Source organism: Sphingomonas sp., from assembly GCF_036387595.1.
Lineage (GTDB): Bacteria > Pseudomonadota > Alphaproteobacteria > Sphingomonadales > Sphingomonadaceae > Sphingomonas.
In genome coordinates this window covers 1-52,017 of the sequence record NZ_DASVTL010000118.1, presented here as the reverse complement: position 1 = coordinate 52,017, position 52,017 = coordinate 1, and the positions used below count along the sequence as shown (strand labels likewise).

Annotated in this window: 54 protein-coding genes, 1 tRNA gene and 1 pseudogene; 28 read left to right on the top strand and 28 right to left on the bottom strand. The window is 68.4% G+C overall.

Features of this window, described 5'->3' with window-relative positions:
• The 8 genes and pseudogenes from VF643_RS15120 to bla form a co-directional block, all read right to left on the bottom strand.
• Positions 1–173, bottom strand: a 173-nt coding sequence (locus VF643_RS15120; protein ID WP_331044219.1) for a Rieske 2Fe-2S domain-containing protein, incomplete at its 3' end; no start/stop codon positions are given.
• Entirely contained in the window at positions 170–2,665 is a 2,496-nt protein-coding gene (gene nirB, locus VF643_RS15115; RefSeq protein WP_331044213.1) for a nitrite reductase large subunit NirB, read from the bottom strand. The genes VF643_RS15120 and nirB, both read right to left, overlap by 4 nt.
• On the bottom strand, positions 2,665–3,864 hold the full coding sequence (locus VF643_RS15110) for a hypothetical protein (protein ID WP_331044212.1): 1,200 nt from the start codon (positions 3,862–3,864) through the stop codon (positions 2,665–2,667). The genes nirB and VF643_RS15110 overlap by 1 nt, the downstream gene beginning before the upstream one ends.
• A gap of 26 nt (positions 3,865–3,890) precedes the next feature.
• On the bottom strand, positions 3,891–5,129 hold the full coding sequence (locus VF643_RS15105; RefSeq protein WP_331044211.1) for a nitrate/nitrite transporter: 1,239 nt from the start codon (positions 5,127–5,129) through the stop codon (positions 3,891–3,893).
• A 231-nt stretch (positions 5,130–5,360) separates the two neighbouring features.
• Complete coding sequence (locus tag VF643_RS15100; protein ID WP_331044210.1) at positions 5,361–5,558, bottom strand: diguanylate cyclase domain-containing protein; 198 nt, start codon at positions 5,556–5,558, stop codon at positions 5,361–5,363.
• Between the two features lie 25 nt (positions 5,559–5,583).
• Positions 5,584–5,757, bottom strand: a pseudogene (locus tag VF643_RS16170) (ATP-binding protein); the annotation flags it as partial.
• The gene (locus VF643_RS15095) at positions 5,672–6,385 is read right to left on the bottom strand and encodes a sensor histidine kinase (protein WP_331044209.1); all 714 of its coding nucleotides are present in this window, start codon (positions 6,383–6,385) and stop codon (positions 5,672–5,674) included. The pseudogene VF643_RS16170 and the gene VF643_RS15095, both read right to left, overlap by 86 nt.
• Before the next feature lie 77 nt (positions 6,386–6,462).
• Positions 6,463–7,338 (bottom strand): class A beta-lactamase, encoded by an 876-nt coding sequence (bla, locus tag VF643_RS15090; protein WP_331044208.1) that lies wholly within the window; start codon positions 7,336–7,338, stop codon positions 6,463–6,465.
• Between the two features lie 46 nt (positions 7,339–7,384).
• Here bla and VF643_RS15085 point away from each other — a divergent pair, with 46 nt between their 5' ends.
• Positions 7,385–8,458 carry an SPL family radical SAM protein gene (locus tag VF643_RS15085; protein ID WP_331044207.1) on the top strand — a complete coding sequence of 358 codons (1,074 nt, stop codon included), beginning with the start codon at positions 7,385–7,387 and terminating at the stop codon, positions 8,456–8,458.
• A 354-nt stretch (positions 8,459–8,812) separates the two neighbouring features.
• Here the strand turns inward: VF643_RS15085 and dnaN are convergent, their stop codons facing one another.
• Together dnaN and VF643_RS15075 are read right to left on the bottom strand one after the other, a co-directional pair.
• The gene (gene dnaN / locus VF643_RS15080) at positions 8,813–9,931 is read right to left on the bottom strand and encodes a DNA polymerase III subunit beta (protein WP_331044218.1); all 1,119 of its coding nucleotides are present in this window, start codon (positions 9,929–9,931) and stop codon (positions 8,813–8,815) included.
• A gap of 127 nt (positions 9,932–10,058) precedes the next feature.
• Positions 10,059–10,724: an outer membrane protein gene (locus VF643_RS15075; protein WP_331044206.1), complete on the bottom strand. Its 666-nt coding sequence runs from the start codon at positions 10,722–10,724 to the stop codon at positions 10,059–10,061.
• 142 nt (positions 10,725–10,866) lie between these two features.
• Here VF643_RS15075 and VF643_RS15070 point away from each other — a divergent pair, with 142 nt between their 5' ends.
• Both VF643_RS15070 and VF643_RS15065 read left to right on the top strand, forming a co-directional pair.
• Complete coding sequence (locus VF643_RS15070; protein ID WP_331044205.1) at positions 10,867–11,502, top strand: histidine phosphatase family protein; 636 nt, start codon at positions 10,867–10,869, stop codon at positions 11,500–11,502.
• Entirely contained in the window at positions 11,499–11,969 is a 471-nt protein-coding gene (locus VF643_RS15065) for an invasion associated locus B family protein (protein WP_331044204.1), read from the top strand. The genes VF643_RS15070 and VF643_RS15065 overlap by 4 nt, the downstream gene beginning before the upstream one ends.
• A 1-nt stretch (position 11,970) precedes the next feature.
• On the opposite strand, the gene VF643_RS15060 is transcribed toward VF643_RS15065, so the two are convergent.
• A complete protein-coding gene (locus VF643_RS15060; RefSeq protein ID WP_331044203.1) occupies positions 11,971–12,861 on the bottom strand; it encodes a prephenate dehydratase in 891 nt (296 codons plus the stop codon).
• A gap of 107 nt (positions 12,862–12,968) precedes the next feature.
• Between VF643_RS15060 and VF643_RS15055 the strand changes: the two genes are divergently transcribed.
• Complete coding sequence (locus tag VF643_RS15055) at positions 12,969–13,697, top strand: cytochrome c family protein (protein WP_331044202.1); 729 nt, start codon at positions 12,969–12,971, stop codon at positions 13,695–13,697.
• 18 nt (positions 13,698–13,715) lie between these two features.
• Here the strand turns inward: VF643_RS15055 and VF643_RS15050 are convergent, their stop codons facing one another.
• Genes VF643_RS15050 through VF643_RS15040 form a run of 3 tightly spaced genes read right to left on the bottom strand, consistent with a single transcriptional unit; the run spans position 13,716 to position 16,341 of the window.
• Positions 13,716–14,603, bottom strand: coding sequence for a TIGR00730 family Rossman fold protein (locus VF643_RS15050; protein WP_331044201.1), 888 nt, complete (start codon positions 14,601–14,603; stop codon positions 13,716–13,718).
• A gap of 32 nt (positions 14,604–14,635) precedes the next feature.
• Positions 14,636–15,277 carry an extensin family protein gene (locus VF643_RS15045; protein WP_331044200.1) on the bottom strand — a complete coding sequence of 214 codons (642 nt, stop codon included), beginning with the start codon at positions 15,275–15,277 and terminating at the stop codon, positions 14,636–14,638.
• Positions 15,274–16,341, bottom strand: coding sequence for a sterol desaturase family protein (locus VF643_RS15040; RefSeq protein ID WP_331044199.1), 1,068 nt, complete (start codon positions 16,339–16,341; stop codon positions 15,274–15,276). The genes VF643_RS15045 and VF643_RS15040 overlap by 4 nt, the downstream gene beginning before the upstream one ends.
• Positions 16,342–16,456: 115 nt before the next feature.
• Here VF643_RS15040 and VF643_RS15035 point away from each other — a divergent pair, with 115 nt between their 5' ends.
• The 4 genes from VF643_RS15035 to VF643_RS15020 all read left to right on the top strand — a co-directional run bounded on the left by VF643_RS15035 (position 16,457) and on the right by VF643_RS15020 (position 20,856).
• On the top strand, positions 16,457–17,608 hold the full coding sequence (locus VF643_RS15035) for a phosphoserine transaminase (protein WP_331044198.1): 1,152 nt from the start codon (positions 16,457–16,459) through the stop codon (positions 17,606–17,608).
• A 124-nt stretch (positions 17,609–17,732) separates the two neighbouring features.
• Positions 17,733–19,310, top strand: coding sequence for a phosphoglycerate dehydrogenase (gene serA, locus VF643_RS15030; protein ID WP_331044197.1), 1,578 nt, complete (start codon positions 17,733–17,735; stop codon positions 19,308–19,310).
• Between the two features lie 47 nt (positions 19,311–19,357).
• A complete protein-coding gene (locus tag VF643_RS15025) occupies positions 19,358–19,744 on the top strand; it encodes an endonuclease domain-containing protein (protein ID WP_331044196.1) in 387 nt (128 codons plus the stop codon).
• On the top strand, positions 19,744–20,856 hold the full coding sequence (locus VF643_RS15020) for an ATP phosphoribosyltransferase regulatory subunit (RefSeq protein WP_331044195.1): 1,113 nt from the start codon (positions 19,744–19,746) through the stop codon (positions 20,854–20,856). Before VF643_RS15025 ends, VF643_RS15020 begins: the two co-directional genes overlap by 1 nt.
• Before the next feature lie 153 nt (positions 20,857–21,009).
• On the opposite strand, the gene VF643_RS15015 is transcribed toward VF643_RS15020, so the two are convergent.
• From VF643_RS15015 to VF643_RS14995, 5 genes are all read right to left on the bottom strand, one after another.
• Entirely contained in the window at positions 21,010–22,221 is a 1,212-nt protein-coding gene (locus VF643_RS15015; RefSeq protein WP_331044194.1) for a hypothetical protein, read from the bottom strand.
• A gap of 433 nt (positions 22,222–22,654) precedes the next feature.
• Positions 22,655–23,416, bottom strand: coding sequence for an exonuclease domain-containing protein (locus VF643_RS15010; RefSeq protein ID WP_331044193.1), 762 nt, complete (start codon positions 23,414–23,416; stop codon positions 22,655–22,657).
• A 5-nt stretch (positions 23,417–23,421) separates the two neighbouring features.
• Positions 23,422–24,813: a phosphoglucomutase/phosphomannomutase PgmG gene (pgmG, locus tag VF643_RS15005; RefSeq protein WP_331044192.1), complete on the bottom strand. Its 1,392-nt coding sequence runs from the start codon at positions 24,811–24,813 to the stop codon at positions 23,422–23,424.
• Positions 24,810–25,091: a J domain-containing protein gene (locus tag VF643_RS15000; protein WP_331044191.1), complete on the bottom strand. Its 282-nt coding sequence runs from the start codon at positions 25,089–25,091 to the stop codon at positions 24,810–24,812. Before VF643_RS15000 ends, pgmG begins: the two co-directional genes overlap by 4 nt.
• The gene (locus tag VF643_RS14995) at positions 25,088–25,927 is read right to left on the bottom strand and encodes a division plane positioning ATPase MipZ (RefSeq protein WP_414713879.1); all 840 of its coding nucleotides are present in this window, start codon (positions 25,925–25,927) and stop codon (positions 25,088–25,090) included. The genes VF643_RS15000 and VF643_RS14995 overlap by 4 nt, the downstream gene beginning before the upstream one ends.
• Before the next feature lie 77 nt (positions 25,928–26,004).
• On the opposite strand from VF643_RS14995, the gene panC reads away from it, so the two are divergent.
• Together panC and VF643_RS14985 are read left to right on the top strand one after the other, a co-directional pair.
• Complete coding sequence (panC, locus tag VF643_RS14990) at positions 26,005–26,835, top strand: pantoate--beta-alanine ligase (RefSeq protein WP_331044190.1); 831 nt, start codon at positions 26,005–26,007, stop codon at positions 26,833–26,835.
• A gap of 92 nt (positions 26,836–26,927) precedes the next feature.
• The gene (locus VF643_RS14985) at positions 26,928–27,224 is read left to right on the top strand and encodes a hypothetical protein (protein ID WP_331044189.1); all 297 of its coding nucleotides are present in this window, start codon (positions 26,928–26,930) and stop codon (positions 27,222–27,224) included.
• A 30-nt stretch (positions 27,225–27,254) separates the two neighbouring features.
• Here VF643_RS14985 and topA read toward each other — a convergent pair whose 3' ends face one another.
• Entirely contained in the window at positions 27,255–29,816 is a 2,562-nt protein-coding gene (gene topA / locus VF643_RS14980; protein ID WP_331044188.1) for a type I DNA topoisomerase, read from the bottom strand.
• 74 nt (positions 29,817–29,890) lie between these two features.
• Here topA and VF643_RS14975 point away from each other — a divergent pair, with 74 nt between their 5' ends.
• Both VF643_RS14975 and VF643_RS14970 read left to right on the top strand, forming a co-directional pair.
• Positions 29,891–30,400, top strand: coding sequence for a hypothetical protein (locus tag VF643_RS14975; RefSeq protein ID WP_331044187.1), 510 nt, complete (start codon positions 29,891–29,893; stop codon positions 30,398–30,400).
• A gap of 31 nt (positions 30,401–30,431) precedes the next feature.
• Positions 30,432–30,716 (top strand): TMEM175 family protein, encoded by a 285-nt coding sequence (locus tag VF643_RS14970; protein ID WP_331044216.1) that lies wholly within the window; start codon positions 30,432–30,434, stop codon positions 30,714–30,716.
• On the opposite strand, the gene VF643_RS14965 is transcribed toward VF643_RS14970, so the two are convergent.
• Positions 30,706–31,368 (bottom strand): uracil-DNA glycosylase, encoded by a 663-nt coding sequence (locus tag VF643_RS14965; RefSeq protein WP_331044186.1) that lies wholly within the window; start codon positions 31,366–31,368, stop codon positions 30,706–30,708. The genes VF643_RS14970 and VF643_RS14965 overlap by 11 nt on opposite strands.
• A 23-nt stretch (positions 31,369–31,391) precedes the next feature.
• On the opposite strand from VF643_RS14965, the gene folK reads away from it, so the two are divergent.
• The 3 genes from folK to VF643_RS14950 all read left to right on the top strand — a co-directional run bounded on the left by folK (position 31,392) and on the right by VF643_RS14950 (position 32,682).
• Complete coding sequence (gene folK, locus VF643_RS14960; RefSeq protein ID WP_331044185.1) at positions 31,392–31,868, top strand: 2-amino-4-hydroxy-6-hydroxymethyldihydropteridine diphosphokinase; 477 nt, start codon at positions 31,392–31,394, stop codon at positions 31,866–31,868.
• Between the two features lie 22 nt (positions 31,869–31,890).
• Positions 31,891–31,966 (top strand) — tRNA-Lys (locus VF643_RS14955).
• On the top strand, positions 31,966–32,682 hold the full coding sequence (locus VF643_RS14950) for a phosphatase PAP2 family protein (RefSeq protein ID WP_331044184.1): 717 nt from the start codon (positions 31,966–31,968) through the stop codon (positions 32,680–32,682). The genes VF643_RS14955 and VF643_RS14950 overlap by 1 nt, the downstream gene beginning before the upstream one ends.
• Here the strand turns inward: VF643_RS14950 and VF643_RS14945 are convergent.
• Together VF643_RS14945 and galE are read right to left on the bottom strand one after the other, a co-directional pair.
• Positions 32,662–33,507 (bottom strand): CoA ester lyase, encoded by an 846-nt coding sequence (locus tag VF643_RS14945; RefSeq protein WP_331044183.1) that lies wholly within the window; start codon positions 33,505–33,507, stop codon positions 32,662–32,664. The two genes, VF643_RS14950 and VF643_RS14945, sit on opposite strands and share 21 nt — an antisense overlap.
• Positions 33,504–34,499, bottom strand: a complete 996-nt coding sequence (galE, locus tag VF643_RS14940) for a UDP-glucose 4-epimerase GalE (protein ID WP_331044182.1) — start codon at positions 34,497–34,499, stop codon at positions 33,504–33,506. Before galE ends, VF643_RS14945 begins: the two co-directional genes overlap by 4 nt.
• Before the next feature lie 66 nt (positions 34,500–34,565).
• Between galE and msrA the strand changes: the two genes are divergently transcribed.
• Both msrA and VF643_RS14930 read left to right on the top strand, forming a co-directional pair.
• Complete coding sequence (msrA, locus tag VF643_RS14935; protein ID WP_331044181.1) at positions 34,566–35,108, top strand: peptide-methionine (S)-S-oxide reductase MsrA; 543 nt, start codon at positions 34,566–34,568, stop codon at positions 35,106–35,108.
• A 229-nt stretch (positions 35,109–35,337) separates the two neighbouring features.
• On the top strand, positions 35,338–35,619 hold the full coding sequence (locus VF643_RS14930) for a hypothetical protein (protein ID WP_331044180.1): 282 nt from the start codon (positions 35,338–35,340) through the stop codon (positions 35,617–35,619).
• 40 nt (positions 35,620–35,659) lie between these two features.
• On the opposite strand, the gene VF643_RS14925 is transcribed toward VF643_RS14930, so the two are convergent.
• On the bottom strand, positions 35,660–36,592 hold the full coding sequence (locus tag VF643_RS14925) for an L-threonylcarbamoyladenylate synthase (protein ID WP_331044179.1): 933 nt from the start codon (positions 36,590–36,592) through the stop codon (positions 35,660–35,662).
• Positions 36,593–36,654: 62 nt separating this feature from the next.
• Between VF643_RS14925 and VF643_RS14920 the strand changes: the two genes are divergently transcribed.
• Both VF643_RS14920 and VF643_RS14915 read left to right on the top strand, forming a co-directional pair.
• Entirely contained in the window at positions 36,655–38,382 is a 1,728-nt protein-coding gene (locus VF643_RS14920; protein ID WP_331044178.1) for an acyl-CoA dehydrogenase, read from the top strand.
• Entirely contained in the window at positions 38,379–39,203 is an 825-nt protein-coding gene (locus tag VF643_RS14915) for an arylamine N-acetyltransferase family protein (RefSeq protein ID WP_331044177.1), read from the top strand. Before VF643_RS14920 ends, VF643_RS14915 begins: the two co-directional genes overlap by 4 nt.
• Before the next feature lie 225 nt (positions 39,204–39,428).
• Here the strand turns inward: VF643_RS14915 and VF643_RS14910 are convergent, their stop codons facing one another.
• The gene (locus VF643_RS14910) at positions 39,429–39,785 is read right to left on the bottom strand and encodes a GntR family transcriptional regulator (protein ID WP_331044176.1); all 357 of its coding nucleotides are present in this window, start codon (positions 39,783–39,785) and stop codon (positions 39,429–39,431) included.
• Between the two features lie 59 nt (positions 39,786–39,844).
• Positions 39,845–40,417 (bottom strand): nitroreductase, encoded by a 573-nt coding sequence (locus tag VF643_RS14905; protein ID WP_331044175.1) that lies wholly within the window; start codon positions 40,415–40,417, stop codon positions 39,845–39,847.
• 131 nt (positions 40,418–40,548) lie between these two features.
• On the opposite strand from VF643_RS14905, the gene VF643_RS14900 reads away from it, so the two are divergent.
• Positions 40,549–42,150, top strand: a complete 1,602-nt coding sequence (locus VF643_RS14900) for a peptide MFS transporter (protein WP_414713878.1) — start codon at positions 40,549–40,551, stop codon at positions 42,148–42,150.
• 83 nt (positions 42,151–42,233) lie between these two features.
• Here VF643_RS14900 and VF643_RS14895 read toward each other — a convergent pair whose 3' ends face one another.
• Positions 42,234–43,499, bottom strand: a complete 1,266-nt coding sequence (locus VF643_RS14895) for a dicarboxylate/amino acid:cation symporter (protein WP_331044174.1) — start codon at positions 43,497–43,499, stop codon at positions 42,234–42,236.
• A 65-nt stretch (positions 43,500–43,564) separates the two neighbouring features.
• Here VF643_RS14895 and glmM point away from each other — a divergent pair, with 65 nt between their 5' ends.
• The 7 genes from glmM to VF643_RS14860 all read left to right on the top strand — a co-directional run bounded on the left by glmM (position 43,565) and on the right by VF643_RS14860 (position 50,572).
• Positions 43,565–44,905, top strand: coding sequence for a phosphoglucosamine mutase (gene glmM / locus VF643_RS14890; RefSeq protein ID WP_331044173.1), 1,341 nt, complete (start codon positions 43,565–43,567; stop codon positions 44,903–44,905).
• Positions 44,906–45,078: 173 nt separating this feature from the next.
• On the top strand, positions 45,079–45,303 hold the full coding sequence (locus VF643_RS14885) for a DUF1272 domain-containing protein (protein WP_331044172.1): 225 nt from the start codon (positions 45,079–45,081) through the stop codon (positions 45,301–45,303).
• Positions 45,304–45,465: 162 nt separating this feature from the next.
• On the top strand, positions 45,466–46,707 hold the full coding sequence (locus VF643_RS14880) for a bifunctional hydroxymethylpyrimidine kinase/phosphomethylpyrimidine kinase (RefSeq protein ID WP_331044171.1): 1,242 nt from the start codon (positions 45,466–45,468) through the stop codon (positions 46,705–46,707).
• Entirely contained in the window at positions 46,704–47,318 is a 615-nt protein-coding gene (locus VF643_RS14875) for a ribonuclease HII (protein ID WP_414713880.1), read from the top strand. Before VF643_RS14880 ends, VF643_RS14875 begins: the two co-directional genes overlap by 4 nt.
• A gap of 173 nt (positions 47,319–47,491) precedes the next feature.
• Entirely contained in the window at positions 47,492–48,637 is a 1,146-nt protein-coding gene (locus VF643_RS14870; RefSeq protein ID WP_414713877.1) for a site-specific DNA-methyltransferase, read from the top strand.
• On the top strand, positions 48,637–49,683 hold the full coding sequence (folP, locus tag VF643_RS14865; RefSeq protein ID WP_331044169.1) for a dihydropteroate synthase: 1,047 nt from the start codon (positions 48,637–48,639) through the stop codon (positions 49,681–49,683). The genes VF643_RS14870 and folP overlap by 1 nt, the downstream gene beginning before the upstream one ends.
• 4 nt (positions 49,684–49,687) lie before the next feature.
• Entirely contained in the window at positions 49,688–50,572 is an 885-nt protein-coding gene (locus VF643_RS14860) for a bestrophin family protein (protein WP_331044168.1), read from the top strand.
• Here VF643_RS14860 and VF643_RS14855 read toward each other — a convergent pair.
• Positions 50,553–51,182, bottom strand: coding sequence for a TetR/AcrR family transcriptional regulator (locus VF643_RS14855; protein WP_331044167.1), 630 nt, complete (start codon positions 51,180–51,182; stop codon positions 50,553–50,555). The genes VF643_RS14860 and VF643_RS14855 overlap by 20 nt on opposite strands.
• 102 nt (positions 51,183–51,284) lie before the next feature.
• Here VF643_RS14855 and VF643_RS14850 point away from each other — a divergent pair.
• The coding region (locus VF643_RS14850) for a TonB-dependent receptor plug domain-containing protein (protein WP_331044166.1) at positions 51,285–52,017 on the top strand (733 nt) is incomplete at its 3' end.

The window sequence follows — 52,017 nt, the reverse complement described above, 5'->3', positions numbered from 1 at the left end:
ATACCCTGGGAGAGGCGGCCATGCTTGTGCGGACAGCGATCGAGGAGCGCGAATATCTTGCCCTCGCCGGTGCGGAACACGGCCAAGTCCTCGCCACCCGCGACCTGCACGGTGCGGCTGCCGCGGACGGGGATCTCGTCCACCCAGCCGATGTCGAGCCATTCGCCGATCATGCCCCGATCTCCTCTGCCACAATTGATGACTGGGGTTCGAAGCGCGCAATCGGCGCATGCTGCTCTCGGTCCGCCCCGGCCACGCGCGCTGCCCAGGGGTCATCCTGCGTGAACTGCTGCGAGTGGACGAAACGCTTCGCCAGAGCAGCGCGGGCGTCGGCATCGGGAACCAGCCGCGACTTGATGTAATCGAGCCCGACACGCTCGAGCCACGGCGCGGTGCGCTCCAGATAGCGGGCTTCTTCGCGGTAGAGCTGGATGAACGCGGCGCACATCTCCATCGCCTCCCCTTCGGTGGAGACCTTGCAGAGCAGGTCGGTGGCGCGAACCTTGATCCCGCCATTGCCGCCGACGTGGAGTTCGTAGCCGCTGTCGACGCAGATGATGCCGAAGTCCTTGATCGTCGCCTCGGCGCAATTGCGCGGGCAGCCGCTGACCGCGATCTTGAACTTGTGGGGCATCCACGACGCCCAGGTCTCGCGCTCGATCTTCACCCCCAGCCCTGTCGAATCCTGCGTGCCGAACCGGCACCATTCGCTGCCGACGCACGTCTTCACGGTGCGCAGCGCCTTGCCGTAAGCATGGCCGGACACCATCCCGGCGGCGTTCAGATCGGCCCAGACCGCGGGCAGATCCTCCTTCTTGATGCCGAAGATGTCGAGCCGCTGACCACCCGTCACCTTGACCAGGGGCGCGTCGTATTTCTCGACCACATCGGCGATCGCGCGCAATTCCTTTGAGGATGTGATCCCGCCCCACATCCGCGGCACGACCGAATAGGTGCCGTCCTTCTGGATATTGGCGTGCATGCGTTCGTTGACGAAGCGGCTCTGCTGGTCGTCGCGATACTCGCCAGGCAGCGCGCAGAGCAGGTAGTAATTGAGCGCGGGGCGGCACGACGAACAGCCGTCCGGGGTCGACCAGTGCAGCCGCTGCATGACCTCGGGGATGGTGCGCATGTCCTGCGCCACGATCTCCCGGCGCACGTCGTCGTGGCCGAAGCTGGTGCATTTGCACATCGTCTTCGCGCCCGCCTGCACCTCGTCGCCCAGTTGCAGCGCGAGCAACGTCTCGACCAGTCCGGTGCACGATCCGCAGCTCGCCGATGCCTTGCACCCGGCGCGTACCGCGTCCAGGCTGTGCGCGCCGCCGACGATGCACGCTGCGACCTTGCCCTTGCTGACGCCGTTGCAGCCGCAGATCTCGGCATCGTCCGAGAGCGCCGCAACGGCCAGACTAGGGTCCAGCGCGCCTCCTCCCGAGGCGAAGGCCTGGCCGAAGATCAGCATGTCGCGCAGGGGCGCGATGTCTTCGCCGCGCTTCATCAGGTCGAAATACCAGCCGCCGTCCGCGGTATCGCCATACAGGACCGCGCCGACGACCCGGTCGTCCTTCACCACGACGCGCTTGTAGATGCCGCGGCTGGCATCGCGCAGGACGATGTCCTCCGCGCCTTCACCGCCGGAAAAGTCGCCGGCGGAGAAGACGTCGATCCCCGACACCTTCAGCTTGGTCGACGTCACCGATCCGCGATAGCCGCTATGGCTGTCGGTCAGCCCGTCGGCGAGCGCGCGGCACATGTCCCACAGCGGCGCGACCAGGCCATAGACGTTGCCCTCATGCTCGACGCACTCGCCGACCGCCAGGATCGCGGGATCGGAGGTGACCATGTGGTCGTCCACCTTGATCCCGCGCCCGATCTCCAGCCCCGCCTCGCGCGCCAGCGCCACTGCCGGCCGGATGCCGACCGCCATGACGACCAGCGACGCCGGGATCAGCGTGCCGTCCTTCAGCTTGACGCCCTCGACCGCGTGCTCGCCGACGATCTCGGCGGTGTTCGCGCTGGTCAGGATCGTCTGCCCACGCGCCTCCAGCGCCGATCTGAGCAGCCAGCCCGCCGCCTCGTCCAGCTGGCGCTCCATCAGCGTCGGCATCAGGTGGATGACCGTCACCTTCATGCCGCGAAGCGTCAGCCCGTGGGCGGCCTCCAGCCCCAGCAGCCCGCCGCCGATGACCACCGCATCGCCGCCTCTGCCCGCCGCGGCGACCATGTGATCGACGTCGGCCATGTCGCGAAAGGTGATGACGCCGGGCAGATCCTTGCCCGGCACCGGGATGATGAAGGGGTCGGACCCGGTCGCGATCAGCAGCCGGTCGTAAGCGACGCTGCGCCCAGACCGCGCGGTGACGGTTCTTGCCGCCCGGTCGATCGCGATGACGGGATCGCCCGCGATCAGGTCGATCGCATGGGCTGCATACCAGGCGAGGTCGTTGATGACGATCTCGTCGAACGTCTTCTCGCCCGCCAGCACGGGGGAAAGCATGATGCGGTTGTAGTTGACGTGCGGCTCGGCGCCGAAGATCGTCACCCGGTAACGCGCGGGATCGCGCGCCAGCAGTTCCTCGACCGCGCGGCACCCGGCCATGCCGTTGCCGATCACGACAAGATGTTCACGGGCATCCCGCCCCGCTTCGATGCGCCGATGTTCCATCAGATCGTCCAATCCAATTGCAGCCAGAGTTTCGTGGTGTCCGCGGCAAAGCCGTCCGCGCGGTAATCGGCGTAGCGGACGGCGACGTTCGTCCTGCGCCACTTGGCGGTGGCGAGCAGGTCGATCTCGTTGCCGTAATGGCGGACCTGCCGGTCGCTTTCGAAGCGGTGGTAGATCGCCTGGAACGTCACCGCTTTCAGCGCGCCGATTGCAGGCGCCGCATAGCCGACGCTCGCATGGGCATCGCGCACGCCGTCGGGCGGCGTCGTCAGGAACTTGTTCGCCCAGCCCTGGAACTTGAACCCCGTCGCGAGCGGCGTCTGGAAGGAGGTCAGCGGCGCACCGCTACCCGCGCCCAGCACCTCATAGCCGCCGCCCAGCTTGAAGGCGCGGACGCCCAGCGTGGCATCCAGCAGATGATAATCGGCGGCATAGCGGTTGGGGTTGCCGCGATAGTCGCTCTGCCGCGCATAGCTGCCCTGATAGGCGAGCCTGACAGACGGGGCGAAGGCATGCGTGCCCACCAGCCGGACGCCATAGCTCTGGCTCGACAGCCGGAACCCCTGCACGCCTGCGCTGTCCTGGTCGATCAGATAGGCAAAGCCGGTCGCGGTGCCGATCGGGGTGGCGTAGGCGATATTGGCGAGCATCGTGTCGCCGGGAATGACGGTCGGCCGCGCGCCCTTGCCGTCGATACCCCAGATCGTGCGAACCGCGCCGATATAGCTGACGTCGGCCTTCAGCCTGGGGAGGCCCGCCCATTCGACCCGCACCGCGTCGAAGGTCTGGGCGTTTTGGCGGAAAGCGACGTCGCCGACGAAACGCTCGTCGTCCAGCACGATCCGCTGCCGCCCGGCGGTGATCGCCACCGCCCTGGTCTGATATCGAACCTGCGCGCGGAACAGCGCGACGTTCTGGGGGTCCGCGACCAGGGGGCAGTCCGCGATGCCGTTCACCCCGTCGTAGTAATCGCCGACGATCGCCAGATTGCCCTGCGCCTCGACCAGCGCGGCGAACGCGCCGCTCGTCGCCTGCACCCCCGTGCGCACCCGCAGCGTCAGCGCGTCGGCCTGGGCGGCGATGCCGTCCTGCTCGACCGTTTCGTAGCGCAGCCGGGCACTGGCGAGCGGCTTGAGCGCGATGTCCTGGGCCAGTGCCGGCGTTGCCGCGGTGGCCGCCACGGCGAGGAGCGCGCGCATCGCTCCTGGCGGTCCCCCCCGGGGGATCAAATCCGCACGCCTTGCGCGGCGGTCCACTCGCGGCGCCAGCTGCCCTTTACCAGCGTCAGCCCGGCGAGCGCGATGACGGCCAGCCCGGCAAAGATCAGGAAGCCCCATTGGAAGCTGCCGGTCAGCTGCTTGGCCAGGCCGAGCGAGGAGGCGAGATAGAAGCCGCCGATGCCGCCCGCCATGCCGACCAAGCCGGTCATCACCCCGATCTCCGCCGAGAAGCGCTGCGGCACCAGCTGGAACACCGCGCCGTTGCCGGTGCCCAGCGCCAGCATCGCCAGCACGAACAGCCCCAGCGCGCTTCCGACCGTCGGCGCGGCGCTGACCCCGGCGAGCGCCAGCGCCGCGACGACGAACACCGCGGTCAGCGTCTTCACGCCGCCGATCCGGTCCGCCAGCGCGCCGCCCATCGGCCGCACCAGCGATCCCGCCAGCACGCAGGCCGCGGTGCAATAGCCCGCGACGATCGTGGTCAGGCCGAAGCGATCGGTGAAATAGATCGGCAGCGATGCCGCCAACCCGACGAAGCCGCCGAAGGTGACCGCGTAGAAACCCATCAGCCACCAGGCGTCGGGTGCCCGCAATGGTGCCAGATATTCGACCAGCGATTTCGGCGCAGGTGCCGTCGGCGCGTCCTTGGCCATCACCAGATACAGCGCCAGCACGATCGCCAGCGGGATGCAGGCGAGGCCGAGCACCGCGTTCCAGCCGAACAGCTTGGCCAGGGTCGGTGCGAACAGCGCGGCCAGCACGGTGCCCGAATTGCCCATGCCGGCCAGGCCCATCGCCTTGCCCTGATGCTCGGGCGGATACCAGCGGCTGGCGAGCGGCAGCGCGATCGCGAAGCTGGCGCCGGCAAAGCCCAGGATGACCCCCAGCGCGAGCGTGCCCGCAAAGCTGTTCACCCCCAGCATCCACGCCGACAGCAACCCGCCGATGACGATCATCTGGCTGATCGCGCCCGAGCGCTTCGGCCCGATGCGGTCGACGAGCAGCCCGTTGACGACCCGCAGGATCGCCCCCGCCAGCGTCGGCACGGCGACCATCAATCCCTTTTCCGCCGGGGTCAGCGCCAGCGTCTTGGCGATCTCCGGTGCCAGCGGCCCGAGCAGCACCCAAACCATGAAGGCGAGGTCGAAATACAGGAATGCCGCAATCAGCGTGGGCACATGGCCACTGGCCCAGAACCCGCTGCGGGTATCGTGTGTCTCGTCGTTCCAGAACGCGGTCGCCATGTTCGTCCCCCCATCTGCGATGGACAAAGAAAAAGCCGCTCCGACGCGCCCGTGGAGGACGTGTCGAAGCGGCTTCGTTGCCTGTGGACGACCATCCGGCCGTCCGACGCCGTGCGATCCCCCCGTTGGAACCGCGCTGCGCTTATCTCGTGTCCGGCATCATCGCCGAACGCGCAAAAGATGACCGATTCGCTGGGTCCGCGCAAGCGTCATTTCGCAAGCGCAGCAAGATTACGCCAAACCGCCGATCGTGGCCACGCCCGCGCTTATGGCCAAGGAGAGGTCGGGGTCGATGTCGGCCAGGCTGCGCGCCCCGATCGCCTCGCGCAACCGCTCGGCGGCCTGGTGCGCGCCGACCAGCGTCGTGGCGGGCATGACGATGCCGAACTCCTCGCCCCCCAGCCGCCGGATCGATCCCGATGACGCCACCCATCGCGCCGACCAGCCGCTTGCTGATGGTCAGGCCGAGGCCGAGGCCGGTTCCGCCGAACCGCCGCGTCGTCGACAGATCCGCCTGGACGAAGGGCGAGGACAGCCGGTGGCTAGCCGCCGGGTCGATGCCAATCCCGGTATCCGCGACCGCGATTCGCCAGCGGGTGCGCTCCCCCTCTTCGGGCGCGCTGGTCAGATGGACGGTGATCCCCCCCCGCTTCGGTGAACTTGATCGCATTGCTGATGAGGTTGGAGAGAATTTGCTGCACGCGGATGGCGTCGCCGCGCACGAACGAATCCGTTCCCGGCGCCGCCAGCGACAGCGAAAGCCCCTTGCGCGAGGCGGCGCCGGCGAACAGATCGACCGCGTTGCGCACCACGCCTTCGAGATCGAAGCTGGCGTCTTCCAGGCTCAGATTGCCCGTTTCGATCTTGGAATAATCGAGCACGTCGTCGAGCACGGTCATCAGCGTCCGGGCGGATTGTTCCAACCGTTCGAAGAAGCGTGCGCGTTCGGCCGGCTCGACGTCGCCGCGCAACAGCTCGATCATGCCAAGCACCCCGGTCATCGGCGTGCGGATCTCGTGGCTCATCGTGGCCAGGAAGGATGACTTGGCGTTTGCCGCGGCCTCCGCTTCGATCCGTGCGGCCTGCAGTTCGCGCTCGGTCTCGACCTGCTGGGTCACGTCGCGCGACACCGAGATGCTGCACGTCTGGCCGCGATATTGCGCGACACGCGCGGCAGCCTCGATCCAGGCCAGGGTGCCGTCGCTGCGGCGCAGGCGGAAGCGCACCGAGGAAACGGCATCGGGATCGCCGCTCATCAATATGTCGTGGTGCGCCTTGAGCAGCGCATGATCCTACGCCGGCGCCAGGTCAATGCCGCGGGGCTTTCGGTGCCTCAGCCCCGAACCGCCGCCGCGATCGCGCGCCCGAGCTGGGCCTGGGCCGCATTGGTCTGAGCCAGTGGCAGAGGCGATCCGGTGATGTAGCTCGTCACCAGCAAGGGTGCGGCACGCCCGGCCGGCCAGAGCAGCGCGACGACGTTGTCGGTGCCGTTGTTCCCCGCTCCCGTCTTGTCCGCGACCCGCCATTGCGCAGGCAGCCCTGCACGTAGTCGCTTCGTCCCGGTGGTCGCAGCTACCATCCACGCGACCAGCCGTGCACGCGAATCGGCGGACAGCACGGTTCCCAGGGTCAGCCGCCGCAACGTCGCCAGCATGGCCGCCGGGGTCGTCGTGTCGCGCGGGTCGCCCGGCATGGCGCTGTTGAGCATCGGCTCCAGTCGGTCGAGCCGGGTCGCCGGATCGCCCGTCGCCCGCAGAAATCGCGTCAATCCCACGGGTCCGCCCAACGTCGCCAGCAGCAAATTCGCCGCCGCATTGTCGCTCTGCCCGACCGCGGCGGCGCACAGTTCCGCCACGGTCGCGGTGCCACCGACGCGCGTTTCGGCAAACGGCGCGTGCGGCACCAGATCGCCGCGCGCCACCGCTACGGTGCGGTCGAGCCGCTCGCGTGCCGTATCGATCCGCGCCAGCACCGCCCCGGCCAGCACCATCTTGAACGTGCTGCACATCGGGAAGCGCTCACCGCCGCGCCAGGCGAAGCGCGCGCCGCTCGCAGTGTCGAGGATCGCCACCCCCATCCGCCCCCGCGTCTCCCGCTCCAGCGCCGCGACCGCTTCCGCGAAGCCGGCGCCGCCGAACATCGGCGTCCGCGCCGCGGCACCGCTCGCCAGCGTCGCACCGGCGCCGATCAGGAACGTCCTTCGTTGCATAGTCCACTCCCCCTGAACGCAAGTCGTCCTCGCGGGTTAACGAAGGATGCCCGAACCGACCAGCCCGCGCGTCTGGCGCCCGCGCCGCCTGCTCGTGACCCGCGCCGCGCGCGGCTTCGCGCATGGCCGCGCGATGGTCGAGCGGGCCGCGGCGTTGGGGACGGAGATCGTCGAGCTTTCCGGTGACCGCCTGACCCTGGACCTCCCCAGCGATCCTGCGCGCGCCTATGCCGAGGCCAAGGCCACGCTCGCGGTCGTCGTCGCGCCACCTTCCAGACGCCGGTTTCAGCCGATCCCGCCCAGCGCGGACTGGCGCGTCGATCTGGCGCAAGGGTGCCCGGCGCATTGCAGCTATTGCTATCTGGCCGGGTCGTTGACCGGCCCGCCGATCACCCGCGCCTATGCCAACCTCGACGAGATCGTCGACACGATCCCCGCGTACGTCGGCCAGGGGCAGATCACCTCGCGCAGCCGCGCGCGCGCGCACGAGGGCACGACCTTCGAAGCGTCCTGCTACACCGATCCACTGGCGATCGAGCCGGTGACGGGGTCGCTCGCCGCGCTGATATCCTGGTTCGGCGCGGCAGGATTGGACGCGGCGCTGCGCTTCACGACCAAGTTCGCAGACGTCGCGCCGCTGCTGGGCCTCGCGCACGCGGGCCGCACGCGGATGCGGGTGTCGCTCAACCCGGCGCTGTTCGCGCGCTACGAAGGCGGCACCGCGCGGGTCGCGGACCGGCTGATCGCGATGCGGCGCATGGCCGATGCCGGCTATCCGATCGGCCTGACGATCGCGCCGATCATCGCCGCCGAGGGCTGGCAGGCGGCTTACGGCGGGCTGATCGCCGACGTCGCGACTGCGCTGGATGGCGCAGCGGACGTGGACCTGACGGTCGAACTCATCACCCACCGCTTCACCGAAGGGTCGAAGGCGACGCTCGACAGCTGGTATCCGGGTTCGGCGCTCGACATGAGCGCCGCCAACCGGATCGAGAAGCGTACCAAGTTCGGCACGTCGAAACAGGTTTACGACCTGCCCACGATGAAGGCGCTGAGAACCTTCTTCTACGACACCATCGCCGCCCAGTTACCCGACGCGCGCATCCTCTATTGGACGTGAGGCGTCAGAGGCTGTCCGAAAACTCGTGAAAGAGCGAGTTTCGAGAGCGGGCGTAGCTTGGCTAGACCATGATGACATCAGCCTCACCCACCCGTTCGTCCTGAGTAGCCATCGAGTAGCTGCGGAGCAGCGTATCGAGAGGGCGTATCGAAGGACAGGTGATCGCGTACCAACGGTGCTTCGATACGAGTCCTCGATACGCCCCTGCGGGGCTACTCGGCCTCTACTCAGCACGAACGGGTAAAGGTGGCGTCATCATGATCTAAGGAGGCTCCGGCGATGCGCAGCATCGTTGGAGGCCAAGCGGAGGGTGGCACCGCAAAACGCGGATTCACCGCATCTTCAAACGGACTCTCACACCCGCATCGGCATCAGGACGTACAGCGCCGAGGCCTTGTCGTTCTCGCGGATCAGCGTCGGCGCGGCGGCGTCGGCCAGGTGTACCTCGACGATGTCGCCCTCGATCTGGCCCAATATGTCCATCAGATAGCGGCTGTTGAAGCCGATCTCGAAGGGCAGCGCGGCATAGTCTCCGGGGACTTCCTCGGCGGCGGTGCCGTTTTCGGGGCTGGTCACCGACAGCGTGATCCGGTCGCGGTCCAGCGCCATCTTCACCGCGCGCGTCTTCTCGGTGGCGATCGTCGAGACGCGATCGACGCCTTCCATGAAGCTCTTGGGGTCGAGTTTCAGGATCTTGTCGTTGCCGGTCGGGATCACCCGTGAATAATCGGGGAAGGTGCCGTCGATCAGTTTGGACGTCAGCACCGCGCGGCCCAGGTCGAAGCGGATCTTGGTGCCCGACAGCGATACGCCGACCGAGCCATCGACCTCGTCGAGCAACTTGCGCAACTCGGCGATACATTTGCGCGGCACGATCACGTCGGGCATCCCCTCCGCGCCTGCCGGCCGGGGTATCGTCACCCTGGCCAAGCGGTGGCCATCGGTGGCCGCGGCCTTGAGCACCGGCGCGGAGCCATCCGCGTCGGCGACGTGGAGGAAGATGCCGTTGAGATAGTAACGCGTCTCCTCGGTCGAGATCGCGAATCGGGTCTTGTCGATGATCTCCTTCAATTCCTTGGCGCCCAGTTCGAACTGGGTCGGCAATTCGCCCTCCGCGATCACCGGGAAATCGTCGCGCGGCAGCGTGCCGAGCGAGAAGCGCGCGCGTCCCGCCACGATCGTCAGACGTCCTTCGGCCGCGGCCAGCGATACCTGCGCGCCGTCGGGCAGCTTGCGCGCGATGTCGAACAGGGTGTGGGCGGACACCGTGGTCGCGCCCGGCTGATCGACTGCCGCTGCCACGCTCTCGTTGATCTGCAGATCGAGGTCGGTCGCCATCATCTTGAGCGCACCCTCGGCGGTGGCTTCCAGCAGCACGTTCGACAGGATCGGGATCGTGTTGCGCCGCTCCACCACCGATTGGACATGGCTCAGCCCCTTGAGGAGCGTCGCGCGTTCGATCGTCGCCTTCATCATATTCCCCCGTGCCAACCCGAGTCCCGGGGGCGTCCGCAATGCCGCGCAACCCTACAAGCCAAAAAGGGGCCGGAGCAAGCGCCCCGACCCCTCTCGTGATTCCGCTTACCAGATGGTTAACCGATCAGAAGCGGAAGCCGTAGCTGGCGACCACCTGGTGCCGGTCGGTATCGACGTCGAAGCGGCTGCTGGTCGCGCCGTTCACGTAATCCACCTGGCCGCGCTGATAGTTCGAATAGCGATATTCGACCTTGGCGTAGCTGTTCGGCCCCACCGCGCGCTCGACACCTGCACCGACGCGCCAGCCGTCGAGGTCGAAATCCGTGTCGGTCGTCTGGCTGGTCGATCCCGCCAGCACGTTCAGCCGGGCATTGGTATAGCCGCCCTTGGCATAGATCAGCGTCTCCGGCGTCGCCAGGATGCCCGCCCGCGCGCCGATGTACAGGTCGCGGCCCTGCTTCACCCGGCCGAAGCCGAAGTCGGCGCTATAGTCGCGGCGATCGCTCTTGGCGGTCGATCCGGTGATCTCGCCCTCGATGCCGACCAGCGCGCCGCCGACCGCGACATCATACCCGGCGCCGATGCCATAGAGCAGCCCGCCGATCGACTGGTCGTCGCGGCCATTATCGTTGTCGACGCTGGAACCCGCGCCGACATGGTCGTAACCCAGAATGCCTTCGACCCGCGGACCGGTGAAGACGGGATCGGTGGCTTGTGCGAAGGCGGGTGCGGCGGCAGCAAGCGCGACCGGCGAAGCGATCAGCATCGCGGCGAGGGACATGGTACGCATGGGAATACTCCGTTATCTCACCCCCGAACAGCACGCGGGGTGGACGGGCCAAATGGTTAACGGCCGCGCATGTTGCATGAACCTCAGCTAAACAGCGCAATTCGTTGTATTTTCGCCACAGGAGCTTGATCTGCCCGCCGCAATGCCCAGCCCGCGTCGCGGCCGAGATTATATCGCTCGGCATGGCGAGACCGTCTTCAACGCCGCCCGCCGCTTGCAGGGCGATCACGCACACACGCCGCTGACCCGCGACGGCTTCGCGCAGGCAGACGAGATGGGGGCTGCGCTGCGCACGCTGCTGGGCGCGCGCCCGGCGCTGACCCTCTGGGCGTCGCCCACCGGGCGCGCGCTCCAGACGCTTAGCGTCATCGCCGAACATCTCGAACTCGACTGGCACGCTGCGCGCACCGATGCGCGGCTGGTGGAGATCGGCATGGGCAGCTGGGGCGGGCGCTATTACGCCGATGTGGTTGCGCAGGTCGGGCCGGTTATCGGCGCCGGCGGTATCCTGCGGCCTGCGCCCGATGGCGAGAGCTACGCCGCCATCGCCGAGCGTACCGGTGCCTGGGCGGCCGACACCGCGGACGATGCGGGCGATCGGCTGGTTGTCATGCACGGCATCTCCAGCCGGGTATTGCGCGGCGTGCTGACCGGGCTTGCGCCGCACGATGGCCTCGACGCGCCCGTCGCGCCGGGCCTGCCGCAGGGGTCGGTGTCGCTGATCGCGGGCGGGGTCGAGACGCTGGCGCATCGCGGCACCGGTCAGGCGCCGGCGTGAAGAGTCTCGCGCTGCTGCTGCTGCTCGCCGGCCCCGCGGCGGCGCGCGAGACGATCGGCGTGTATCGCGGCTGGGGTGCCTTTCGCGACGCGGTGCCGGCGCGCTGCTATGCGATCGCGCGGCCGATCATGGCGGGCGGCAACCCGAACGGTTTCGCCAGCATCGCCACCTGGCCCGCCCGCGGCCTGCGCGCCTCGCTCCACGTCCGCCTCAGCCGGGAGCGCGATGTCTCCGCCGGCGTGACGCTGAGCATCGGCGAACGCCGCTTCCCGCTGGTGGCCGGCGCGCGCGACGCCTGGGCACCCGATGCGCCCACCGACCGCGCGCTGGTCGCCGCGTTGCGGGCCGGGCGCAGCATGAGCGTTGAGGCGGTGGGCGGGGGCGGGCGCCCCTTTGCCGACGTCTATGCGCTGGCCGGCGCCGCCACCGCGATCGACGCGGCGACGCTGGCGTGCGCCGCCCGGTAGGTCAGCCGCGCGCCCGCGCTTGTCGATAGGTGCCGAGCAGCCGCACCCATTTGGCGTGGAATCCCAGTTCCTCGATCGCGCGATCGAACCCGGCCTCGCCCGGTCTGCCATCGACGTCGGCATAGAATTCGGTCGCCGCGAAACTGCCGCCGCGCTGATAGCTTTCGAGCTTGGTCATGTTCACGCCGTTGGTCGCAAAGCCCCCCATCGCCTTGTAGAGCGCGGCGGGCACGTTCTTCACCTCGAAGATCAGCGTCGTCATCCATGGGCCTTCGCCGACCGCGGGCCGGCCGCCACGCGCCAGCGTGACGAAGCGCGTGGTGTTGTGATCGGCGTCGGCGATGTCGTCGGCCAGCACCTCCAGGCCATAGATCGCGGCAGCGGCGGCAGGCGCGAGTGCGGCGACCGCGGGGTCGCCCAGTTCGGCCACCACCGCAGCGGCACCGGCGGTGTCGGGATAGGCGACCGGCTGTATATCGTGGGCGCGCATCCAGTGGCGGCATTGGCCCAGCGCCTGCGGATGGCTCATCGCCTGGCGCACGCCCTCGCGCGGGCCGACGCCGAGGAGCGCGTGGCGGATGCCCAGGAAATGTTCGCCGGTGATGACCAGCCCCGATTCGGGCAGCAGGAAGTGCATGTCGGCGACGCGGCCGTGGAGCGAATTTTCGATCGGGATGATCGCGCAATCCGCAGCGCGCGATTTGACCGCCTCGATCGCATCGGCGAAATCGAAGCACGGCAGCGGCAGCCCGTCGGGAAACGCCTGCACCGCCGCGACATGGCTGTTGGCGCCTGGCGCACCCTGAAAGGCGACGGTGCGGCCGGGTTCGGCGGCGGCGGCGCGGGTCATCGCCGCGACGATCGGCTGGGCGGGGACGGCATATTGATCCATCGGCCGACGCGATACGGGCGCGCCCCAGGCTTGCCAAGCGTGCTTGCGGTGTGGGCGGGGCTTTTCTATGGGGTAGGAGATTTCAGCGCCGGGACATCGAGCAGATAATGGACAATCGGACCAACACGATCGCGGGCTGGGTGCTGGCGGGCTGCGGCGCGGCACTGGGGCTGTCGATCGTCGGCGGCATGGTGTTTCACGGCGAGCGGCCCGAAAAGATGGGCTATGCGATCGAGGGTGTCGTCGAAGAGGGCGGCGACGGCGGCGAGGCCGCGGCGGTGCCGATCGCATCGCTGCTGGGCACGGCCGACGCCGCCAAGGGCGCCGAGGTGTTCAAGAAATGCGCCTCGTGCCACACGATCAACCAGGGCGGCGCGGCCGGGATCGGCCCCAATCTGTACGCTGTACTCGGCAAGAACCTGGGGCATCAGGCGGGCTTTGCCTATTCGGACGCTCTAAAGGGCGTCGGCGGCAATTGGGACTGGGACAAGATGAACGCGTGGCTGACCAGCCCGCGCAAGTTTGCCCCCGGCACCAAGATGAGCTTTGCCGGCCTGGCGAACGCGCAGGATCGCGCCAACGTTGTTCTGTATCTCAACCAGCAGGGCTCGAACCTGCCGCTCCCCGCCGCCCCTGCGGCAGGCGCGGCCCCGGCTGACGGCGGCAATGTGGTCGGCGGCGGGTCGGGCGCGGCGCCAGGCGCGGCGAATGCGGTCGATGCGGTGGCCAGCGATGTGCGGGGCGAAACCGGCGATATCGCCAACACCGGCACGCCCGAGCGCGGCGCGCCGTCGATCGACCCCGAAGCGGCGCGCAAGGGCGCCCGCACGCAGTAACCGCGCCGCCGCCGGGCCTCAGGCCGGCGGCGCCGGAACCTCTTTGGTGCCCTCGGCGTAGAAACGCTGCACCACATCCCATGCCTCGTCGGCGGTCTCGACATAGGTGAAGATGCCGAGATCGCGTTCGCTGACCACGCCTTCCTCGACCAGCGCCTCGAAATTCACCACCCGCTCCCAGAAGGCGCGACCGAACAGCAGCACGGGAATCGGCTTGATCTTGCCGGTCTGGATCAGCGTCAGCAGTTCGAACAATTCATCGAACGTCCCGAACCCGCCGGGAAACGCGGCCAGGGCGCGCGCGTGGAGCAGGAAGTGCATCTTGCGCAGCGCGAAATAGTGGAACTGGAAGCTGAGCGACGGGGTAACATAGGGGTTGGGCGCCTGTTCGTGGGGCAGGACGATGTTCAGCCCGATCGATTCGGCGCCGACGTCGTGCGCACCGCGATTGGCGGCCTCCATGATGGACGGGCCGCCGCCCGAACACACGACGAAGTGCCGCATCCCCTGTTCGTCGCGCGGGAAGTTGGAGACCTTGGCGGCCAGTTCGCGCGCGACGTCGTAATAGCGGCTCTTTTCGACCAGCCGCTCGGCGATGCGGCGGCTCTTCTGGTCGGTTGCCATCTCCAGCAGCGCGTGCGCCTTGTGCGGCTCGGGGATACGCGCGGACCCGTACATCACGAAGGTCGAGGCGATCTTCGCTTCTTCCAGCAGCAGCTCGGGCTTCATCAGCTCCAGCTGGAACCGCACCGGGCGCAGATCCTCGCGCAGCAGGAAGTCCATGTCCTGAAAGGCCAGCGCATAGGCCGGGTTCTGCGTCTGCGGGGTCGATACGGCCTCCTTGGCGGAAGCGGCATCCTGGCGGGCGCGGGCGAATACCCGCGAGGGAACACGTGTCTCGGTCATCCGGGGCTGGTACGGGAATTTTTGCCGCGGCGCTACCGGCAGAAGCTAACCGAGTCGTCCTCCAGATGGAGGTGGTTGGCGTGTGCTGCATTGTAATCGGGGCTGAGGACCGTCCCGAAGCGGCGGCAGGCCGAGGCGCGGACCGTCTGGAGGAAATTGCGGGTCGCGTCGTCCTCCGATCGCCAGTCGCGCAGGATCGTGACGCGCCGCCCGTCCTTCAGCACGAAGCCGCCGACATCGGTGGCATTGGCGATCGCATGCCCCGATCGCCTGCCGGCATTGCGTGGCGATCCCACGACGTTGCGGCAGGCATAGGTGCCCATCCCCTCGACCCGCGCCAGTTCGCTGCCGAACGTCTGATACGCCGCCGGCGCCACCGCATTGCGCACCCAGGCCGAGAAGGCGCGCGCATTGCCGCATCGCATCGCGGTGATCCCGGTCACCGGCACGCCGATGTCGGTCAGCTGCACCGCGCCGTAAACCCCGCAGCCCGCGCCATAATCCTTGTCGGGAAGGGAGCGGAATGCGACGCCCTCACGAGTGAGATCGGCGAGACATTGCGCGGTCTGCCGCACCGAAGGCCGCTGCGGCTCGGGCCGTGCGCCGCCACGCGGCGCCTCTCCCCGGCCACAGGCGGCGAGCAGCAGGAGGAGGGCAAGGGCACGCCGCTTCACGCCGCCGATGGTGTCGCCTTGTCCTGGCTGCGTCCAGTCCGTTTCGTCGCGCCAGTCCGTTTCGTCGCGAACGCGCCTGCGCGCCTCGCGGCCGCGCCGATGTCGCGCGCGGCATCTATGAACGGCTGGACCAGCGCGGCGCGCACGCCGTGCGGCGCGCGCTCACCGTCGTCGACCCCGAAGCGCAAGGTCGCCGGTCGTTCGCCCGCCATGTGGAACGTGCCGAAAAGCCGGTCGAACACCGCCAGGCTGCTGCCGAGATTGCGGTTGAAGTGAACCGGGTCCGCGGAATGATGGATCTGGTGATGCGCCGGGCCGAGCAGCCACCGCCCCCACCCCGGTCCCAGCGTCCACCACAGATGCGAATGTTGCAGGTGCGTGAGCACCACCGCCGCGGTCAGGATCAGGATGTTGGTGCCGCTCAGCGTCAGCGGCGTCGCCTCCGGCCCGAAGATGTGCGCGAGCAGCCCGCCGGTCGTGCCCATCGTGAGTCCGAGGATATTGTGGAATACGATAGTGTCCACCGGATGGACACGACCGTTGGTAAGCAGCGAAAGGCTTTCCGCCTGGTGATGGACCTTGTGGAAACGCCACAGGAACGCGACGCGGTGGCTCAGCCAATGATCGAGCCAATAGCCGAATTCATAGGCGAGGAAGAGCGCGACGGTAGCGATCGGTGCACTGATCCAGACGGGCGCGGCAAGCCTGAGCGACGGCCCGAGCAGCCGTGTGACGCCCGCTCCGACCCGATCCGCCGATACGACCGCCCAGCCGATCGCGATCCCTGCGAACAACAGTCCGCCGACGAAGCACACGAGGTCGCAGCGCCCCGAAGCACTGCGCAGCAGGCGGCGTGGGAACAGCGCGCGGCGCAGCACCGCGAACCTTACCGGCCGCCGCCTGCGCGGTACGACGAGCAGGACGAACACGGCTAGCGACAGTGCCAGCGCGCCCAGCGACAGCGACGATCCGGGCGCCAGAAAGGTGCCGAGCAGCTGCCCACGCATGCTGACCGCGATGTCTTGCGCGATGCCGGTGATCCGCTCGTCCATGAGTTCGTTCATGCCCGCGGGTTCGCTACGCTTAAGTTAAGGCGGTTGACGCCCGCGCCCGAGCCGCTAGGGCCGTCGACGGGCCACGCCGCCCCAACGCGGCGCGTGCTCTCTGTGAGGAGAGACTATGACGGACGTTTCTACCGCACCCGCCACGGGTGCGTTCGCCAAGCCGCCTATCAAGCCGGCGCGACCCCATTTTTCCAGCGGACCCTGCGCCAAGCCTCCGGGCTGGGATGCGTCGCGTCTCGCGACCGAGGTGCTGGGCCGCTCGCACCGCTCGAAGATCGGCAAGGCGCGGCTGCAATACAGCATCGACCTGATGCGCGAACTGCTCGGCCTTCCCGACACCCACCGCATCGGCATCGTGCCCGGCTCCGACACCGGCGCGTTCGAAATGGCGATGTGGACGATGCTCGGCGCGCGCCCGGTGACGACGCTGGCGTGGGAAAGCTTCGGCGAAGGCTGGGTGACCGATGCGGTCAAGCAGCTGAAGATCGATCCCGTGGTGATCCGCGCCGAATACGGCCGGCTCCCCGATCTGGCGCAGGTCGATTGGTCGAGCGACGTGCTGTTCACCTGGAACGGCACCACCAGCGGCGTGCGCGTGCCGAACGGGGACTGGATTCCGGACGATCGCGCGGGGCTTAGCTTCGCCGACGCGACCAGCGCGGTGTTCGCCTATGACATTCCCTGGGCAAAGATCGATGTCGCCACCTTCTCCTGGCAGAAGGTCATGGGCGGAGAGGGCGGCCACGGCGTCATCATCCTCGGCCCGCGCGCGGTCGAGCGCCTCGAAAGCTACACCCCCGCCTGGCCGCTGCCGAAGGTATTCCGGCTGGTCTCCAAGGGAAAACTTGCCGAGGGCGTGTTCAAGGGCGAGACGATCAACACCCCGTCGATGCTCGCGGTCGAGGACGCGATCTTCTGCCTGGAATGGGCGAAGTCGCTCGGTGCCGGTGGGCTGATCGCCCGATCGGATGCCAATGCCGCGGCGTTGGACCGGATCGTCGCCGAGCGCGACTGGCTCGGCCATCTCGCCGCCGATCCGGCGTCGCGGTCGCGGACCAGCGTCTGCCTGACGGTGGAGGGTGCGGACGAAGCGCTCATCAAGACGATGGCGTCGCTGCTGGAAAAGGAAGGCGCCGCGTTCGACGTCGCCGGCTATCGCGACGCGCCGGCGGGTCTGCGCATCTGGTGCGGCGCGACGGTCGACACCGCCGACATCGAGGCGCTCGGGCCGTGGCTCGACTGGGCCTATTCGACCGCGAAGGCCTGAACTCCCTCTCCCCTCCGGGGAGAGGGTCGGGGAGAGGGGCAGTAACCCGCTTCCCGGCTCCTTCCCCGACTTCCCTCTCCCCGGCCCTCTCCCCAAGGGGAGAGGGAGAAGAAGGCTTAAAATCATGCCCAAAGTCCTCATTTCCGACAAGATGGACCCCCGCGCCGCCCAGATCTTCCGCGAACGCGGGGTCGAGGTCGACGAAATCACCGGCAAGACCCCCGACGAACTGATCGCGATGATCGGCGACTATGACGGGCTGGCGATCCGCAGCTCGACCAAGGTGACCAAGGCGATCCTCGACGCCGCGACCAATCTGAAGGTCGTCGGCCGCGCCGGGATCGGGGTCGACAATGTCGATATCCCCGCCGCCTCGGCGAAGGGCGTGGTCGTCATGAACACGCCCTTCGGCAACAGCATCACCACCGCCGAACACGCGATCGCGCTGATGTTCGCGCTCGCCCGCCAGCTGCCCGAAGCCGATGCCTCGACCCAGGCGGGCAAGTGGGAGAAGAACCGCTTCATGGGGGTCGAACTGACCTCCAAGACGCTCGGGCTGATCGGGGCGGGCAATATCGGCTCGATCGTCGCGGATCGCGCGCGCGGGCTGAAGATGAAGGTCGTCGCCTTCGATCCCTTCCTCACCCCCGAGCGCGCGGTGGAAATGGGCGTGGAGAAGGTGACGCTGGACGAACTGCTCGCGCGCGCCGACTTCATCACGCTGCACACGCCGCTGACCGACAGCACCCGCAACATCCTGTCGGCCGAGGCGCTCGCCAAGACCAAGCCGGGGGTGCGCATCATCAATTGCGCGCGCGGCGGGCTGATCGACGAGGTCGCGCTGAAGGCGGCGCTCGATTCGGGGCAGGTCGGCGGCGCCGCGCTCGACGTGTTCGTCGAGGAACCGGCCAAGGCATCGCCGCTGTTCGGCACGCCCAATTTCGTCTCGACCCCGCATCTCGGCGCCTCGACCACCGAGGCGCAGGTCAACGTCGCGATCCAGGTCGCCGAGCAGATGGCGGATTTCCTGGTGTCGGGCGGGGTCACCAACGCGCTCAACATGCCGTCGCTGTCGGCCGAGGAAGCGCCCAAGCTGAAGCCGTACATGGCGCTCGCCGAAAAGCTGGGGTCGCTGGTCGGCCAGCTGACTACCGGCGCGATCCCGCGCATCTCGATCCACAGCGAGGGTGCCGCCGCCGAACTGAACCAGAAGCCGCTGTCGAGCGCGGTGCTCAGCGGCTTCCTGCGCACCCAGACCGACACGGTCAACATGGTCAACGCCCCCGTGCTGGCGCGCGAGCGCGGCATGGAGGTGCGCGAGGTGCGGACCGAGCGCGAGGGCGATTACCACACGCTGCTGCGGGTGTCGGTGAAGACCGATGCGGGCGAACGGTCGGTCGCGGGGACGCTGTTCGGCGATTCCGCGCCGCGTCTGGTCGAGCTGTTCGGGATCAAGGTCGAGGCCGATCTGGTCGGGCCGATGCTCTACGTCGTCAACGAGGATGCGCCGGGCTTCATCGGCCGGCTCGGCACCGCGCTGGGCGAGGCGGGCGTCAATATCGGCACCTTCCATCTCGGCCGCCGCGAGGCGGGCGGCGAGGCGGTGCTGCTGCTGTCCGTGGACGAGGCCGTAACCGCCGAACTGCTCGCAACGGTCAAGGCGCTGCCGGGGGTGAAGACCGCGATGGGCCTGTCCTTCTGATAAGAGAAAGCCCTCTCCCCTCCGGGGCGAGGGTTGGGAGAGGGGCAGTGCCCAAAACGGACGAGACGCTGCTGAAACGGGCCAAGGTCATGCGCGCGGAAATGACGCAGCCGGAGCGTGAGCTTTGGATGGCGTTGCGCGGTAAGCGGTTCGAACGCGTCAAGTTTGCGCGGCAGGTGGTGATCGGGCCGTATATCGTCGACTTCGTTGCACGCCAGCGTAAGCTGATCCTGGAAGTGGACGGTGATACGCACGGCTGCTCCGCCGAATATGACACTCGGCGCACGGCGTGGCTTGAAAGCCAAGGCTATCGGGTCGTCCGCTTCAACAACTCGGATGTGATCGCGAATATGGAGGGCGTGCTGTTGACCTTGAAGGAACTGCTCACCACTACCCCTCTCCCAACCCTCTCCCCGAAGGGGAGAGGGCTTTAATGACCCTCGCCCTCCTCCCCGAAGGCCTCCACGATCGCCTCCCCCCGCTGGCCGATGCCGCCGCCGCGCTGGAGGCGCGCGTGCTCGAAGCGGCACGGCTGCACGGCTATGAGCGGGTCGACCCCCCGCTCGCCGAATTTGCCGAAGGCCTCGCGACCCGGCTGAAGGCGGGGGGGCTGACCGATGCGGTGCGCTATGTCGATCCCATCAGCCAGTCGACGATCGCGATCCGCCCCGACATCACCGCGCAGGTCGCGCGGATCGCCGCGACGCGGATGGCGCATCACCCGCGCCCGGTGCGCCTCAGCTATGCCGGATCGGTGCTCCGCCTGCGCAGCCCGCAATTGTCGCCGGAGCGCGAGGCGCGGCAGATCGGCTGCGAACTGATCGGTCTGGATACGGTCGCCGCCGCCGCCGAAGTCGTCGCGGTTGCGGTCGAGGCGCTGGCGGCGGCGGGCGCGGCGTCGCCCTCGATCGACTTCACGCTGCCCGACCTCGTCGATACGCTGGCGGCCGGGCCGCTGCCGGTCGCACCCGAACGGATCGCGTTGCTGCGCGAGCGGCTGGACGCCAAGGATGCCGGCGGGGTTGCGGCGCTGGCCCCCGCCTATCTGCCGCTGGTGGCGGCGGCGGGGCCGTTCGCGTCGGCGCTGGAGCGACTGCGCGCGTTCGATACCACCGGCGCGCTCGCCTCGCGGCTCGACGGGCTGGCGCGCATTGCAGCGGGCTTGGGAGACCGCATCACGCTGACCCTGGACCCGACCGAGCGCCACGGGTTCGAATATCAGTCCTGGCTCGGCTTCTCGCTCTTCGCGGGCGGCGTAGGCCGCGAGGTCGGCCGCGGCGGCACCTACACGATCGTCCACGAAGACGGTGCAGAGGAAGCCGCGACGGGTTTCTCGCTCTTCGCCGACCCGCTGGTCACGCTCGGCGGCACCCCGGACCGACGCCGCCTGTTCCTGCCGCTCGCCACACTGCCCGCAGACGGCGCTGCGCTGCGGGCACAGGGCTGGGTGACGGTCGCCGCGCTGGAGCCGGACGACACGGCCGAAGCGCAATTGTGCACCCACGTCTGGGCGGGTGGCGAGGCTCGGGACATCGGATCGACCTGAGGCCGACGTCGCGGAAGGTGGACGGCGGTCCGGTTCCCGGAACGAAGCTGCCGATAGCTGCCGCTATCCTCGCCGCCGGCTTTTCCAAGCGTTCGTTGAATGGGGCCGACGCTACCAGCCAGCGGAGAGGATGCCACCGCCTGGAAAACGAGACTATTTCGCGCCCAGTAGGGATGAAGGCGTTAGGTCGGGAGCAATCACCAACAGATCATATCGCTGTGCCACCTTGCGCCATGGCGCGGGCATGTCCTGTGCTGGCTTGGTGCGAAGAGCGCGCAAGTCGATGAGTACCCAGCCTTGCCCCTCGCCCGGCCGCGTCGCCAAAGCATCCTTCAGCCACGCATAGTCAGCATCATCGGTCAGTACGAAGGGTTCGTGTCGAACCTGACGGCCAACTCCGCCATACAGCGCATGAACACCCTTCGCGCCATAAACCGCGATGTGGACCGACGATGCGCCATCGCCTTCCGCGCGCTCGGCAGCAAAGTTTCCAAGATCGCGCTGGCCGAGACCATTGATGCCCTTAGCCATATGGACATCACCGAACTTGAACAGAACGCGTGCGGGGCTGGGGCTTGCCGTCAAATGCCCTACCAGGTTGCGCTTCATGAGGCGGGCTCGCTGTCCATTGGACGCATACCCATCGGTATTCTGACCGAGATAGATCGATCGTGTCTCCACCAGCGCGGCGAATAGGGCTTTGCCGCGCACGCCACCATCGCGCGCGATCAGGCCGCTGGCTTCCGCTATTTGCCGATCGGTCACTTTGTAGATGAACAGGTCGCCTGGCGATCCGGATGCAACCGCAGCGGCTGACATGCTGCGGTCGAGTGCCACCAACCTCTCGATAGCAGCACGGGCATTCGGTCCCGGATGCGCTGCGAGCATCTGTTCAAGGAGGTAGCCGGCTGAACCGAAGAACTCCTGATCGAGGCCCCAAATCTCGAAACCGGGTCCAGCCAAGCGCGCGCACTCTGAGGCCATGTCGCTCTCGTCACGACCATTCAGGAAGGCCATTGCGTCCGGGTATTTCTGGGCAAACGCGGCAATGCGAGTTGCGCGATCGGGACGGCGAAGATTGCTGTTCACAACGACTGCCGCTTCCGGGCCTGTTTCCACGGCTAGCGCGCGCAAGCCACCCGGTGCCATGATCCGACACATGCCGACCGTGAACCTGGGTATTTCTCGCGAAAGATGGTCTTCCCCCAGCAACACATAGCGCGCCTGTTCCACCGCTGCGGCGATCACGGCTGCGCCCGGCCCGTGCAGGCCGCTTTCGTCGACTTGCAGCGTGGTGCGCGCCTGATCCAGCCGTCCAGCAAAAGGCGCTGGTCCAGTTTGCGCCGCCGCCAGCGACGCCGCCATGCACCATATCGTCGCGCCAGCTGCTAGCCGCGCAATATTGCCGTTCCCCACCAATTGTGTACCCCCGTCAAGTTTCTTCAACGCCTACAGGCGGGCGCAAGTGTCCGCCAGGCCAGACTTCCCGCTGTCCGTATGTGCGATAGGCGTGATGTCAGTGAAGTTTCGGCTGAGTGAAGTTCAGGCTGCTGCCGCCGCCGGCCCCTGACGCCAGCCGTTGGTCGTTGCGGCGCGCGCTGAAGTGCGGACGACCGGGATCTATCTGGCCCGAACGTACCCTAGAGCATGATGACTTGAGGTCGATCACCTTCTCCTCCCTCCCCTTCAGGGGAGGGCTGGGGTGGGGCCTCTCCTCCCGCGATGCGCCTGAGGAAGCGCCCCACCCCCGGCCCCTCCCCTGAAGGGGAGGGGAGGTTCCACCCGATGTCATCTCGTTCTAAAGCAGCAATTCCTGCGCGCTCGCGCGGCCGACGCTGCCGCCGCCGCTGCGCCGGTCGAACTCGGCCTGCGCGGTGAAGCGCACGTCGGGATCGCGGTCGCTGAGAAAGCCCATGAGCGAATCGTGCGCGATCTCGCGCCATTCCTTGCCGCGGTCGGGACCGTAGCGGACGCGCGGCAGCAGGCCGGGGTTGCGCGACCAGTCGATCAGCTGCGCCAAGCTTGCCTCGTTCAGCATGTCGCGCAGGTGGAAGGCGGTGACATAGGCGTCGGGAAACGCCCGGTGCGCCGGCAATCCGCGATCATGGTCGATGCCGTCGGGTCGCCGCCAATAGCGCAAGACCTGGTTGGAGAAGCTGGGGCTGTCCGGCCACATCCTCAGCGCGCATTTCCAGGTGCAAATCCAGTCCGCATTGCGGGTGAGCGCGGGCGTGCAGAAGCTCTGTTCGAAATCCGCACGATGCGCGGCCAGTGCCACGCGGCGCGGCCAGGGATCGAGCACCGGCCGCGCGCAATCCTGCCACCAGGGCGCCTCGGCGACGTCTTCATCGCGGATGTGGTGGATCGCCATCGTCACCGGCGGAATGGCGCGCCCGGGATTGACGAGGATGCTGCCGCCCTCGCCGTGCAGATCCCAGCGGCCGTCCTTGCCCAGCGCCACATCCTGCCAGCCGATCTCGCAGACCCCGTGCGCAGGCGGCGCGGTGCCGGTGGTCTCAAGGTCGATGACGCGGACGATCTGGGGCAGGGGAGCGGGCACGCCGCCTATCTGGGATCGACGGGGGACAAAAGCGATACGCCCTCGGCATTTAGCTGCGTTTCGATCGCGGCGAGCAGCCGGTCCAGCCCGGCCTGATCCGGCGCTTCGGCGCGCAGCGTCAGCGCCGGCTCGGTATTGGACGCGCGCAGCAGCCACCATCCGTCGGCGGTGGTCACGCGCGCGCCGTCAGTGCGGTCGATCGCGGCACCCTGCGCCTCCAGCCGCGCGAGAACGCCCGCGACGATGCCGAACTTGCGCGCCTCGTCGACCGGCAGCCGGATTTCCGGGCTGGCCACCAGCGAAGGCAGCGCATCGCGCAACTGGGCGAGCGACCCGCCCGACAGATGGATCGCGCGGATCAGCTGTACCGCCGCGTAAGGCGCGTCGTCGAAGCCGCCCTGCGCCTCGCCGAAAAAGATATGCCCCGACATCTCGCCGCCGAGCATCGCGCCGGTCTCGACCATCTTTTCCTTCATCAGGCTGTGCCCCGATTTCCACATCACCGGACGGCCGCCCAGCGCGGCGATGCGATCGAACAATGTGCGGCTGGCCTTTACGTCGCCGACGATCGTCGCGCCGGGGTGGGCGCCAAGGACAGGTTCGGCCAATATGGACAGAAGCTGGTCGCCCCAGATCACCCGCCCCGCCCCGTCGATCGCGCCGATCCGGTCCCCGTCGCCGTCGAAAGCCACGCCGAATTCGAGCTTTCTCTCCGCGACGACGCGCTTCAGATCGGCAAGGTTCGCCTCGATGGAGGGATCGGGATGATGATGCGGAAAAGTGCCGTCGACCTCGGCGAAGAGCAGATGATGTTCGCCGGGCAACTGCGCGACGAGCCGCGCGATCGCCGGTCCGGCGGCGCCGTTGCCGCAATCCCAGGCGATGCGGAATGTGCCGCCGGCATAGCCGGAGAGCAGGCGCCCGACATAGGCGTCGAGCATGTCGGCATCGGTGACGGTGCCCGCGCCTTCCGACCAGTCCGCCGCGGCCGCCATCGTGGCAAGCCCCTGGATTGCCGCGCCGAAGAACGATCGGTGCGCCTGTACCAGCTTGAAGCCGTTATACTCGGCGGGATTATGGCTGCCGGTTACCTGGAGGCCGCCATCCACCTCAAGCAGGCGCTCGGCATGATATAGCATCGGCGTCGGACCAAGTCCGATGCGCACGACGTCCACCCCGCTGGCGGTCAGCCCCTCGATCACCGCGGCTTCCAGCATCGGCGACGTGAGGCGGCCGTCGCGCCCCACCGCGACTCGGGTGCCGCCGCCGCGGCGGATGCAGGTCGCAAAGCCGCGGCCGATCGCATAGGCATCGCGCGCGTCCAGCGTCGTCCCGACGATCCCGCGCACGTCATATTCGCGCAGCGCGCCCGGATTGATGTGCGATGGCGTGCTCAAGCGGCGCCTTCGCCCATGCGCAGCAACAGGTCGCGCGCCGCATTGGCGCGGCCTGCCAGCTCGCTCGAACCACCGCGATCGGGATGCGCCGTCGCCAATACCCGGCGGTGCGCGGCGCGGATGGTGCTCGCATCGTCGCCCGCGGACACGCCCAGGATCGCGCGCGCCTCTGCCGCATCGTGGACCATCTTGCCGCCGGCGTCCGTCCGTTTGGGCTTGCGGCGCAGATACGTCCACACGCCCCAGACGATCGCCAGGATCAGCAGCCACTTCATCATGCCGCGACGCCCGACACGGCCGGGCGACCGATCGCCGGATCGGGCAGTTGCAGCGCGCCCATCATCTCGCGCAGTTCCTGACGCGCCGCGACATGCCCCAGCCCCATCGACCCGAACGCCTTGGAATCGATCATCGTCAGCCCGGCGGGAAACAATTCGCGGTAGATCACGCGCTCGCCGAGTCCCGGAATGATACGGAATCCGACGCGCTTCGACAGTTGGGCGAGCGCGTCCGACACCCGGCGCATGTTGCGCGCCTCGATGTGCTGGAGCCGGTTGCGCAGCACGACCCAGTCGATCGTCGTGCCGTCGGCGCGGGCGCGCTGCTTGCGGACGTCCCAGATCAGCTCGGAATAGAAGCTCGGGCGCTTGACCTGGAAGGTCTCGGGATCGACCTGCCCGATCAGGTCGAAATCGACGAAGCTGTCGTTGATCGGAGTGACGAGCGTGTTCGACAGCGCGGCTGCGGTGCGGGCGAAGGGATCGTCGCGGCCCGGCGTATCCACGACGAGGTAGTCGGCACCCTGCGACAGCCGCTGCCACACCGCTTCGAACGCGTCTTCGCTCTGCTCGGTGAAGGTCGCATGCGCCGGCATCGGCAGATCGGTGCCGGTCCGCGCGACGGTGGCGGCGCGATTGTCGAGATAGCGCCCGACGGTGCGCTGGCGATGATCGAGGTCCAGGCAGGCAACCGCCGCGCCTTTGGCGGCCAGAGCGATGGCGACGTGGACCGCAGTCGTCGATTTGCCGGTGCCGCCCTTTTCATTGGCGAACACAATGACATGCGGCTTCGGCGCGGCAGGTTTCACGAGCTGGGGAGGGGCAGCGCCGTCCAAGTCTTGGTATCCCTTGTTGATCGCGTGGTATTCCCTCCATAGAAGCGCGGACGGCCGGGAACGAGGGGAATTTTGCCGTGCAGACGATCCGCGCCTTGGGCGAACTGCGCGAGGCGATCGCCGCGTGGGACGGCGCGCGTGTCGCGCTGGTGCCCACGATGGGCGCGCTCCATGCCGGGCATATGGCGCTGGTCGAGGCGGCGCGGCGGCCCGGCACGAAGGTGGTCGCGTCGATCTTCGTGAACCCCAGGCAGTTCGGCGCGGGCGAGGATCTGTCGCGCTATCCCCGCAAAGAGATGGCGGACCTCAGGATGCTAAACGAGGCCGGCTGCGACCTCGTCTGGCTGCCGGGCGCCGACGACATGTACCCGGCGGGCTTTGCGACCAACGTATCGGTCTCCGGCGTCAGCGCGGGGTTCGACGGTGCGGCGCGGCCGGGGCATTTCGACGGGGTAGCGACGGTGGTCGCCAAGTTGTTGAACCAGGTGCGCCCGCACGCCGCCTATTTCGGCGAGAAGGATTATCAGCAGCTCGCCGTCGTCCGCCGAATGGCGGCCGACCTCGACCTGGGCGTCGAGATCGTCGGCGTGCCGACCCAGCGTGAGGACGACGGACTCGCGCTGTCGTCGCGCAACGTCTATCTCGATGACGACGAGCGCGCCCGCGCCGTGGCGCTGCCGCGCGCGCTGGGCATTGCGGCGCGCGCGATCGCGCGCGGCGGCGATGTCGGCGGCGCCCTGGACGATGCGCGCACCACGCTGATCGCCGCGGGGTTCGCGGTCGATTACGTCGCGCTGGCGGATGCCGAGACGCTGGACGCCGATCCCGCGCCAGACCGTCCGCGTCGGCTGCTGGCGGCGGCGCGGATGGGGCAGACCCGGCTGATCGACAATATCGCGGTGGAATGACGCCGGGAAAAGAACGAGTTAACCCGTTAACCATTTGTAGACAGGACTCGGCTCATACCGGCGCAATCACGATAGGGTGATGGGGGCGGCACATGGGCAACAGCCTGAAGAGCGCACAATTCCTGATGGAGACCCGGCTGCTCGATGCGGCCCGTGGTGATACGAACGCGCTGTACGATCTGGGCATCACCTATTCGATGGGAACGTCGGACTATGGCGTCGACCTGATCGAAGCGCACAAATGGTTCAATCTGGCCGCGGTGGCCGGCATGGCGGCAGCCGCCGAAGCCCGCGCCGACGTGGCCGAGGACATGACCGCGCGCGAGATCGCCGAGGCCCAGCGCCAGGCGCGCGCCTGGCTCGGCGCGACCCGGCGGCTGGCGGCGTAGCCTCTGCTCCTCCCCGTCCGAGGGGAGGAACTACTGCTCGCTACCGGCGGACTTCTTGGCCGGCGCCTTTTTCGCAGGTGCCTTCTTGGCCACCGGCTTCTTGGCCGCCGCCTTCTTCGGCGCGGCCTTCTTCTTCCCCTTGGACGGCGCCGCCGCCGCCCGCGCGTCGATCAGCTGCGCGGCCTCCTCCAGCGTCAGCGCGTCGGGCTGGATCGTCTTGGGCAGCGTCGCATTCGTCTCGCCATCGGTGACATAGGGGCCGTAGCGCCCTTCCATCAGCTTGATCTCCGCCTCGGTGCGCGGATGAGGGCCGAGTATCTTGAGCGGTGCGGCGGCACCGCGCTGCGGGCGCCCGCCGCCTGCCGCCGCTTCGGCCAGCTTGACGACCGCGGCGTTCATCCCCGTCTCGAACACGTCGGCGGTCGATTGCAGCCGCGCATATTTGCCCGCATGCTTCAGATACGGCCCATATTGGCCGATCGCCGCCACGATCTCCTCCCCCGTCTCGGGATGGACTCCGACGGTCCGCGGCAGGGTCAGCAGCTTCAGCGCCCATTCCAGGGTCAGTTCGGGAATGTCCTTGGGGATCGACGCCCGCTTGGCCTCCTTGCCCTCGCCCAGCTGGATATACGGCCCGAACCGCCCCGATTTGCGCTCGATCGGCAGCCCGGTCTCCGGATCCTTGCCGAGCGACTCGGGCACCCCGTCCTCGCCCTCGCCGCCGGGTTGCGCGAAGCGGCGGGTGTATTTGCATTCGGGGTAGTTGGAGCAGGCGATGAACGCGCCGAACTTGCCGCCGCGCAGCGCCAGGCTGCCCGCATTGCAATTGGGGCAAAGCCGCGGGTCGGTGCCATCGGCCTTGTCGGGGAACAGATAGGGCGCCAGGAACTGGTCCAGTTCGGCGGTGATCGCGGACGGCTGTTGCGCCATCACCTCGGTCGTCAGCGGCTTGAAATCGCGCCAGAATGCGTCGAGCACCGCCTGCCAGCCGGCACGTCCGCCCGAGACCTCGTCGAGTTCGTCTTCCAACTCGGCGGTGTAATCGTAACCGACGTATCTCGGGAAGAACCGCTCCAGGAACGCGGTCACCAGCCGGCCGCTCTCCTCGGCGAAGAAGCGGTTCTTCTCCAGGCGGACGTAGGCGCGATCCTTCAGCGTCTTGATGATCGACGCATAGGTCGACGGGCGGCCGATGCCGAGTTCCTCCATCCGCTTGACCAGCGACGCTTCGGAAAAGCGCGGCGGCGGCTGGGTGAAATGCTGTTCGGCGTTCACCGCCTTCTTGGCGGGCGCATCGCCCTCGCGCAGCCGCGGCAGGCGCTTGGCGTCTTCATCCGCGGTATCGTCCTGGCCTTCTTCGTAGAGCGCGAGATACCCGGGGAAGAGCACCACCTGGCCGGTCGCGCGCAGGACGTGGCGGCCGGTGCCTTCGCTCAGTTCGACGGTCGTGCGCTCCATGCGGGCCGACGCCATCTGGCTGGCCAGCGCGCGCTTCCAGACGAGATCGTACAGGCGGGCATGATCGCCGCTGCCAACCTTGTCCTTGCCGAAATCGGTCGGCCGGATCGCCTCGTGCGCTTCCTGCGCATTCTTGGCCTTGGTCTGATATTGCCGGGGCTTGTCCGGCACATAGCTGGCGTCATAGCGGTTCGCGACCGCCAGGCGCGCGGCGGAAATGGCGCTGCCGTCCATCTGCACGCCATCGGTACGCATATAGGTGATAGCGCCGTCCTCGTAGAGCTGTTGCGCGATCCGCATCGTATGATCGGCGGAGAAGCCGAGCTTGCGCGCCGCCTCCTGCTGCAAGGTCGAGGTGGTGAACGGCGGCGGCGGGTTGCGCGTCGCGGGCTTGGTCTCGACGCTCTGCACCGAGAAGCGCCCCTCCTCGACCGCGGCCTTGGCGCGCAACGCATCGCCCTCCGCGCCGATCGACAGCCGGTCGAGCTTCTTGCCCTCCCATTGGACGAGGCGCGCGATAAACGGCGTGCCGTCATGCTCCAGATCGGCGATCACCGACCAATATTCCTGGGGCCGAAACGCCTCGATCTCGCGCTCGCGCTCGACGATCAGCCGCAGCGAGACCGATTGGACGCGCCCAGCGGACTTGGCGCCGGGCAGCTTGCGCCACAGCACCGGCGACAGCGTGAAACCGACGAGATAGTCGAGCGCACGCCGCGCCCGGTAGGCGTCGATCAGGTCGGTATCCAGTTCGCGCGGGCGCTGCATCGCCTCGGTCACCGCCTGTTTGGTGATCGCGTTGAACGTCACCCGCTGGACGTCCTTGGGCAGCGCCTTGCGGTTGCGCAGCACCTCCTGGACGTGCCAGCTGATCGCTTCCCCCTCGCGATCGGGATCGGTCGCCAGGATCAGGCGGTCCGCGGTCTTGGACAGATCCGCGATGGCTTTCAGCTGCTTGGCCTTGTCCGCGTAATTCTCCCATTCCATCGCGAATCCCTCATCGGGATTCACCGATCCGTCGCGCGGCGGGAGGTCGCGGACATGGCCATAGGAGGCCAGGACGCGGTAGTCGCTGCCCAGATATTTCTCGATGGTCTTCGCCTTGGCGGGCGATTCGACGATGACAAGCTGCATGGTGTGGCTAAAGCGTCCTTACGTGTACGCGCGAGGGTGGCCGGTTCGTAGGAGAGCCGTCAAGCCGGGGGACGATGATGCTTTTGATGCTCGCGATGGCAATGGTCATGCAGGGTGGATCGGTCGAGACTTTGGCGGCGCCGATGCCTTCCGGGTTCAAGGTCGGCCACCAGGCGGCGCAGGGCGGCCAGACGATCGAGGAACGCGTGCCCGTCGCCGAGACGGTGGAGGCGTGGTCGCAGATGATTACGGTGCAACGCTTCGCCGGCCTGGCGCCGGTCGGGCCGCACCGCCTGCTGGACCGGCTCTCCGGCCTAATGGCCACCGCATGTCCGGGCGCGACCGCCGCGCCTGTCGTCGATGGCATCGAGGGCGGCCATCCGATCGCCACTTTGCGCGTGGATTGCCCGATGAACGCAGCGACGGGCAAGCCCGAGACGATGTTCGCCCGCGCATTCGGGGGTGCGACAGACATCCACCTTGTCCAATATGCCTATCGCTCGACGCCAACCTCCCAGCAATCGGATACCGCGACGGACTACATCGCCAGCGTGCATCTTCGCGACGCTGGCGCGGCCAGGTAAGCCGATGAGCCACGCTCCCTAACGCGCGCAGCTGGAACGCCTGACCTTCTTCTCCGATGCGGTCTTCGCGATCGCGATGACGTTGCTGGTCATCGAGGTGAAGGTGCCGCACGCGCTGCGCGACCGCCATTTGGTCGAGGAGGCGGTGAGCGAGGACGAGCGAGAGACGATGCTGCGGGCGAGCTGGACCTCGATCGTGCTCGGCGTCATCGCCTTTGCCGCCGGCATGGTCATGCCGCTGCTTGCCCCCTTCGCGCTGGCGATCGGCGCGCCCATCGTCGGGCGGCTGGTGCGCCGCCGCGGGGTCACAGCGTAGCGCGAATCTCGACAGCGCGCGCGAACACCGCCTCGAACATCGGCGTCGTCAGCCGCCCGGTGTTCTGGTTGTAGCGCGAACAGTGATAGCTATCGATCAGGATGCGGCCGTCGGGCATCACATGCTCCGCCAGATGCCCGAACCGTGCCTTGGGCAGCCGCCCGCCCAGCGCCTTGACCGCGGACTGGTGCGCGATCTGTCCCAGGGCCACGAACACGCGCGCGTTCGGCAGAACATCCAATTGCCCCTCCAGGAACGGCCGGCAGGTGCGGATTTCCTCCGGCGTCGGCTTGTTGGCTGGGGGCAGGCATTTGACCGCGTTGATGACGATCGCACCGTGCAGCGCCAGATCGTCTTCGGGCGTCGCGGCATAGGTGCCGCTCGCCAGCCCGTATTTGCCGAGCGTGTCGAACAGCAACTGCCCCGCGAAATCGCCGGTGAACGGCCGCCCCGTGCGATTGGCGCCGTGCTTGCCGGGTGCCAGGCCGATGATCCCGAGCCACGCCTGAGCATCGCCGAAAGCGTTGACCGGCGCGTTCCACCACGTCGGGAACTCGACCCGCAATTCCTCGCGAAAGGCGACGAGGCGCGGGCAGCGGGGGCAATCGAAGGGCGGTTCGGTTTCAGGGATCGGGGAGGGTGCGAAGATCATCCCGGTGCGTTAGGCCGATGACCATGCTCCCGACAACCTATGCGATCGCCTTGGGGTCGAACGTGCGCAGCCGTTACGGCGCGCCCGAGCGGACGCTGGCGGCAGCGCTGGCGGCGATCGGCGGTGTCGTGGTCGCGTCGCCGATCATCCGCAGCGCAGCTCTCGGCCCATCTAAGCGCCGCTACGCCAATGCGGTCGCGCTGGTGGAAAGCGACGAGGCTCCGCCCGATCTGCTCGCCCGGCTGAAGCGGATCGAGCGGGCCTTCGGGCGCAGGCGGGGGCAGACGTGGGGCGCGCGCGTCCTGGATCTCGACATCGTGCTGTGGTCGGGCGGGATATGGGCGAGTGCCGGGCTGACGATCCCCCACGCCGCATTCCGCACGCGCGCCTTCGTGCTCCACCCGCTGGTGCAAATCGCGCCGTCGTGGCGCGATCCGGTGACCGGGCGAACCGTCCGCCAATTGGCGCATGCGGTTGACCGCCGCCGTCCACGCTCCTAGGTCGCGCGAAGCATCCCCGGGAGGGTCCGTAGCTCAGTTGGTAGAGCAAGCGACTTTTAATCGAGAGGTCCCGGGTTCGAGCCCCGGCGGACCCACCATGGGAGCGCCCGGGAAAACGCCTGGGCAAGCACCCGGCGAAGGGCGGCGCCTGCCCGCTCCGCTGATCGGCGCCGGGCTGATCGCCGCGGCGCTCGTGCTGGTGCTGCTCGGCGGGCTGGTCGTCGATCGCTGGCCGTTCGGCTTCGACCGCGCGATCCTGACATCGCTGCGCCATTGGGGCGGACCGCCGTGGCTGGCGGGCGCCGCGATCAACGTCACCGCACTCGGCAGCGGCACGGTGCTGACGATCGTCGTGCTGGCGGTGGCCGGGCTGCTGCTCGTCCAGCGCCTGCCGCTGACCGCCGCGGCCACGATCGCTGCCTGCTGGAGCGGAGGACGCATCGTCGATCTCGCCAAGACCTATTTCGCGCGGGCGCGTCCGGACATCGTCGATCATCTGGTGCCGGTCACCCACGCCAGTTTCCCCAGCGGCCACGCCGCCTCCAGCGCGGTCTGCTATCTGACGTTGGCGGCGCTCGCATCGCAGGTGACGCGGGACCGGGCGACGCGGCGTTACGTGGCGATCGTCGCGATCCTGCTGGTCGGTGCGATCGGCACGAGTCGGGTGTATCTGGGCGTCCACTGGCCGAGCGACGTGCTGGCCGGATGGTGTTTCGGGACGCTCTGGGCACTAGGCTGGTGGTTCGCCACCGCCCGCGCCCGCGCCTCACTCGGCGGCGAGCGCCAGCACGCGCTACTCGACGGCGAGCGCTAACACACGCTGCGCCGCTTTCAGATGCGGCGCGTCGATCATCCGTCCGTCGAGTTGCAGCGCGCCTGCGCCCGGATTCGCCGCGAAGGCCGCGACGATGCGGCGGGCGTAATCCAGTTCCGCCTCCGACGGGGTGAAGGCCGCGTTGATGACCGGCACCTGCGCCGGGTGGATCGCCATCATGCCGGTAAATCCGTCGCGCCGCCCGCGCGCGGCATAGGCCGCCAGCCCGTCCAGATCGCGAAAATCGGGATAGACGGTCTCGATCGCGGGCACCCCGGCGGCATGCGCGCCGAACAGGGTGAGCGAGCGCGCGAGCTGGTAGGGCGCGGTGTAGCTCCCGTCCGCCTCGCGCGCGGTGGCCGCGCCGATCGCCGCGGGCAGGTCTTCGGCGCCCCAGGTCAGCCCGCACAGCCGCGGCGTCACCCCGCCATACGTTCCCAGCGTGAAAATCGCCGCCGCGGTTTCGCTCGCGATCGGCAGGATGCGCGTGTCGCCGGACAGCAGCGCGTCGAGCCAAGCGAGCGACGCCGCGCCTTCGGCTTTGGGCAGAACGATCCCGTCCGGCCGGGCGGGCAGCACCGCCGCGAGATCGTCCTCCGCCAGCCCCGAATCGAGCGGGTTGATGCGCACGAAAAGCGGCACGGTCCGCCGAGCGGCCAGGACCATCGCCACCGCTTCCCTCGCCGCTGCCTTGTTCGCGGGCGCCACCGCATCCTCCAGGTCGAGGATCAGCGCATCGGCGGCCTGCACCCCTTCGAACCCGGCCGCCTTCGCCATCCGCTCCGGCCGGTCACCGGGAACGAACAGCAGCGAGCGCAGCCTCACCGCCCGCGCTCGGCCAGCGCGCGTTCCCATGCCAGCGCGTCGCGGACGATGCCGTCCAGGTCGTCACGCTCGGGTCGCCAGGGCAGAGCGGCGAGGATCGCGCTATTGTCCGCGACCAGCGCGGCGGGATCGCCGGCGCGGCGCCCCTCGAACCGCCGCTCGATCGTGCGGTTGGTCACCCGGTCGACCGCGTCCAGCACCTCCAGCACCGAAAAACCGCGCCCGTAGCCGCAGTTGAGCGTGTGGCTCTCGGCAGGCCGCTCGATCAGCATGCCGAGCGCGGCGACATGCGCGGCGGCCAGGTCCGACACGTGGATGTAATCGCGCACCCCGGTGCCGTCGGCGGTGTCGAAATCGGTGCCATAGACGCCCACCGCGTCGCGCTTGCCCGTGGCCGCCTCGACCGCGATCTTGATGAGGTGGGTCGCGCCGATCGTCGATTGGCCCGAGCGCCCCTGCGGATCGGCGCCCGCGACGTTGAAATAGCGCAGCGCGCAATAGTTCATCGGGTGCGCCGCGGCGACGTCGCGCAGCATCGCCTCGGTCATCAGTTTCGACATGCCGTAAGGGTTGATCGGCACGGTCGCATCACCCTCCGCGATCGGCACCCTGGCGGGCGTGCCATAGGTCGCGGCGGTGGAGGAGAAGATGAAGTGCGGCACGCCGGCCGCCACCGCGCTCTCGATCAGCGATCGGCTGGCCGCGGTATTGTTGCGATAATATTTGAGCGGATCGCTCACCGATTCGGGCACCACGACCGAACCCGCGAAGTGCATGATCGCGCGAACGCCATGTTCGGCGATGACGTCGCGGACGCGCGCATCTTCCACCGCCATCTGGACCAGCGCGGCACGGCGATCGACCGCCCAGTCGAACCCGGTGACGAGATTGTCGATCACGACGACCTCATATCCCGCGTCGAGCAGCGCCAGCACCGCGTGGCTGCCGATATAGCCGGCCCCGCCGGTGACCATGACCTTGCCGTCGAGCATTGCAATCTCCCTAGTTGGCGCGCGCATAGCCGCTTCCTATCTCTTGGGGAACTTACGGAGGTTCTAATGACCCAATATGTGACCCTGGCGGGCGGCTGCTTCTGGTGCACCGAGGCGGTGTTCAAGGACGTCATCGGCGTCGAGAGCGTCGAGAGCGGCTATATCGGCGGCGACGTGGCCGATCCGACCTATAAACAGGTCTGCGGCGGCGCCACCGGCCATGCCGAGGCGATCCGCATCGGCTTCGATGGCGAGGCCCTGGCGCTCGGCGACCTGCTCGACATCTTCTTCGCGACGCACGATCCGACCCAGCTGAACCGCCAAGGCAACGACGTCGGCACCCAATATCGCTCGGCGATGTTCCCGGCCGACGAGGCGCAAGAGGCAGAGATGCGCGCCGCGATCGAACGCGCGCAGGCGGACAGCGCCTGGCCGATCGTCACCACGATCGAACCGATGACGACCTGGTATTCGGCCGAGGGCTATCATCAGGATTATTGGGAAACCTCCGGGCGCTCCAACCCCTATTGCATGGCGGTGATCCCGCCCAAGCTCCAGAAACTGCGCAAGAGCTTCGCCGCACGATCGAAGGCTGCGGTAACCGCGTGATCGCTCGGAGTGCGTTTGAAAACTCGCGAAAGAGCGAGTTTCGAGGCGGTTCCAGCCCGCTCCCCCTCCCGGCCACCCACATCGTACCCTGATGGGTGGCCGGGAGGGGGAGCGGGCTGGCACCGCAAAACGCGGCCTCACCGCGTTTCAAACAGCCTCTCGGGCGTAACGCAAGTGGAACAATCGGGTGCGCTGGCCGGTTCTCCGCCCCGCAACACGGAGTAATATCATGAAACTGCACGCTCTCGCCGCCCTCGCTCTCCTTTCCGCACCGCTGGCCGCCTGCGGTGGCAAGGGCGACGATGCGCTCGCATCGAACGTCGAGGCCGCCGGCGAGAACCAGGCCGACGCGCTGGAAGCGACCGCCGACAATCTCGAGGATCGGGCAGAAGCGATCGAGGACAATGCCGAGGATCGCGCCGAAGCGGTCGACGATTCCGACATCAACACCGAAACGATGACGCCCGAGCAGAAGGCCGCCGTGGTGAACGGGTCCGCGACGGTCCAGTAACCACCCTGCGCCACCCCTGCCGTTGCGCGGGGGTGGCGTCTTACCGGTGCGCGGCGCGGCGCAGGCGATCCGCGATCGCCGCGCCGATACCCTGTGTGGGTACGGCTGCGACGGCGATGCGCGGCTTGGCCGAGGCATCGGCACGGTGAAGCGCATCGAACAGCCGCGCCGCCGCCTCCACGGCATCCCCCGACGCCGATAGCGTATCGTCGCCCGCGACCGCGCCGAAGCCGATCATCCACTCGTCGGCGTCCGCCTGCATCGCATCCAGCCGCAAGGCTTTGCGCGGGGCATAATGACTGGCCAGCTGGCCCGGCGCGGTGATCGCGCCGCCATGCTGCGCCACCGCGACCTGCCCGAGCACGTCCCCGATCATCGCCGCCGTCACCGGCCCCGGTCGCAGGATCGTGTGCCCATCGACGATCGTCGATTCGACCCCCGCGGTGCATGCCCCGTCGTCCAGGATCAGCGGCGCCGCGGCGCCCAGGCTGGCCGCGACATGCTCGGCGCAGGTCGGGCTGATCGCGTTGCTGCGGTTGGCCGAGGGCGCCGCCAGCGGCCTGCCCGTCGCGCCGATCAGCGCCTGCATCGCGCGGTGCGCGGGCACCCGGATCGCGATCGTCGAAAGCCCCGCAGTGACCAGCGCCGCGATCCCCGCTTCGGCCCGCAGCGGCAGCACCAAAGTCAGCGGCCCCGGCCAGAACGCCGCCGCAAGCGCGCGTGCGTCCGGGTCGAACACCGCCAGCGTCTCGGCGGCGACCTGATCCGCGACATGGACGATGAGCGGATTGAACGCGGGCCGCCCCTTCGCCGCATAAATCCGCGCAACGGCCTGCGGCTGGGTCGCATCGGCGGCCAGCCCGTACACCGTCTCGGTCGCCACCGCGACGATCCCGCCGCGCAGGATCGCGTCCGCCGCCTCGGCAATCGCGGCCGGGCCGTAGGGGCGAATACGGGCGTTTGGATCGGCCATCGCCCGGCGCTATAGCCGCCCCGAAATCAAACGATAAGCCGCCCGAGCACGAGAGGAAGCCCATGCCCTTCACCCCTGCGATTCCCGAACAGCGGCTCGTCCTCGATACGGTCGTGCGGATCGGCGATCTGGCCGCTACCGAACGGTTCGCGGCGGCATCCGACGACGTGGTCGATGCGGTGCTGGAGGGTGCCGGCGCGTTCGCCGCTGGCGAATGGGCGCCGCTCGCGCGCATCGGCGACACCGTCGGCGCCAAATGGACGCCGGACGGCGTCGTCATGCCCGAAGGCTATTCCCAGGCGTATCGCGATTACGTCGAGGGCGGCTGGGGCACGATCGGCGTGCCCGAGGAATTCGGCGGGCAGGGCCTGCCCTTCGTGATCCAGACCGCGGTGCTGGAGACGCTGGGCACCGCCAACATGGGCTTCGCGCTCTGCCCGACGCTGACCGTCGGCGCGATCGAGGCGTTGCAGCATCACGGCAGCGCGGAGCAGCAGGCGGCCTATCTCCCCCATCTCGCGACCGGCGCCTGGACCGGCACGATGAACCTCACCGAGCCTCAGGCCGGGTCGGACGTAGGCGCGCTGCGCACGATCGCCACCCCGCTGGGCGACGGCCGATGGTCGATCAAGGGCACCAAGATTTACATCTCCTTCGGCGATCACGACATGGCCGAGAACATCGTCCACCTCGTCCTGGCACGCACGCCCGACGCGCCGGCGGGCACGCGCGGGATATCGCTGTTCCTCGTCCCCAAATACCGGCTCGATGCGGACGGCAGGCCCGGTGCGGCCAACGATGTCCGCGTCGTCTCGATCGAGCACAAGATGGGCCTCCACGCCTCGCCCACCTGCGTGCTCAGCTTCGGCGATGCCGACGATTGCATCGGCGAGCTGATCGGCGCGGAGCATGGCGGCATGCGCGCGATGTTCACGATGATGAACAACGCGCGCCTCAACGTCGGGCTTCAGGGCGTGCAGGTGGCCGAGGGCGCGACCCAGGCCGCGGTCGCCTATGCGCTCGACCGCGTCCAGTCGGCGCGCACCGGTTCGCCGAGCCGCGAACCGGTGCGTATCATCGAGCATCCCGACGTCCGCCGCATGCTGATCCGCATGAAGGCGCAGACCCAGGCGGCGCGCGCACTCGTCTATTACGCAGCAGGGCAGGTCGATCGCGCGACCCTGGGGGATGCGGGCGCGAAGAACCGGCTCGAACTCGTCACCCCGCTGGCCAAGGCGCACGCCACCGACATCGGCAACGAAGTCGCCAGCATCGGCATCCAGGTCCACGGCGGCATGGGCTATGTCGAGGAAACCGGCGCCGCGCAATTCTTCCGCGATGCGCGGATCACCCCGATCTACGAGGGCACGAACGGCATCCAGGCCGCCGATCTCGTCGGCCGCAAGCTCAGCCTCGGCCACAACGAGGAGGGGGGCGGCGCCTTCGCCACGCTGGTCGCCGACATCCGCGCCGAGGCCAGGGACGCCCGCGTCCTCGCGCTGGTCGACGCGTGCGAGCGCATCGGCCGCCGCCTCGCGACCGCCGACGCCGACGACAAGCTCGCTGCCAGCTATCCCTTCCTCACCATGCTCTCGGTCGCGACCTGCGCATGGCTGATGGAGCGCGAGGGGGCGAGCGTCACCGGTGACGGTGACTTCGCCGCGATGAAGCGGGCGTGCGTGCGCTTCTACCTCGAACAGATCGTCCCCGAAGCCCTCGGCCTCGAAGCCGCGGCGACCGCGGACGCCAGCGTGCTCTATGCGGTGGGGGCGCAGGCGTTCGCAGCGTGAGCGGTTTCGATCTCGACGGCTATCTCGCGCGGATCGGGCTGGCCGCACGCCCCACGCACGACGCCGCCGGGCTGGCGCGGCTTCAGCTTGCGCACCGGCTGGCGATTCCGTTCGAGAACCTCGATGTGATCCTCGGCCGCGGCATCGCGATCGACGGCGGCGCCGTGTTCGCCAAGCTGGTGACCGCGCGGCGCGGCGGCTATTGCTTTGAGCACAACCGGCTGTTCCTAGACGCGCTCGCCGCGCTGGGCTTTGCCGCCCGCCCGCTCCTCGCGCGCGTCTGGCTGGGGGTGAGCGACGTGCCGCCGCGCGCGCATACGCTGGCGTTGGTGACGCTCGACGATGGCGACTGGATCGCCGACGCCGGTTTCGGAGGCAGCTACGCCCCGCCGCTGCCGCTCGCCGAAGCCATTGAGGTCGCGGCCCCCGACGACGCCCGCTTTCGCCTGGCGCGCGACGCGCAGCATGGCTGGATGGCCTTCCGCGACGGCAATCCCGCGACCACCGACGGCCGCGACACCGCCGCCGGCTGGCGCCCGCAATATAGTTTCACGCTCGACGCCGTATGGGATGCCGATCTCGCGATGGGCAGTCACTGGGCCGCGAGCGCCCCCGCCAGCCCCATGCGCCGCCGCCCGATCGTCAGCATCATCCTGTCCCCCGGCTTCGCGACCCTCACCGGCACGCACTTTCGCTGCTGGGCGGACGGCGCCGAAACGACCGAAACGATCGCCGATCTGGACGCCTACCGGATGCGGCTGAGCACGATGTTCGGGATCGACCTGAGCCAGGAAGAGGCGGCAACGGTATTTTCGGACTGAGGAGGTAGAAGTCGGTTGCGCTGACGGTGCCTCGCGGATCCCTGGAGTAGCTGGCGACTAAGTTGATACGCAATAAGCCCCTCCCCTGAAGGGGAGGGGAGAGTAAACCTGGTCGCGAAGAACTCTAACACCCGTTCGCCCTGAGCGCAGTCGAAGGGCATGGTACGAGCCACAGGGCCGGGGCCAAGGTGCTTCGACTCCGCCCAGCCCGACCGGAAAACGACCCTATCCCGTCTCGCGCTCCAGCAGGTCCGCCGCGTCCAGCCCCAGCAAGGCGATATGGTCGCGTATCCGCGGCCATTGGGTGTTCACGAACATCGCCCGCTCGGCCACGCGCAGCCGTTCCGCCGCGCCCGGCAGCACGAACATGCCGACGCCGCGGCGCACCTCGACATAGCCGTCGTCCTGGAAGCTCTGATACGCCTTGGCCACGGTCAGCGGATTCGCGCCATGTTCGGCGGCGAGCGCGCGCACCGAGGGAAGCTGGTCGCCCGCGACGTAATCGCCGCGCAGGATCGCAGCGGAGATGCCGCCACGCAGCCGGATATAGACCGGGCTGTCGTCGCCGTTCAGGGCTGTCATGGGCTGCTCAGGGCTGTCATGGTGGCATCGTACACCAAATGGCCGCCGAGTCGAGTCTTCTAGCCTGGCCAGTGCGAAACGATTGCGGTCATTTCGGGACGGGGGCGCTCGTCGAGCGCGCGCGAAGGCGTCCCCAGAAACATGAACCCCGCGATCCGCTCGGGCGCCTGGCCGAAGGCGTCGCGCACCGCGTCCGAATAACTCGCCCAGCCGGTCAGCCAGGCGCCCGCAAAGCCGTGCGCATGGGCCGCGTGGAGCAGGTTCATGCACGCCGCGCCCGCCGACAGTTCCTGCTCCCAGATCGCGATGTGGCTTTCCGGCCGCGGGCTGGACAGCACGACGACCAAGGCGGGTGCCTGGCGCGAGAACTGGTCCATCGCCTCGATCTCCAGCCGCCTGGCGTCGGGCCGCTCGGCGCGATAGGCGTCGCAGATCAGCGCGGATAGCGCATCGCGATCGTCGACGACGACGAACCGCCAGGGGTTCAGCTTGCCGTGGTCGGGCGTGCGCGCCGCGATGCGCAGGATGTCAGCGAGCTGGTCCGCATCCGGCCCCGGTGCGATCAGATCGCGCGGCTTGCCCGAACGGCGGGTGGCGAGCAGCGAAAGCGGCGAGGCGGTGTCGTTGAACATCGCACGGCTCCTATGGCGTCGGCCCCCGCGTCACAACGCCCCTTGGCATTCGCCAGCCGTGCGCTAGGCTCGCGCGCTTGAAAGGCCGGGCGAGAAACGTTTCGGCCACGTGCGCGTGCGGGGAGCAGAATTTGCCCATCATTCCATCCATCGCGGTCGGGTTCCTGGCCGTCCTGCTGGTCGGCGGCGGCTATGCGGCGACCACCCGCAGTCCCGAATTCGCGGGCCATCCCAAGGGACTCTACGTCCTGTTCTTCGCCGAAATGTGGGAGCGATTCTCCTATTACGGCATGCGCGCGCTGCTGATCTTCTACCTGACCAAGCATTGGCTGTTCGATGACAGCAAGGCGAACCTCATCTACGGCGCCTATACATCGCTGGTCTATATCACCCCGGTGCTGGGCGGCTATCTGGCGGATCGCTATCTGGGGCAGCGCAAGGCGGTCGTGTTCGGCGGCGTGCTGCTGGCGATCGGCCATCTGCTGATGGCGGTGGAAGGCGATGGCGGGCAGGCGGGCTTCGCGATCAACATCTTCTGGCTCGCGCTGTCGTTCATCATCGTCGGCAGCGGCTTTCTGAAGGCGAACATATCGGTGATCGTGGGCCAACTCTATCCGCGCACCGACATCCGCCGCGACGGCGCCTATACGATCTTCTACATCGGCATCAACGTCGGCGCCGCGATCGGTACGATCCTCGTCGGCTACCTCGGCGAGACCTATGGCTGGGGCTATGGCTTCGGGCTGGCGGGAATCGGCATGCTCGGCGGGCTGCTGGTCTTCATCGGTTTCAAGCCGCTGCTGCTCGGGCGGGGGGAGGCGCCGCGCGTCCTGACCAAGACCGTCGAATGGTCCCTCTACGGCATCGGCGTGGCCGCGACCGCGGTGATCTGGATGCTGATCCAATATCAGGACGTGATCCAGACCCTGCTGATCGTGGCCGGTGTCGGGCTGCTGGGCTATGTCCTGATCGAATCGTTCAAGCTGCACCCCCATGCGCGCGACCGGATGTTCGCGGTGCTGTTCCTGATCGCGCTGAACCCGGTGTTCTGGGGATTGTTCGAGCAGGCGGGCGGATCGCTGAACCTGTACACCGACCGCTATGTCGATCGTCAGGGGGTGCCCGCGTCGCTGTTCCAGTCGATCAATCCGATCTACATCGTGCTGCTGGGGCCGATCTTCGCCGCGCTCTGGGTCGCGCTCGGCCGTCGCGGCGCAGAGCCGTCGGCCCCGGCCAAGTTCGGCCTGGCGCTCTTGCAGGTGGGACTCGCCTTTCTCGTCTTCGTCTGGGGCGCGCATTCGGTCGGTCCGGAGGTCGCGACCCCGGTGCTGTTCGTGTTCCTCGTCTATTTCCTCCAGACGACCGGCGAATTGTGCCTGTCGCCCGTCGGCCTGTCGGCGATGAACCGGCTGGCGCCCAAGCATCTCGCCAGCCTCATCATGGGCGCCTGGTTCTACATGACCGCGGCGGGCAATTTCGTCGCCGGCAAGATCGGCGAGGCGACCGGCGGCGAAGGCGGCGCGATGACCAAGGAAGGCACGCTGGCGGTCTACAACACCATCGGCTGGTGGACGATCGGCATCGGCGTCGCGGTGCTGCTGGTCAGCCCGCTGGTCAAGCGGCTGATGCACCTGGACACGCTGGCCGACGATGCCGACCATGCGATGGCGGGCGAAGCCGAACTCGCCGAACCGCAGGCGGCCGGGGTGCGCACCCGCGGCGAGACGCGCTGAGCTAGAGTTGAACTCGACCAGGTTTGCTCTCCCCTCGCCTTCAGGGGAGGGGCTAAAACGTATCAACTTGGTCGCGAACGACCCTAACCTCGCGCCAGCAGCGCATCCGCCTCGTCCACCGGCACGGCGCCGCTCCGCGCCGCCACCGCTGTCGTCACCGCCAGGTCCATCGTCACGTTCCCCAACGTCCGCACGATGTCGGGCAGCGTCTCGACCGCGACCAGCAGCCCGAGCGGCGCGACGGGTACGCCGAACACCGCATTGATCGGCGCGATCGCGCTGATGAAGCTCACCTGCCCGGGCAGGCTGACGGAACCCAGCGACGTCAGCATCGCCACGACGGTCGCCACCATCAGCGTGGCAGGTCCGATCTGGATGCCGAACCAAGTGGCGGCATAGATCGCGACCGCCAGGTTCATCGCCGGCCCGGTCGCGCGCATCATCACCACCGCCAGCGGCAGCACGACCCCGCCGGTCGCGGCCGGCACGCCCAGTTCCTCGGCCTTCTTCAGCATGATCGGCAGGCAGGCGAGGCTGGACTGGGTCGACACCGCCACCGCCTGGGCGGGTGCCGCCGCGCGCGCGAAGCGGGCGAAATGCACCCGCCCGCCGAACATCGCCATCGGATAGGCGAGCAGCGTCACCACCACGCCCACCGCCGACACGATCAGGATATAATGGACCAACGCCCCGAACGCCGCGCTCCCTGCTCTCGCACCCACCGTCAGCGCCAGCGCGAATACGCCAAGCGGCGCCGCCCAGATGATCCAGTTCACCATCACGAGCACGGTATCGCGCACGCCCGTGAAGAAGCCCGTCAGCCGCTCGCGCGGTTCCGCCTCGATCCGGGTCAGCGCAAAGGCGAACAGCAAGGTGAAGATCAGCAGCGAGATATAGGCGCTGTTCGCGGCGGCGGCGACGACGTTGGTGGGCACCAGCCCAGCGAAGAACGCGCTCAGCCCCGGCACCGGGCCGGTCTCGGGCACGCCGACGAGCGCCGAACGCAGGCTTGCCGCGGATTCGGCCGGCAGCGGCGCCAGCTCCAGCAGCAGCGGGGTCAGCACCGCCGCCAGGATCGCGCTCAGCGACATCACGCTCAGGATCACCGCGATCCCGCGCGCCGCCGTCCGCCCGGCGCGCACCGCCTCCGCGGTCGCCGCGATGCCGGTGATGAGCAGCGACACGACCAGCGGGACGATCGTCATCTGCAGCGCGTTGAGCCAGGCGGTGCCGACCGGCTCGGCCGCCAGCAGCACGCCCGGCACCGCGCCCGGCGCCTGAGCAGCCAGCAGGACGCCGATCACCAGGCCGAGGACCAGCGACAATAGGATACGGGTAGGTTGCGACATGCTCGCGATTTCCAACATTTGGCGCTATCGGCGGGTTTGGCATAGCGAACGGGAAGCGCGCGTTCATGGCAAGAAGATATTTCGGCACCGATGGCATTCGCGGGCTGACCAATGCGGGCGCGATGACCGCGGCGATGGCGATGAAGGTCGGTATGGCGGCGGGCGCCTATTTCCTGCGCGGCGACCACCGTCACCGCGTGGTGATCGGCAAGGACACGCGTCTGAGCGGCTACATGCTCGAATCCGCGCTGGTCGCGGGCTTCACCAGCGTCGGCATGGACGTGGTCATGGTCGGGCCGATGCCCACCCCCGCGGTCGCGATGCTGACGCAGTCGATGCGCGCCGATCTGGGGGTGATGATCTCGGCCAGCCACAATCCGTTCGCCGACAACGGCATCAAGCTGTTCGGTCCCGACGGCTTCAAACTGTCCGACGATGCCGAGGCCGCGATCGAGGCGCTGATCGACGGCGAAAGCACGCTGGCACCCGCGCAGGGCATCGGCCGCGCGCGGCGCGTGGACGACGCGCAGGGCCGCTACATCCACTTCGCCAAATCGACCTTCCCCGAAAACCTGCGCCTGGACGGCATGCGCATCGTCATCGACTGCGCCAACGGTGCCGCCTACAAGGTCGCGCCCTCCGCCTTGTGGGAATTGGGTGCGGACGTGGTCTCGATCGGCGTCACGCCCAACGGCATCAACATCAACGACCAGGTCGGCTCCACCGCGCCGCAGACCCTGTCGGAAACCGTGGTCGCCAGCGGTGCGCACATCGGTATCGCGCTGGACGGCGATGCCGACCGGCTGATCGTGGTCGACGAGCACGGGACGATCGTCGACGGCGACCAATTGATGGCGACGATCGCCGCGGCCTGGGCGCGCGCCGGGCGTCTCGCGGGGGGCGGACTGGTCGCCACCGTCATGTCCAACCTCGGGCTGGAGCGGCATCTCGCGGCGCAGGGCCTGGGGCTGGTCCGCACCGCGGTCGGCGACCGCAATGTCCTGGAGGCGATGCGCGCGCGGGGCTACAATGTCGGCGGCGAGCAATCGGGGCACATCATCCTCAGCGATTATGCGACGACCGGCGACGGGCTGGTCGCCGCCTTGCAAATCCTTGCCGAGGTGCAGCGGGCAGGGGCGCCGGCCAGCGAAGTGCTCCACCGCTTCGAACCGCTGCCGCAAATGCTCAAGAACGTGCGCTTTGCGGGGGGCAAGCCGCTCGACGACGGCCGCGTGAAGGACGCCATCGCCGCGGCGGAGGCCGAACTCGTCGGCCGCGGTCGCCTGCTGATCCGCCCCTCGGGCACCGAACCCGTCATCCGCGTCATGGCCGAAGGCGACGACCGCGCCCAGGTCGAGCGGCTCGTCGATGCGATCTGCGACGCCGTGCGGGCTGCCGCCGCCTAATCCTCCCCGCTCGCGGGGAGGGGGACCAGCCGCCGGCTGGTGGAGGGGGTTGTCCGCGAGCGATGTCCCATGGGGAGAGCCCCCTCCACCATCGCCTCGCGACGGTTCCCTCCCCCGTGAACGGCCGAGGATTAGGGTGGACGCATCGGAATCGTTGCGTAAAGGGATCGCCGATGCTCGACATGCGTCCTGACTGCGAACGCTGCGCCGCCGATCTGCCGGCGGACGAGGGCGGCGCGTTCATCTGCTCGTTCGAATGCACCTTCTGCGCCGATTGCGCGGAGGCGCTCGACGAACGCTGCCCCAATTGCGGCGGCGAACTGCTCGATCGCCCGACGCGCGTCGGCAAGGCGCTGAAGGCCAATCCGGCTGCGACCGCGCGGCGCCATCCGGGGTAGCGCCCATCTGTCCTACACATCGCTCCTGCCCTATGACGTGCCCGCCATGATCCACCGCTTTGTCCCGCGCGCCTCCGCATCCGTCGACGGATCGCGCGACGGAGGAGATTTTCGCCCGCACGTAGCGTGTGGTTCCTCCGGTTCCGACGATGGCGCGCGTCCGTGACCTTCCCGCGCATCCTTATCGTCGCCGGCTCCGATTCGGGCGGCGGCGCGGGTATCCAGGCGGATATCAAGACCGTCACCATGCTTGGCGCGCACGCGATGAACGCGATCACCGCGATCACCGCGCAGAACACCATCGGCGTGCAGGCGGTGCATGCGATCCACACCGAGATCGTCGTCGCCCAGATGCGGTCGTGCATCGACGACATCGGCGTCGACGCGATCAAGATCGGCATGATCGGCTCGGCCGAGACGGCGCATGCGGTGGCGGATGTGCTGGAGGAACTTTCTCCCTCTCCCCTCCGGGGAGAGGGTGCCGAGCGTAGCGATGGCGGGAGAGGGGCAGAGCGGGATGCTGCCTGGTCCACACTGCCCCTCTCCCCAGCCCTCTCCCCGCAAGCGGGGAGAGGGAGAGTGCCCATCGTCTTTGATCCGGTCATGGTCGCCACCTCCGGCGCTATCCTCGCCGACGACGCGACGATCGCGGCATTCGCGCGGCTGATGGCGCTGGCGACCGTCGTCACCCCCAACCTGCCCGAACTCGCCGCGCTCGGCGGAGAAGCCGCGGTCCTCGCCCATGCGGCTGCACTGCTGGTCAAGGGCGGGCATGGGGAGGGCGCTGTGCTGACCGACCGGTTGCTCGATCGCAGCGGCCAGGTCGTGCGCTGGGAAAGCCCCAGGATCGACACCACGTCCACCCACGGCACCGGCTGCACGCTGGCCTCCGCGATCGCCACCAACCTCGCCCGCGGCCTGACCCTACCCACCGCCATCGCCAACGCCCGCCGGTTCGTCCGCACCGCGATGCACGACGCGGCCGGTCTCGGCGCAGGCCACGGCCCGATGGCGCAGCAGGCGGTGCGGCTCGATCTGGGCGACGGCCCCCGCCTCAACCAGATGACCTTGCCACTCCAGGATTACGGCGCCTCGGTCGCCTTCTACAAGATGCTGGGATTGCGTCAGATCGTCGCCACCGCCGACGGTCATTATGCCCGGTTCGAGGCCGCCGGTGGCGCGACGCTCTCGATCGGCCATGCGGAACGCGCCAGCGTCTATCTGGAGCACGAGGATCTCGACGCCGCCGTCGCTGCGGCGCAGGCGGCGGGCATCGGGTTCGACGAACCGCCACAAGACAAACCGTGGCTGTGGCGAGAGGCCTGGACCCGCGATCCCGCGGGCAATCCCGTCTGCCTCTACCAGGCCGGCGAAAATCGAAGGTTCCCGCCGTGGCGCGTGTGACCCGCCCCTCGCTCGCCCACGAGCGCCTGTGCCTCGCCCCCGTCGTGGGGGTGGACGAGGCCGGGCGCGGCCCGCTCGCCGGGCCGGTCGTCGCCGCCGCGGTCATCCTGCCGCCCAAGGGCGTGCCGCGGGGCTTGAACGATTCCAAGAAGCTGTCCGCCGCGGAGCGCGAACGCCTCCACGGGCGGCTGATGGGGTGTGCGCAGGTCGGCGTCGGCATCGTCGAGGCGGACGAGATCGACCGGCTCAACATCCACTGGGCGACGATGAAGGCGATGACGCTGGCGGTCGAGGCCCTGGTCGCGCAGGGGGGCTGTCCGCCCGGCCACGTGCTGGTCGACGGCAATCGCCTGCCGCGCTGGGGTTTTGCCGCCACCGCGATCGTCAGCGGCGACGCGAAATCGCTCTCAATCGCCGCCGCCTCGATCGTGGCCAAGCACATTCGCGATCAGATCATGATCGCCCATGCCGAATCGCATCCCGCCTACGGCTGGCATTCGAACAAGGGCTATGGTTGCGCCGCGCACCTGCGGGCCTTGCGCGAACATGGGCCGTCACCCCTCCACCGCCGCAGCTTCGCGCCGGTCGCGCAGACGGAACTGGCGTTGTGAGTCTTTTGCGTCACACCGCTAGGGATAGGGATTCTTGCCGGCTTCGGACTCAATATGTGGCGCACGCCGCGTCCAGCGGGCGCTGTTAATCCGATCTTCACCGAACACGTTAACCAATGGCCGCTTGACGGAGTCGGGCTTCTGCCGCGATTTCACGACCCGAGCAGGGGGATATGATGGCGCTGACCGACACGATCGCGAGACCGCGCGCGGGCAAAGCCGCCGCAAGCCGCCCCGAATCCGCGGCGCTGCCGCTCGACACGATCGTGCGCGGCGATTGCATCGCGGCGATGCGCGCGCTGCCGGCCGGGTCGGTCGACATGATCTTCGCCGATCCGCCCTATAATCTCCAACTCGGCGGCGAATTGTTCCGCCCAGACGGCAGCCACGTCGATGCGGTCACCGACGATTGGGACAAGTTCGACACCTTCGCTGCTTACGATCGCTTCACCCGCGCCTGGCTGGCCGAGGCCCGCCGCATCCTTAAAGACGACGGCACGTTGTGGGTGATCGGCAGCTATCACAACATCTTCCGCGTCGGCGCGGCGGTGCAGGACTTGGGCTATTGGATCCTCAACGATATCGTCTGGCGCAAAGCCAATCCGATGCCCAATTTCCGCGGCACCCGCTTCACCAATGCGCATGAAACACTGATCTGGGCGTCGATGGGCGAAAAGGCGAAATACACCTTCAACTATCGCAGCATGAAGACGCTGAATGACGAATTGCAGATGCGCAGCGATTGGGAGTTCGCGATCTGCGGCGGCCAGGAGCGGCTGAAGCGCGACGGCGTGAAGGTCCACCCGACGCAAAAGCCCGAGGCGTTGCTCTACCGCATCCTGCTGGCCTGTACGAAGCCGGGCGACGTCGTCCTCGATCCCTTTTTCGGCACCGGGACGACCGGGGCGGTTGCCAAGCGGCTCGGCCGGCGCTGGATCGGCATCGAGCGCGAGGATGATTATATCGCCGCCGCCGGTGAGCGGATCGCCGCCGCGCTGCCGCTCGACGAATCGGCGCTGCGCACGATGCAGAGCCCGCGCAGCAGCCCCAAGGTCGCGTTCGGCACGATCGTCGAAACCGGCTATCTCCAGCCCGGCAGCGTGCTCACCGACGCCAAGCGCCGCTGGCGCGCGACCGTCCGCGCCGACGGCTCGCTGCTCAGCGACTGCGGCCAGGCGGGCTCGATCCACAAGCTCGGCGCCAGCTTGCAGGGCGCACCCGCGTGCAACGGCTGGACCTTCTGGCACCAAGAAGCGGATACCGGCCTCGCCGCGATCGACGCGCTGCGGCAAACCTATTTGCTGGCGACGCAGCCCTGATGCTTCACCTCGCCCCCGCCCAGTTCGTCGCCACCCCCGTCGGGCACGACGACGGGGCGGTCGTACGGCTCGCCGGCGGGATGCTGTGGTACGCGGCTTATGACGTGCGCGAAGGCACGCGCCGCTGGACGATCCCGGTGCGGCAGGTGGACAGCCTGGGTCAGCGCGCCGCGGCGCTCCACCAGCACTTCACCGCGCCCCGCGCGCCCTGGGTCATGGGCCCGCGCACGCTGCGCTTCGATCAGCCGCAGGTCGCGGGCATCCTCAACACGACGCCGGACAGCTTCTCCGACGGCGGCAGGCATGGCGATACGGCGGGTGCGGCGGGCGCGGGCGTCGACATGGCCGCAGCGGGTGCCGCGCTGATCGACGTCGGCGGCGAGTCGACCCGGCCCGGCGCGACGGCCGTGTGGGAAGGCGACGAGATCGCACGCACCGTTCCCGTCGTCGAGCGCCTGGCCGCGGCGGGCACGCTCGTCTCGATCGACACACGCAAGGCCGCGGTGATGGAGGCGGCGCTTGCTGCAGGGGCGGCGATCGTCAACGACGTCTCCGCGCTGCTCTGGGACGACCGTGCGTTACGCGTCGTCGCCGACGCGGGATGCCCGGTTATCCTGATGCACTCGCCGGACCCGAAGGCGGGCGGGCATGGCCGCGTCCGGTACGACGACGTCCTCGTTAACGTGTTCGAGTGGCTGGCGGCGCGCATCGAGGCAATCGCCGCAGCGGGCGTCCCGCGCGGCCGGATCGCAGTCGACCCCGGCATCGGGTTCGGCAAGTCGCTGGCGGACAACCTCCAGCTGATCAACGGCCTTGCGTCCTTTCACGGCCTCGGCTGCCCGGTCATGCTCGGCGCCAGCCGCAAACGGATGATCGGCGCGCTGTCGAACGAAGCGCCCGCCGGCGAACGCCTCGGCGGCAGCCTGGCGCTCGCGATGAAGGGCCTGGAGGCGGGCGTGCAGCTCATCCGCGTCCACGACGTGGCGCAGACGGTCCAGGCGGCGCGCGTCTGGCGGGGCCTGCGCGACCAGGCGCTGGTCGGATGACGCGGTGATCGTCGCTGCGATCCCGCGCGCCAAGACGATCGTCGCGGAGGTGTGGCGGCCGCTCACCGCGCTGTTCGTCTGGGACGTCGCGGTGACGGTCACCTACTACATCCTCCCGTTCAAGGCGCCGTCGCTGCCGCTGACCCTGTTCGGCTCGGTGCTCGCGCTGTTCCTCGGCTTTCGCGTCAATTCGGCGTACGAGCGCTGGTGGGAGGGGCGGGTGCTGTGGGGCGCGATGATCAACGCCTCGCGCAGTCTCGCACGCGCCGCCCGCAACTTTCTGGCCGGGCCGGAGGCGCGCGATCTCAGGCGCTCGATCGTGCTCCGGCAGGTCGCTTATGTGAACGCGCTGCGCTGTCAGCTCCGCCGCCAGCCTGTCGACGAGCAGGTCCTGCGCTTCCTGTCGCGCGGCGAGGCCGAGCCCGCGCTGGCCCGCACCAACATCGCCAACGGGCTGATCGACGGCGCGGGCCGCCGCATCGCCGACGCGGTACGATCGGGCTGGATCGACACGATCCAGCAGACCCACATGGAGCAGCTGCTCGTCGATATCGCCAACGCGCAAGGCGGCATGGAGCGGCTCAAGAACACGCCGTTGCCGAACCAGTACCGCTTCCTGCCGACGCTGTTCGCTCATCTGTTCTGCGTGCTGCTGCCGATCGGCCTGGTCGAGACGCTGGGCTTTGCGACTCCGCTCGGATCGACGATCGCGGGTCTGATGTTCCTCGCGGTGCTGCGAATCGGCGACGATCTCGTCGATCCGTTCGCCGACACCGTTCACGACGTGCCGCTGTCCGCCATGTGCCGGACGATCGAGATCGACCTGCTCCAGGCGATCGGCGACCCTGCGCCCGCGCCGCTCCAGCCCGTCAAGGGCGTGTTGTGGTAGGCTGAAGCCCTTTCGCCAGGAAGGCCGCAGCCGTATGAGCGACGTCGTCCACCGGGCGGTCGTCGTCCCACACGCCGTAACGCAGCCCCAGGAACACGTTCATCCCCATGATCGCCCAAGCGTGCACTTCGCTCACGTCGTCGCGCACCTCGCCTCGTGCCGCCGCGGCCTGCAGCCGCTGCGTAATCCGCTGGGCGGTGCTCGCATAATGCGCGCGGTAGCTGGCGGGATCGACGAACTCGGCCTCGTCGATGATCCGGTAGATTTCTTTGTGTGCACGGACGAACCCGATGAACCCGGCAAGGCCGGCGCGCTCCGCTGCGATCTGGTCGGGCGCGGCGCGGATGCCGGGGGCGACGTGATCGCGCACCCGCGCCGACATGTCCGCGACCAAGGCCCGGAACACCGCATCCTTTGAGTCGAAATAGGTGTAGAATGTCCCCGCCGCGACGCCCGCCGCCTTGGTGATCCCCCCGATCGACGCGTCGTGGAAGCCGCGCGCTCCGAACTCCGCCGCCGCCGCGTCCAGAATCGCGCGCAGTGTCCTGCGCCCCCGCTCGGTACGCGGCGCTTTGGCCGGGGTGTCTCCGGTCGCACCTGCCTGTGACATCCTCCCCCTTTCCCAAGTTGAAACCCGGTTCAGGTTTCAGTATAGCCCCGGCATCGAGCGCACAAGTCGCGGTCCACGCGGGCGCTATAGGGGGAGGGTATCATGGCATTTTCGTCTGCGCGCGTGCTTCTGAACATCGGCACCGCCGCCGCCGCGCTGATCGCGACGCCTGCCTTTGCGCAGGTCGGGGGAGCGCTGACGCCGGCTCAGGCCCAGTCGGACGACAACACCGCCATTGATGCGGCGCAGCAGAACCCGCAGGACATCGTCGTCACCGCGCGTCGTCGCGAGGAGTCGCTCCTGGACGTGCCGATCGCAGTCACCGCCTTCACCGGCGCGCAGCTGGAGGCGAACGGCGCGCTCGACATCACCGACCTCTCGAACGTTACACCCAACGTCACACTGGAGACCTCGCGCGGCACCAATTCGACGCTGACCGCGTTCGTCCGCGGCGTTGGACAGCAGGACCCCGTGGCGGGGTTCGAGGCGGGCGTTGGTATCTACCTCGACGACGTCTACCTCAACCGCCCGCAGGCCGCGGTCCTCGACATCTACGACGTGGAGCGGATCGAGGTGCTGCGCGGGCCACAGGGCACGCTCTACGGCCGCAACACGATCGGCGGCGCGGTCAAGTATGTGACGAGGCGGTTGGGTGACGAGCCGACGCTGCGCGTCCGCGCGAGCTACGGCACGTTCAACCAGGCCGACGGGGTGATCAGCGGCTCCGTGCCGATCGGCAATGGCACGATCAAGATCGGCGGCGCGCTCGCGCGGCTGACCCGCGACGGGTTCGGCACCAACCTGACCACAGGTCAGGAGAATTACAACAAGAACA

What these genes read in the sequence shown, in the direction of transcription:
- glmM (WP_331044173.1), top strand. Translation starts at nt 43,565, where the DNA reads ATGGCAAGAAGATATTTCGGCACCGATGGCATTCGCGGGCTGACCAAT.
- VF643_RS15020 (WP_331044195.1), top strand. Translation starts at nt 19,744, where the DNA reads ATGACCCTCGCCCTCCTCCCCGAAGGCCTCCACGATCGCCTCCCCCCG.
- VF643_RS15035 (WP_331044198.1), top strand. Translation starts at nt 16,457, where the DNA reads ATGACGGACGTTTCTACCGCACCCGCCACGGGTGCGTTCGCCAAGCCG.
- VF643_RS14905 (WP_331044175.1), bottom strand. Translation starts at nt 40,417, where the DNA reads ATGTTCAACGACACCGCCTCGCCGCTTTCGCTGCTCGCCACCCGCCGT.
- VF643_RS14965 (WP_331044186.1), bottom strand. Translation starts at nt 31,368, where the DNA reads ATGATCTTCGCACCCTCCCCGATCCCTGAAACCGAACCGCCCTTCGAT.
- VF643_RS14870 (WP_414713877.1), top strand. Translation starts at nt 47,492, where the DNA reads ATGATGGCGCTGACCGACACGATCGCGAGACCGCGCGCGGGCAAAGCC.
- serA (WP_331044197.1), top strand. Translation starts at nt 17,733, where the DNA reads ATGCCCAAAGTCCTCATTTCCGACAAGATGGACCCCCGCGCCGCCCAG.
- VF643_RS15015 (WP_331044194.1), bottom strand. Translation starts at nt 22,221, where the DNA reads ATGGCGGCGTCGCTGGCGGCGGCGCAAACTGGACCAGCGCCTTTTGCT.
- VF643_RS15040 (WP_331044199.1), bottom strand. Translation starts at nt 16,341, where the DNA reads ATGAACGAACTCATGGACGAGCGGATCACCGGCATCGCGCAAGACATC.
- VF643_RS14855 (WP_331044167.1), bottom strand. Translation starts at nt 51,182, where the DNA reads ATGTCACAGGCAGGTGCGACCGGAGACACCCCGGCCAAAGCGCCGCGT.
- VF643_RS15000 (WP_331044191.1), bottom strand. Translation starts at nt 25,091, where the DNA reads ATGATGAAGTGGCTGCTGATCCTGGCGATCGTCTGGGGCGTGTGGACG.
- VF643_RS14910 (WP_331044176.1), bottom strand. Translation starts at nt 39,785, where the DNA reads ATGACAGCCCTGAACGGCGACGACAGCCCGGTCTATATCCGGCTGCGT.
- galE (WP_331044182.1), bottom strand. Translation starts at nt 34,499, where the DNA reads ATGCTCGACGGCAAGGTCATGGTCACCGGCGGGGCCGGCTATATCGGC.
- VF643_RS14885 (WP_331044172.1), top strand. Translation starts at nt 45,079, where the DNA reads ATGCTCGACATGCGTCCTGACTGCGAACGCTGCGCCGCCGATCTGCCG.
- folP (WP_331044169.1), top strand. Translation starts at nt 48,637, where the DNA reads ATGCTTCACCTCGCCCCCGCCCAGTTCGTCGCCACCCCCGTCGGGCAC.
- msrA (WP_331044181.1), top strand. Translation starts at nt 34,566, where the DNA reads ATGACCCAATATGTGACCCTGGCGGGCGGCTGCTTCTGGTGCACCGAG.
- VF643_RS15050 (WP_331044201.1), bottom strand. Translation starts at nt 14,603, where the DNA reads ATGACCGAGACACGTGTTCCCTCGCGGGTATTCGCCCGCGCCCGCCAG.
- dnaN (WP_331044218.1), bottom strand. Translation starts at nt 9,931, where the DNA reads ATGAAGGCGACGATCGAACGCGCGACGCTCCTCAAGGGGCTGAGCCAT.
- VF643_RS14975 (WP_331044187.1), top strand. Translation starts at nt 29,891, where the DNA reads ATGATGCTTTTGATGCTCGCGATGGCAATGGTCATGCAGGGTGGATCG.
- VF643_RS15070 (WP_331044205.1), top strand. Translation starts at nt 10,867, where the DNA reads ATGCCCAGCCCGCGTCGCGGCCGAGATTATATCGCTCGGCATGGCGAG.
- folK (WP_331044185.1), top strand. Translation starts at nt 31,392, where the DNA reads ATGCTCCCGACAACCTATGCGATCGCCTTGGGGTCGAACGTGCGCAGC.
- VF643_RS14930 (WP_331044180.1), top strand. Translation starts at nt 35,338, where the DNA reads ATGAAACTGCACGCTCTCGCCGCCCTCGCTCTCCTTTCCGCACCGCTG.
- VF643_RS15110 (WP_331044212.1), bottom strand. Translation starts at nt 3,864, where the DNA reads ATGCGCGCGCTCCTCGCCGTGGCGGCCACCGCGGCAACGCCGGCACTG.
- VF643_RS15055 (WP_331044202.1), top strand. Translation starts at nt 12,969, where the DNA reads ATGGACAATCGGACCAACACGATCGCGGGCTGGGTGCTGGCGGGCTGC.
- VF643_RS15075 (WP_331044206.1), bottom strand. Translation starts at nt 10,724, where the DNA reads ATGCGTACCATGTCCCTCGCCGCGATGCTGATCGCTTCGCCGGTCGCG.
- VF643_RS14985 (WP_331044189.1), top strand. Translation starts at nt 26,928, where the DNA reads ATGGGCAACAGCCTGAAGAGCGCACAATTCCTGATGGAGACCCGGCTG.
- VF643_RS14895 (WP_331044174.1), bottom strand. Translation starts at nt 43,499, where the DNA reads ATGTCGCAACCTACCCGTATCCTATTGTCGCTGGTCCTCGGCCTGGTG.
- topA (WP_331044188.1), bottom strand. Translation starts at nt 29,816, where the DNA reads ATGCAGCTTGTCATCGTCGAATCGCCCGCCAAGGCGAAGACCATCGAG.
- VF643_RS14950 (WP_331044184.1), top strand. Translation starts at nt 31,966, where the DNA reads ATGGGAGCGCCCGGGAAAACGCCTGGGCAAGCACCCGGCGAAGGGCGG.
- VF643_RS15105 (WP_331044211.1), bottom strand. Translation starts at nt 5,129, where the DNA reads ATGGCGACCGCGTTCTGGAACGACGAGACACACGATACCCGCAGCGGG.
- nirB (WP_331044213.1), bottom strand. Translation starts at nt 2,665, where the DNA reads ATGGAACATCGGCGCATCGAAGCGGGGCGGGATGCCCGTGAACATCTT.
- VF643_RS14920 (WP_331044178.1), top strand. Translation starts at nt 36,655, where the DNA reads ATGCCCTTCACCCCTGCGATTCCCGAACAGCGGCTCGTCCTCGATACG.
- bla (WP_331044208.1), bottom strand. Translation starts at nt 7,338, where the DNA reads ATGCAACGAAGGACGTTCCTGATCGGCGCCGGTGCGACGCTGGCGAGC.
- VF643_RS14925 (WP_331044179.1), bottom strand. Translation starts at nt 36,592, where the DNA reads ATGGCCGATCCAAACGCCCGTATTCGCCCCTACGGCCCGGCCGCGATT.
- VF643_RS15085 (WP_331044207.1), top strand. Translation starts at nt 7,385, where the DNA reads ATGCCCGAACCGACCAGCCCGCGCGTCTGGCGCCCGCGCCGCCTGCTC.
- VF643_RS15060 (WP_331044203.1), bottom strand. Translation starts at nt 12,861, where the DNA reads ATGGATCAATATGCCGTCCCCGCCCAGCCGATCGTCGCGGCGATGACC.
- VF643_RS15095 (WP_331044209.1), bottom strand. Translation starts at nt 6,385, where the DNA reads ATGAGCGGCGATCCCGATGCCGTTTCCTCGGTGCGCTTCCGCCTGCGC.